The organism is Euryhalocaulis sp. (assembly GCF_013911995.1).
GTDB lineage: Bacteria > Pseudomonadota > Alphaproteobacteria > Caulobacterales > Maricaulaceae > Euryhalocaulis > Euryhalocaulis caribicus.
In genome coordinates this window covers 1-55888 of the sequence record NZ_JACESD010000014.1, presented here as the reverse complement: position 1 = coordinate 55888, position 55888 = coordinate 1, and the positions used below count along the sequence as shown (strand labels likewise).

The 55888-nt window shown below is 62.6% G+C and carries 50 protein-coding genes and 2 tRNA genes; 20 read left to right on the top strand and 32 right to left on the bottom strand.

The window, feature by feature from the left end; genetic code table 11:
- Positions 1 to 2211 (top strand): tetratricopeptide repeat protein (locus tag H2040_RS05665; RefSeq protein ID WP_287155920.1); only part of this gene is annotated, 2211 nt, incomplete at its 5' end.
- Positions 2192 to 3559 (top strand): tetratricopeptide repeat-containing sulfotransferase family protein, encoded by a 1368-nt coding sequence (locus H2040_RS05660; RefSeq protein ID WP_287155919.1) that lies wholly within the window; start codon positions 2192 to 2194, stop codon positions 3557 to 3559. The genes H2040_RS05665 and H2040_RS05660, both read left to right, overlap by 20 nt.
- A gap of 79 nt (positions 3560 to 3638) precedes the next feature.
- Here the strand turns inward: H2040_RS05660 and H2040_RS05655 are convergent, their stop codons facing one another.
- Positions 3639 to 10016 (bottom strand): cadherin-like domain-containing protein, encoded by a 6378-nt coding sequence (locus H2040_RS05655; protein ID WP_287155918.1) that lies wholly within the window; start codon positions 10014 to 10016, stop codon positions 3639 to 3641.
- Positions 10017 to 10419: 403 nt separating this feature from the next.
- Here H2040_RS05655 and H2040_RS05650 point away from each other — a divergent pair, with 403 nt between their 5' ends.
- The 4 genes from H2040_RS05650 to H2040_RS05635 all read left to right on the top strand — a co-directional run bounded on the left by H2040_RS05650 (position 10420) and on the right by H2040_RS05635 (position 14893).
- Positions 10420 to 12102 (top strand): tetratricopeptide repeat-containing sulfotransferase family protein, encoded by a 1683-nt coding sequence (locus tag H2040_RS05650; protein WP_287155916.1) that lies wholly within the window; start codon positions 10420 to 10422, stop codon positions 12100 to 12102.
- Between the two features lie 64 nt (positions 12103 to 12166).
- On the top strand, positions 12167 to 13039 hold the full coding sequence (locus H2040_RS05645) for a glycosyltransferase (RefSeq protein WP_502709328.1): 873 nt from the start codon (positions 12167 to 12169) through the stop codon (positions 13037 to 13039).
- Positions 13039 to 14238: a DegT/DnrJ/EryC1/StrS family aminotransferase gene (locus tag H2040_RS05640; protein WP_287155914.1), complete on the top strand. Its 1200-nt coding sequence runs from the start codon at positions 13039 to 13041 to the stop codon at positions 14236 to 14238. Before H2040_RS05645 ends, H2040_RS05640 begins: the two co-directional genes overlap by 1 nt.
- 7 nt (positions 14239 to 14245) lie before the next feature.
- The gene (locus H2040_RS05635; RefSeq protein WP_287155913.1) at positions 14246 to 14893 is read left to right on the top strand and encodes a PglD-related sugar-binding protein; all 648 of its coding nucleotides are present in this window, start codon (positions 14246 to 14248) and stop codon (positions 14891 to 14893) included.
- Here the strand turns inward: H2040_RS05635 and H2040_RS05630 are convergent.
- Entirely contained in the window at positions 14851 to 15711 is an 861-nt protein-coding gene (locus H2040_RS05630) for a phytanoyl-CoA dioxygenase family protein (protein ID WP_287155912.1), read from the bottom strand. The genes H2040_RS05635 and H2040_RS05630 overlap by 43 nt on opposite strands.
- 6 nt (positions 15712 to 15717) lie before the next feature.
- Complete coding sequence (locus H2040_RS05625; protein WP_287155911.1) at positions 15718 to 16338, bottom strand: sulfotransferase; 621 nt, start codon at positions 16336 to 16338, stop codon at positions 15718 to 15720.
- Positions 16339 to 16550: 212 nt separating this feature from the next.
- Here H2040_RS05625 and H2040_RS05620 point away from each other — a divergent pair, with 212 nt between their 5' ends.
- Positions 16551 to 18722: a S46 family peptidase gene (locus H2040_RS05620; RefSeq protein ID WP_353844798.1), complete on the top strand. Its 2172-nt coding sequence runs from the start codon at positions 16551 to 16553 to the stop codon at positions 18720 to 18722.
- 166 nt (positions 18723 to 18888) lie between these two features.
- Positions 18889 to 19224: an Hpt domain-containing protein gene (locus tag H2040_RS05615; RefSeq protein ID WP_287155909.1), complete on the top strand. Its 336-nt coding sequence runs from the start codon at positions 18889 to 18891 to the stop codon at positions 19222 to 19224.
- On the opposite strand, the gene H2040_RS05610 is transcribed toward H2040_RS05615, so the two are convergent.
- From H2040_RS05610 to H2040_RS05590, 5 genes are all read right to left on the bottom strand, one after another.
- Entirely contained in the window at positions 19189 to 20316 is a 1128-nt protein-coding gene (locus H2040_RS05610) for a hypothetical protein (protein WP_287155908.1), read from the bottom strand. The two genes, H2040_RS05615 and H2040_RS05610, sit on opposite strands and share 36 nt — an antisense overlap.
- 74 nt (positions 20317 to 20390) lie before the next feature.
- Positions 20391 to 21818 (bottom strand): glycosyltransferase family 2 protein, encoded by a 1428-nt coding sequence (locus H2040_RS05605; protein WP_287155907.1) that lies wholly within the window; start codon positions 21816 to 21818, stop codon positions 20391 to 20393.
- Positions 21815 to 22870, bottom strand: coding sequence for a HEAT repeat domain-containing protein (locus H2040_RS05600; protein WP_287155906.1), 1056 nt, complete (start codon positions 22868 to 22870; stop codon positions 21815 to 21817). Before H2040_RS05600 ends, H2040_RS05605 begins: the two co-directional genes overlap by 4 nt.
- Positions 22870 to 23973, bottom strand: a complete 1104-nt coding sequence (locus H2040_RS05595; RefSeq protein ID WP_287155905.1) for a YaiO family outer membrane beta-barrel protein — start codon at positions 23971 to 23973, stop codon at positions 22870 to 22872. The genes H2040_RS05600 and H2040_RS05595 overlap by 1 nt, the downstream gene beginning before the upstream one ends.
- Positions 23973 to 24353 carry a response regulator gene (locus tag H2040_RS05590; RefSeq protein ID WP_287155904.1) on the bottom strand — a complete coding sequence of 127 codons (381 nt, stop codon included), beginning with the start codon at positions 24351 to 24353 and terminating at the stop codon, positions 23973 to 23975. The genes H2040_RS05595 and H2040_RS05590 overlap by 1 nt, the downstream gene beginning before the upstream one ends.
- Before the next feature lie 154 nt (positions 24354 to 24507).
- On the opposite strand from H2040_RS05590, the gene H2040_RS05585 reads away from it, so the two are divergent.
- Complete coding sequence (locus H2040_RS05585; RefSeq protein ID WP_287155903.1) at positions 24508 to 26379, top strand: polysaccharide deacetylase family protein; 1872 nt, start codon at positions 24508 to 24510, stop codon at positions 26377 to 26379.
- A gap of 9 nt (positions 26380 to 26388) precedes the next feature.
- Here the strand turns inward: H2040_RS05585 and H2040_RS05580 are convergent, their stop codons facing one another.
- The 6 genes from H2040_RS05580 to queA form a co-directional block, all read right to left on the bottom strand.
- A complete protein-coding gene (locus tag H2040_RS05580; RefSeq protein WP_287155901.1) occupies positions 26389 to 26775 on the bottom strand; it encodes a response regulator in 387 nt (128 codons plus the stop codon).
- Entirely contained in the window at positions 26775 to 30257 is a 3483-nt protein-coding gene (locus tag H2040_RS05575; protein WP_287155900.1) for a PAS domain-containing protein, read from the bottom strand. Before H2040_RS05575 ends, H2040_RS05580 begins: the two co-directional genes overlap by 1 nt.
- Positions 30258 to 30259: 2 nt before the next feature.
- On the bottom strand, positions 30260 to 30658 hold the full coding sequence (locus tag H2040_RS05570) for a response regulator (RefSeq protein ID WP_022697952.1): 399 nt from the start codon (positions 30656 to 30658) through the stop codon (positions 30260 to 30262).
- 145 nt (positions 30659 to 30803) lie between these two features.
- Positions 30804 to 30879: transfer RNA gene (locus tag H2040_RS05565), tRNA-Lys, on the bottom strand.
- A 74-nt stretch (positions 30880 to 30953) separates the two neighbouring features.
- Positions 30954 to 32069, bottom strand: coding sequence for a tRNA guanosine(34) transglycosylase Tgt (gene tgt / locus H2040_RS05560; RefSeq protein ID WP_287155899.1), 1116 nt, complete (start codon positions 32067 to 32069; stop codon positions 30954 to 30956).
- Positions 32069 to 33136, bottom strand: coding sequence for a tRNA preQ1(34) S-adenosylmethionine ribosyltransferase-isomerase QueA (gene queA / locus H2040_RS05555; RefSeq protein WP_287155898.1), 1068 nt, complete (start codon positions 33134 to 33136; stop codon positions 32069 to 32071). The genes tgt and queA overlap by 1 nt, the downstream gene beginning before the upstream one ends.
- Positions 33137 to 33236: 100 nt before the next feature.
- Between queA and H2040_RS05550 the strand changes: the two genes are divergently transcribed.
- The gene (locus H2040_RS05550) at positions 33237 to 34070 is read left to right on the top strand and encodes an alpha/beta hydrolase (RefSeq protein ID WP_287155897.1); all 834 of its coding nucleotides are present in this window, start codon (positions 33237 to 33239) and stop codon (positions 34068 to 34070) included.
- Here H2040_RS05550 and H2040_RS05545 read toward each other — a convergent pair whose 3' ends face one another.
- The 5 genes from H2040_RS05545 to gyrA all read right to left on the bottom strand — a co-directional run bounded on the left by H2040_RS05545 (position 34071) and on the right by gyrA (position 40569).
- On the bottom strand, positions 34071 to 35870 hold the full coding sequence (locus H2040_RS05545; protein ID WP_287155896.1) for an AsmA family protein: 1800 nt from the start codon (positions 35868 to 35870) through the stop codon (positions 34071 to 34073).
- A gap of 72 nt (positions 35871 to 35942) precedes the next feature.
- Positions 35943 to 36404 carry a peptidylprolyl isomerase gene (locus tag H2040_RS05540; protein ID WP_022697870.1) on the bottom strand — a complete coding sequence of 154 codons (462 nt, stop codon included), beginning with the start codon at positions 36402 to 36404 and terminating at the stop codon, positions 35943 to 35945.
- Positions 36405 to 37304: a peptidylprolyl isomerase gene (locus tag H2040_RS05535; protein ID WP_022697869.1), complete on the bottom strand. Its 900-nt coding sequence runs from the start codon at positions 37302 to 37304 to the stop codon at positions 36405 to 36407.
- On the bottom strand, positions 37301 to 37798 hold the full coding sequence (coaD, locus tag H2040_RS05530) for a pantetheine-phosphate adenylyltransferase (protein WP_022697868.1): 498 nt from the start codon (positions 37796 to 37798) through the stop codon (positions 37301 to 37303). Before coaD ends, H2040_RS05535 begins: the two co-directional genes overlap by 4 nt.
- A complete protein-coding gene (gene gyrA / locus H2040_RS05525; protein ID WP_287155895.1) occupies positions 37798 to 40569 on the bottom strand; it encodes a DNA gyrase subunit A in 2772 nt (923 codons plus the stop codon). Before gyrA ends, coaD begins: the two co-directional genes overlap by 1 nt.
- A 128-nt stretch (positions 40570 to 40697) precedes the next feature.
- Here gyrA and H2040_RS05520 point away from each other — a divergent pair, with 128 nt between their 5' ends.
- Complete coding sequence (locus tag H2040_RS05520) at positions 40698 to 41420, top strand: superoxide dismutase family protein (protein WP_287155894.1); 723 nt, start codon at positions 40698 to 40700, stop codon at positions 41418 to 41420.
- A gap of 70 nt (positions 41421 to 41490) precedes the next feature.
- Here the strand turns inward: H2040_RS05520 and H2040_RS05515 are convergent, their stop codons facing one another.
- Positions 41491 to 41940, bottom strand: coding sequence for a hypothetical protein (locus tag H2040_RS05515; RefSeq protein WP_287155893.1), 450 nt, complete (start codon positions 41938 to 41940; stop codon positions 41491 to 41493).
- 104 nt (positions 41941 to 42044) lie between these two features.
- Here H2040_RS05515 and H2040_RS05510 point away from each other — a divergent pair, with 104 nt between their 5' ends.
- Complete coding sequence (locus tag H2040_RS05510; protein WP_287155892.1) at positions 42045 to 42989, top strand: mechanosensitive ion channel family protein; 945 nt, start codon at positions 42045 to 42047, stop codon at positions 42987 to 42989.
- A gap of 162 nt (positions 42990 to 43151) precedes the next feature.
- Here H2040_RS05510 and H2040_RS05505 read toward each other — a convergent pair whose 3' ends face one another.
- Positions 43152 to 43340, bottom strand: a complete 189-nt coding sequence (locus H2040_RS05505) for a hypothetical protein (RefSeq protein WP_022697863.1) — start codon at positions 43338 to 43340, stop codon at positions 43152 to 43154.
- A gap of 67 nt (positions 43341 to 43407) precedes the next feature.
- Here H2040_RS05505 and H2040_RS05500 point away from each other — a divergent pair, with 67 nt between their 5' ends.
- Positions 43408 to 43632, top strand: coding sequence for a hypothetical protein (locus H2040_RS05500; RefSeq protein ID WP_022697862.1), 225 nt, complete (start codon positions 43408 to 43410; stop codon positions 43630 to 43632).
- Here H2040_RS05500 and H2040_RS05495 read toward each other — a convergent pair.
- The 5 genes from H2040_RS05495 to H2040_RS05475 form a co-directional block, all read right to left on the bottom strand.
- Positions 43629 to 43802, bottom strand: coding sequence for a DUF1328 domain-containing protein (locus H2040_RS05495; RefSeq protein WP_022697861.1), 174 nt, complete (start codon positions 43800 to 43802; stop codon positions 43629 to 43631). The genes H2040_RS05500 and H2040_RS05495 overlap by 4 nt on opposite strands.
- 65 nt (positions 43803 to 43867) lie before the next feature.
- Entirely contained in the window at positions 43868 to 44503 is a 636-nt protein-coding gene (locus H2040_RS05490; protein ID WP_022697860.1) for a superoxide dismutase, read from the bottom strand.
- 168 nt (positions 44504 to 44671) lie between these two features.
- Complete coding sequence (locus H2040_RS05485) at positions 44672 to 45046, bottom strand: hypothetical protein (protein ID WP_022697858.1); 375 nt, start codon at positions 45044 to 45046, stop codon at positions 44672 to 44674.
- Positions 45043 to 45327, bottom strand: coding sequence for an ElaB/YgaM/YqjD family protein (locus H2040_RS05480; RefSeq protein WP_287155891.1), 285 nt, complete (start codon positions 45325 to 45327; stop codon positions 45043 to 45045). Before H2040_RS05480 ends, H2040_RS05485 begins: the two co-directional genes overlap by 4 nt.
- A 98-nt stretch (positions 45328 to 45425) precedes the next feature.
- Complete coding sequence (locus tag H2040_RS05475; protein ID WP_022697856.1) at positions 45426 to 46217, bottom strand: response regulator; 792 nt, start codon at positions 46215 to 46217, stop codon at positions 45426 to 45428.
- 202 nt (positions 46218 to 46419) lie between these two features.
- Between H2040_RS05475 and H2040_RS05470 the strand changes: the two genes are divergently transcribed.
- Genes H2040_RS05470 through H2040_RS05460 form a run of 3 tightly spaced genes read left to right on the top strand, consistent with a single transcriptional unit; the run spans position 46420 to position 47477 of the window.
- Positions 46420 to 46623: a NepR family anti-sigma factor gene (locus H2040_RS05470; protein WP_287155890.1), complete on the top strand. Its 204-nt coding sequence runs from the start codon at positions 46420 to 46422 to the stop codon at positions 46621 to 46623.
- 46 nt (positions 46624 to 46669) lie between these two features.
- Entirely contained in the window at positions 46670 to 47284 is a 615-nt protein-coding gene (locus H2040_RS05465) for a sigma-70 family RNA polymerase sigma factor (RefSeq protein ID WP_287155889.1), read from the top strand.
- 52 nt (positions 47285 to 47336) lie between these two features.
- Complete coding sequence (locus H2040_RS05460) at positions 47337 to 47477, top strand: entericidin A/B family lipoprotein (RefSeq protein ID WP_022697853.1); 141 nt, start codon at positions 47337 to 47339, stop codon at positions 47475 to 47477.
- A 75-nt stretch (positions 47478 to 47552) separates the two neighbouring features.
- On the opposite strand, the gene H2040_RS05455 is transcribed toward H2040_RS05460, so the two are convergent.
- From H2040_RS05455 to H2040_RS05445, 3 genes are all read right to left on the bottom strand, one after another.
- Positions 47553 to 48245, bottom strand: a complete 693-nt coding sequence (locus H2040_RS05455; protein ID WP_287155888.1) for a hypothetical protein — start codon at positions 48243 to 48245, stop codon at positions 47553 to 47555.
- Between the two features lie 68 nt (positions 48246 to 48313).
- The gene (locus H2040_RS05450) at positions 48314 to 49099 is read right to left on the bottom strand and encodes a metallophosphoesterase family protein (protein WP_287155887.1); all 786 of its coding nucleotides are present in this window, start codon (positions 49097 to 49099) and stop codon (positions 48314 to 48316) included.
- 2 nt (positions 49100 to 49101) lie between these two features.
- A complete protein-coding gene (locus H2040_RS05445) occupies positions 49102 to 50013 on the bottom strand; it encodes a diacylglycerol/lipid kinase family protein (protein WP_287155886.1) in 912 nt (303 codons plus the stop codon).
- 159 nt (positions 50014 to 50172) lie between these two features.
- Here H2040_RS05445 and H2040_RS05440 point away from each other — a divergent pair, with 159 nt between their 5' ends.
- The 4 genes from H2040_RS05440 to H2040_RS05425 all read left to right on the top strand — a co-directional run bounded on the left by H2040_RS05440 (position 50173) and on the right by H2040_RS05425 (position 53234).
- Positions 50173 to 50871, top strand: coding sequence for an extensin-like domain-containing protein (locus tag H2040_RS05440; RefSeq protein WP_287155885.1), 699 nt, complete (start codon positions 50173 to 50175; stop codon positions 50869 to 50871).
- A 91-nt stretch (positions 50872 to 50962) separates the two neighbouring features.
- Positions 50963 to 51631, top strand: a complete 669-nt coding sequence (locus tag H2040_RS05435) for a YiaD family glycine zipper/OmpA-like lipoprotein (RefSeq protein ID WP_287155884.1) — start codon at positions 50963 to 50965, stop codon at positions 51629 to 51631.
- A gap of 147 nt (positions 51632 to 51778) precedes the next feature.
- Positions 51779 to 51854 (top strand) — tRNA-Thr (locus tag H2040_RS05430).
- Between the two features lie 165 nt (positions 51855 to 52019).
- Positions 52020 to 53234, top strand: coding sequence for an RtcB family protein (locus H2040_RS05425; protein WP_287155883.1), 1215 nt, complete (start codon positions 52020 to 52022; stop codon positions 53232 to 53234).
- Positions 53235 to 53239: 5 nt separating this feature from the next.
- Here the strand turns inward: H2040_RS05425 and H2040_RS05420 are convergent, their stop codons facing one another.
- The 3 genes from H2040_RS05420 to egtB form a co-directional block, all read right to left on the bottom strand.
- Positions 53240 to 53821 carry a transporter gene (locus tag H2040_RS05420; protein WP_287155882.1) on the bottom strand — a complete coding sequence of 194 codons (582 nt, stop codon included), beginning with the start codon at positions 53819 to 53821 and terminating at the stop codon, positions 53240 to 53242.
- A 203-nt stretch (positions 53822 to 54024) separates the two neighbouring features.
- Positions 54025 to 54804, bottom strand: coding sequence for a class II aldolase/adducin family protein (locus H2040_RS05415; protein WP_022697846.1), 780 nt, complete (start codon positions 54802 to 54804; stop codon positions 54025 to 54027).
- Positions 54805 to 54864: 60 nt separating this feature from the next.
- Positions 54865 to 55888, bottom strand: a 1024-nt coding sequence (egtB, locus tag H2040_RS05410; protein WP_287155868.1) for an ergothioneine biosynthesis protein EgtB, incomplete at its 5' end; no start/stop codon positions are given.

The following is a 55888-nucleotide window of genomic DNA, read 5'->3' as shown; positions in this document are numbered from 1 at the left end:
GAATATGCGGGGGCGGGCGGCGTGAGTATCGGGGTGAAAATGCAGGTCAGCATCTCCGGAAAGACCGGAGATGAGTTGAAACGCCTTGCCGCGGACGAGGATTTCGCCGCCCTGGAAAAACGGCTGGACCACCTGAAAAAGGCTTTCCCGGACGACTTCCTCGTCAACCGCCTTTCCGCCGACAATCACTACCGGAAACAGGAGTTTGAGGCCGCGCGCGCGCTTTACGCCAAGGTGGTGCAGCAGGAGGCGCGGAATCCGGCGCTTCTGGCGCGCGCGGCCCGTGCGGCCCACCTTGCCGGCAAGCTGGACCAGGCCGAGGGTCTCTACGGCAGGGCGCTCAAGATCGATCCAAAAAATTCCGACGCCCATACAGGGCTGGTCGTTGTCCAGTTCGCACGGCGGAAATTGAAAGCCGCCGCGGCAAGCGCCGCGCAAGCGATGAAGCTGGGGATCGACCCGATAGACCTGGTCTACACGGCCTCCCTCGCAGAATTGCAGCTGGGCCGGGCCGACAAATCCGAACAGCTTTTGACGGGCCTGTTGAAGCGTGACCCGAAACATGTCGGCGCGCTGATCGATCTGGGCAATATCGGGATGAAGCGCGGCCATCTGAAGACGGCGGAAATTCTCTATCGCGAGGCCGTGCTGATCGATCCGGAGCGCGCCGCGGCGCTCAATAATCTGGGTACGATCCTGGCCGACATGAAACAGCCCGAAGAAGCTGAAACGCTGATCCGGCGCTCCATCGAACTCGCGCCCAATGACTACAAGATGCACGTCAATTATGGGCGCTTCCTGCATAAAATGAACCGGCTGGAAGAAGCCCGCGAAGCATATCAGGACGCCATCAAGGTCAATCCGAATTCCTTTGCGGCGCACAGCAATCTGGCCGGCGTCTGGAAAGACCTGAACCACTTCTCTGAATCCTACGAGCATTATGAGCGCGCGATCAGGCTGGCGCCCGACGCCCATTTTGTCCGCTCAAATCATATTTTCACGGCCTGCCACGATCCTGAGGTGCCCAACGAGGAAACGCTGGGCATGGCGGAACGCTTTGCCGAAACAGTCCGGGCCAAGGCGCGGCCTTTCACGCACGCGGCGCGCAAGGACCCGAGAAAGACACCGTTGAAAATCGGCTTCATTTCCGCGGATTTCCGCGAACATGCGGTCTGTTTTTTTCTAGAAGCCTTGCTGCCGCGAATTGACCGCGGCCGGTTTCACCTGACCGCATACGCCAACCAGACGGTCGAGGATGACTATACAAGGCGTCTGAAACAGAGCTTCGGAGACTGGCGCGCCACGTCCCAAATGTCAGACGCCGATCTGGCGGGCCGGATAAAGGCCGACAATATCGATGTCCTGATCGACCTGTCTGGTCATACGGGCGGCAATCGTCTGCCGGTCTTCGCGTGGAAGCCGGCGCCCGTTCAGGTGACGTGGCTGGGGCTGGAAGCGACAACGGGCCTGTCAGAAATCGACTATATAATCGTGGACGCCTGGAGCCTCACCGAACCGGACGAGGCGTTATTTACCGAAAAACCCTGGCGGATGCCCGATGTCCGCCAATGTTTCAGCCCGCCGGACATCAACCGGCCGGTTTCCCCCCTGCCCGCTCTCAAAAACGGCTACGTGACTTTCGGCAGTTTCAATAAATATTCAAAACTGAACGAGCGTACTTTCAGCGTCTGGGGCGAGATTCTCTGGCGCGTACCGCAATCCCGGTTGCTGTTGAAGTCCAAATCCTTTGGCGACGCCGTAACGCGAAAGCGGATTTTCGAGACTTTCTCCAACCAGGGGATTTCGCCGGAGCGCATCGTCCTGCGGGGCGCAACCGCCTCGCGGGAGGAGCATCTGGAGACCTATGACGAGATCGACATAGCGCTGGACCCGATCCCCTATCCCGGCATCACCACCACGCTGGAAGCCATGTGGATGGGGGCGCCGGTGCTGGCCCTGCGTGGCGAGAAATTCCTTGAGCGCGCCTCGGACTCCATCCTTTCGGCGGCCGGTCTTCCCGACTGGATCGCCGAAACCCCGGAGAGCTATATCGAACAGGCGGCGGCCCGGGCCGCGGACCTGGAAAGCCTTTCCGCCCTTCGCGCGGGCCTTCGCGATCAGGTTGGCGCCTCCCCTCTGTGTGATGCTGACGGGTTCGCCCGGAAATTCGAAAACGCCATCAAGGGCATGTATGAGCGCTTCGCCGGATAGGGCCGAAACGCTGAAGTCGCTGGATCAGCTGATTGCCGCGCGACGATTGACGGAAGCCGACAATGCGATTTCTGCGTGTCTGGAGACTTCGCCCGAAGACGCGGCGTTGTGGCTTCGCCGCGGCATTGTGCGCGCTCAGGCCCGCCGGCTGGAAGATGCGCTGCAGGCGCTGGAAAAATCCGCTTCGATCGGCGGCGAAACGGCCGTCCTTCACTACAATATGTCGGGCGTCAAAAGTGATCTGGGCCGGCTTGATCAAGCCTCGGACCATCTGGAACAGGCGCTGCGCCTCAATCCGAAGTTCTACAAGGCCTATAACGCCTACGCGCACAGCCGGCGGTTTGACGCCGAGCAATCGCAAGACTGGCTGAACCGCGTTTCGTCCCTGCTCTCGCAGCCGGGTTTACAGAAGGATGCGACGGCCGTGCTCAATTTCGCGGCCGCGCGCTGGGCCGAAAGCGCAAAACTCTATGACCGCGCCTGGGACCATGCCATCGCGGCCAATACGGCGCGCCAGAAACCCTTTGACAGAGCTGCGTGGGAAAACCGCTATCAGGCGACTTTGCAGACCTTCACCCCCGGCCTGCTGGCAGATGCGTCCCAGGGCGCCGGTGGCGAGGGCTCAGAGTTCATATTCGTCGTGGGCATGCCGCGCTCCGGCACCACCCTGACGGAGCAGTTACTGGTATCCGCCGGCGCGTTCGGCGCGGGGGAGCGCAACGATATTCAGGCAATTATCGGGAGCCTTGAACGCACGCTGCGCATGCCATGGCCCGTCATGGCGAACCGGCTGGACCAGGAAACGCTTCGCCAGGCCGGCGCGGCCTATGCGCGGACCCTGAAGAATCTCGCCCCGTCACACCGGGTGTTCGTGGATAAATGCCCGACAAATTTTCGCTATCTGGGCTTCATACGCATGATCCTGCCCGGGGCGCGCTTCGTCTGGTGCCGGCGCGACCCGATGGATACGTGCCTTTCCTGCTATCTGCAGGATTTCAATGACCAGCCCTATGCGTTCAATCTGGATTCGCTGGCCTTTACGTATGCCTGGCAGGAGAAATTGATGCGGCGCTGGGGGCAAGTGGCGGGACCGGTTCTGGAATGGCGTTATGAAGACGCGCTGCGCGATCTTGAAGTCCAGTCGCAACGTCTGGCCGAATTCGCCGGTCTTCCCTGGGCACCGGACATTTTGAATTTCCAGGACAATGAGCGCGCCGTGTCGACAGCCAGCAACTGGCAGGTGCGTCAGCCGCTTTATCAATCTTCACGGGGGCGCGCGGCGCGGTTTGGCGGCGCGCTTCAGCCCCTGTCCGCAGCTTTGGCCGCCGAGGGCGTCAAGCTGAAATGAAAGAAGGCGGGCGCAATGGCCCGCCTTCTATCCAGTCTGTGCGGGCGGGACCCGAAGGTCCCGCCCTTGCGTCATGCGGCTACAGGATGAAGTCGCCGGCAATCGGCTCCTCGCCCAGAACCAGGACGGAGAAGTCCACCCGTCCGTCGCCGTCGACGTCAGCCTGAACCAGGATGCCGTTGGCCAGTTCCTTCAACACCAGCTCGCCCGCGGATCCCGAGAAGCTTCCAACGATGCTGAAAGCCTGGTCCCCGCCAAGCACAGAGTTGGCGTCGATAGCGGAAAGGTCGATCTGGTCCACACCGCTTTCGAAGTCGGTTATGCGGTCACGGCCGGTTGCGGCCCGCGTGCTGTCGGTCAGCGCCGTATAGACGAACACGTCCGCGCCGGAGTTACCGGTGAGGGTATCCCGGCCCTGGCCGCCGACAAGCGTATCGTCGCCGGCCCCGCCGATCATTCTGTCGTCGCCGTTGCCGCCGAACAGGACATCGTCATCCGCCAGGCCGTTGAGGCGGTCATGGCCGTCGAGCCCGTAGATAACATCCTGACCCGGCGTGCCGTTCAGCGTGTCATTGCCGTTCGTGCCGACCAGAACCTCAGCCGACTCACCGGTCACTGTGATGTACACGGTCGCAGAGTCAGTCGCGCCGTTGCCGTCAGAGACGATGTAGGTGAACGAATCGGCGCTCGTATCACCCGTTTCCAGGCTGTCGAAGGCCCCGTTCGGGTCGTAGTCGTATGTCCCGTCACTGTTCAGCGTCAGCTCCGCGCCGGAGCCGAGGGTGATGGTCGTCCCCACGTCGGACGAAGAACCGTTCACTCCGACAACCTCAAGAATATCAGAGGCGTCCGGATCGGTGTCGTTGGCGAGCACATTGCCAGAGGCGACATCGCTTTCCACGACGACGTTGCCGTCTCCGACAGCATCCGGGCTGTCGTTTTCACCAATGACCGTGACATAGACCGTGGCGCTATCGGTGCCTCCGTTCCCATCAGAGACCGTGTAGGTGAAGCTGTCTGTCGCCGATTCGCCGCTGGCCAGGAACTCGTACGCCCCGTTCGGATCGTAGTCGTAACTGCCCGTACTGTTCAGGGTTACCGTAGCGCCGGAACCGAGCGTGACTGTCGAATTCACGCTGGAGCTGGAGCCGTTGACTTCCGTGACCGCAAGTCCGTCACTTTCCACATCCGAGTCATTGAACAGGACATTTCCGGTCGCCGGCTCCAGAACTTCAGCGCCGCCAGGCGGGACGATTGCGCCGCCGTCTTCCCAGACCGTGGCATAATCATCGCTCGCTTCGGGGGCGTCATTCACGCCGGTGATCGTGTAGGTCACGGTCGCCGTGTCAGTTGAGCCGTTGCCGTCCGACACCGTGTAGGTGAAGGAGTCCGTCGCCGTCTCGCCGCCGCCAAGGCTTTCATAGGCGCCATTCTCGAAGATCACCGCCGATCCCGATGCGCTGAGATTCACCTCGGCGCCGGACGCCAGCGTAATGAAGCTGTCGACATTGGAAGCCGCGCCTTCAACGGCGATGACGGTCAGCGTGTCGCTGGCGTCCACATCCGTGTCGTTGAAGAGAACGTCAATGGACGATCCGCCGAAGCCCTCGGTGAGGGCGTCTGCGTCATCAACCGCGGTCACGGCGTCGTTCTGCCCATGGATCGTAACGGTGACCGTGGCGCTGTCCGTGGCGCCGTTCCCGTCGCTGATCGTGTAGGTGAAGCTGTCGGTCGCGGTTTCACCCACGGCCAGGCTCTCGAACGCCCCGTTGGGGTCGTAGTCGTAATCGCCGAGGCTATCGAGATCGACGGTTGCGCCTGAACTCAGCGTAACCGTGGTTCCGACATTAGAGGCGCCGCCATTGACCGCGGTAACGGCTAGCCCATCACTTTCGACATCCGTGTCGTTGGTCAACACGTTGCCATTCAGGGTTTCGGCATATTCCGTTCCGTCTTCAAAGCTGGACACGTTGTCGTCATTGGCCACCGGAGCGTCATTGACGCCGATGATCTCGATAGTGACCAGCCCTGTATCGGTGCCGCCATTGCCGTCCGTCACCGTATAGGTGAACGTGTCCGAGGCGGTCTCGCCGGCTGCAAGGCTCTCGAATTGGTCATTCGGATTGTAGGAGAACGTGCCATCGCTGTTCACGTTCAATATCGCGCCGGAGCCGAGCGTGATGGTCGTGCCCACACCGCTTGAGGCTCCTTCGATCTCTGCGACCGACAAGACGTCGGAAGTATCGACGTCGGAAGCGCCTGCAAGAAGGTTCGAAACAGACGTCAGCCCGTCATCTTCGTTGATGAAGCCAAAATAGCCGACGTCAGTCGTGACAGGCGCGTCATTCTCGCCCGTGATCGTGATTGTGGCCGTTGCCGTATCCGTCCCGCCATTGCCGTCCGTCACCGTGTAGGTGAAGGAGTCCGTGGCGGTTTCGCCCACGGCCAGGCTCTCGAACTGACTGTTCGGATCATAGTCGTAAGACCCGTCGCTGCCCAGCGTCAGCAGAGCGCCGGAGCTGAGCGTGATCTGCGCGCCCACGACGGATCCGTTGCCGTTGACCTGCGTGACAAGCAGCGTGTCGCTGGCGTCCACGTCGGTGTCGTTGGTCAGGACATTGCCCGACGCCGCGGGGCCGTCTTCATCGGCCGCGCCGGTATCGGCAACCGCAACCGGGTCGTCATTCTCGCCCGTGACGGTTACGACCACGCTGGCCGTGTCCGTCCCGCCGTTCCCGTCCGTCACCGTGTAGGTGAAGGAGTCCGTGGCGGTTTCGCCGACGGCAAGACTCTCGAACGCGCCGTTCGGGTCATAGTCGACCGTGCCGTCGGTCAGAAGGGTCACAGAGGCGCCGGACCCAAGCGTGACCGCGCCGGAAAGGTCCGTCTCGCCACCGATGGAGCCAACGGTCAGGACGTCGCTCGTATCGACGTCGGTATCGTTGCCAACCAGATCGATATTGTCAGCCGGTCCGCCCTCATCGACCGCGCCGGTATCGGCGAAGGCCGAAGGCGTATCATTGTCGCCCGTGATCGTGACGGTCGCCGTGGCGGTGTCCGAACCGCCGTTTCCGTCCGTCACCGTATAGGTGAAGGAGTCGGTCGCAGTCTCGCCGGCCGCCAGGCTCTCGAAAGAGCCGTTGGCGTCATAATCATAGGAGCCGTCGCTGCCCAGCGTCAGCAAAGCGCCGGAGCCGAGCGTGATCTGCACGCCAACATCGCTTCCCGTTCCGTTGACCCCGATGACGGACAGCACGTCGCTGGAGTCCACATCGGTGTCGTTGTCCAGAACATTGCCGGTGGACGAAGGCCCGTCCTCGTCAGCCGGGATCGCGTCCGCGGCGGCAAGCGGGTTATCGTTTTCGCCATCGATCCGGATAGCAATGGTAGAGCTGTCCGTCCCGCCATTGCCGTCGGTCACCGTGTAGGTGAAGGAGTCGGTGGTGGTTTCGCCCGCAGCCAGGCTCTCGAACTGACCATTCGGGTTATAGGAGAACGAGCCATCGCTGTTCATCGTCACCTGAGCGCCCGAGGCCAGCGTTACGCTGGTTCCAACGCCCGTGGCGGAGCCTGCAACGGCCGAGATCGATAACGTATCCGATGCGTCGACATCGACAACTGCGTCTGAAATGACGTTCGAGACCGGCGTAAGACCATCGTCTTCGTCAGAGTACCCCAGGTAAAGAATGGAGTCGGCGTCGGGCGCGTCGTTCTCGCCGATTATGTTGACCGTCACGGTCGCCGTATCAGTCGCGCCATTGCCGTCAGAGACCGTATAGGTGAAGGAATCGGTTGCGGTTTCGCCGAGCGCCAGGGTCTCGAACTGGTCATTCGGGTTGTAGATATAGGTTCCGTTGCCCGCCATCGTCAGGGTCGCGCCGGAGCCAAGCGTGACCTGCACGCCCACATTCGAACCCGAGCCTTCCACGCCCACAACGCTCAGGGAGTCGCTGGCGTCAGCGTCCGTGTCGTTGAACAGGGCGTTATCGCTGGCCGAGGGGCCGTCCTCGTTCACAAAGTCCGTATCGTCGGTTGCCGTTGGCGTGTCGTTTTCGCCATTGACGGTGACGGTGACGGTGGCGCTATCGGTGCCGCCAACGCCGTCACTGATTGCGTAAGTGAATGAGTCCGTCGCGGATTCGCCGCCCGCCAGATATTCGAACGCCCCGTTGGGGTCGTAGTCGTATGTCCCGTCGCTGTTCAGCGTCAGCAGCGCGCCAGTGCCCAGCGTGATCTGAACACCGATATTCGACGCCGAACCATTCACCGAAGTGACGTCAAAGGCTTCGCCCTCGGCATCAATCGTATCGTTGATCGTGACGTCGCCCGAAGCGGCAGGGCCGTCTTCGTCCGCTGAGTCCGTATCGTCGTTTGCGGTCGGCGCATCGTTCGCGCCTGTGATGGTGACCGTCACCGAAGCGCTGTCGGTGCCGCCATTACCATCGGAGATGACATAGCCGAACGAGTCGAGCGTCGTCTCGCCCGCGGCCAGGTCCTCGAAGGCCCCGTTGGCATCGTAGTCATAGGATCCGTCGCTGTTCAGCGTCAGCTGCGCGCCAGAGCCAAGAGTGATCGTGGTCCCGACATAGCTGGCCGAACCGTTGACGTTGACCACGGAAAGAACATCCGTGGCGTCCGGATCGGTATCGTTGGCAAGCACATTGCCGGTGCTGGACGGCCCATCCTCGGCGGCGAGGATCGAGTCGGTGGCCGCGCTCGGGCCGTCATTGGCGCCGGTGATGGTTACGGTGACAGAGGCGGTGTCGGTGCCGCCATTGCCGTCGCTGACCGTGTAGGTAAAGGAATCCGTTGCGGTCTCGCCAGCGCCCAGGCTCTCGAACTGGCCGTTCGGATTGTAGATATACGCGCCGTTGCCCGCCAGATTGACCAGCGCGCCGGAGCCAAGCGTGATCTGCGTCCCGACAGAGGACGCCGCGCCATTAACCTCGGTTACCAAGAGCGTGTCGCTTTCGACATCGGTGTCGTTGGTCAGGACATTGTCGGAAATCGCGCCGCCGTTTTCGGTCGCGGAGTCTACGTCGTCCGCGGCGACAGGCGCGTCATTGACGCCCTCGATCTGGATGCGGACCACGCCAGTATCCGAACCGCCATTGCCGTCCGTCACCGTGTAGGTGAAGGAATCGGTGGCCGTTTCACCCGCGCCCAAGCTCTCGAACTGGCCATTGGCGTCATAACGGAACGCGCCGCCGGAACCCACAATAATCTGGGCGCCGGAGTCCAGCGTGACCGTCGCGCCTATATTGCTGGCGGAGCCTTCAATAGACGCCATCGTCAGCACATCGCTGGCGTCCGGGTCGGTCGCATGATCGGAGATCACGTTGGCGATAATTGTCGAGCCGTCGTCTTCGCTCACGCCCGTGTAAAGGACGAAGGCCGGAACGCTGGGCGCGTCATTCTGACCGGTGATCGTGATCGTCACGGTGGCGGAATCGGTCGCGCCTTCGCCGTCAGTCACCGTGTAGGTGAAGGAGTCCGTCGCGGTCTCGCCTGCCGCCAGGCTCTCGAACTGGGAGTTAGGGTCGTAGGAATATGAGCCGTCGCTGTACAGCGACACCTGAGCGCCGGAGGACAAGGTTACCGACGACCCTACGTCGGAGCTCGAGCCGTTGATCTCGAGAACTGACAACGTATCCGCAGCGTCAGCGTCGGAGTCATTGTCCAGAACATTGCCCGTCGTGGGCGCAGGAATGGCGCGATCAACGACGGCGCCGTTTTCAGGAACCGTAGCGGTGTCATCAACCGCCAGCGGGGCATCATTCGCCCCGTTGACCGAGACCACGACGCTGGCCGTGTCCGTGCCGCCGTTCCCGTCGGAGACAGTGTAGGTGAAGGAATCGTAGGCTGTGTCGCCGGCGGAAAGATAATCGAACGCGCCATTGGCGTCGTAATCGACCGAGCCGTCGCTCTGAACCGTCACCTGCGCGCCGGAACCGAGCGTGATGGGGGAGCCGGTGTTCGAGTTGCCCGCGATTTCTGTGATCGAAAGCGCGTCGCTGTCGGGATCGGTGTCATTGCCGATCACGTCGATGTTCAGCGCCGAATCGTCCTCGCTGCCGGCAGCAATGTCATCGTTTGCCGTGGGCGCATTGTTGGGGGGAGCATCGGAACCGTTGACGGTAATGCGCACCTGGGCGGACGAGGTCCCGCCATTCCCGTCGCTGATCGAATAGGTGAAGGTGTCCACCGCGAATTCGGAAGGATTGAGATACTCGAACGCGCCGTTTGGATCGTAATCGTAGGAACCGTCGCTATTGAGCGTGAGCAAAGCGCCAGAGGCGAGTTCAATCGTGGACCCGATAGAGGAAGCAGACCCGTTTACCCCCGTAACCACGAGCGGGTCGTCATCACGGTCAATATCGTTGTCCAGAACATTTGCGTTCAGAACGTCATATTCGTCGGTTTGCTCTCTGTCCAAACGAGCGCGAGGTGCGGCCATGTTCCATCTCCCCTATGGCTGGCTCAAATTTTTAACCGGAGCTCTGGTGAATTCCGTGCCAGGCTGAAACAGAATCCGGGCGAGGACTCCGTTTCGGAATGATCAGGAAGTCTTTAGACCCAAGGGATTGAGGGTCAAGCATCAACTTAGATCAATTTTTGAAATATTTTTTTAAGGGTGTGAGGAATCAGGCAGAAGGCGCTAATAAATAAGCGCATTTTTCTATTTTTAAGTTATTGCCGTTTTTCCCCAGACTTTTTCTGATAAACGTCTGCGTGTGAAATCTGCTTTCACGATCAACATAACAATTATCCAGTCACGACGACTCAAGACTTCGCGATATTAATTGTATATCATCGTGTATTCACATACTGACGCTTGTTACACCATCCGGAACGCAATAATGATGACTTCGCCTGACGGAAAAAGCCGGACCGCTGACCTGACAGAGGTGAAGGCGGCTCTTGCGGCGGGCGACCGGGGACGGCTTGCCGGGCTGCTGGAGACAATGTCCCGGCGCCCCTTGGAAAACCTGAAGGGGGCGGACCTGGCCACGCTGGGCGCCGCCAGCCTGTTCACGGGCAATGTGGACCGCGCCGAACCCTGGCTGGCGCGGGCGGTCGCCGCCCACCCCGGCGACCTGTCGGCGCTGCATAATCTGGGGGCCTGCAAAGCGTTCAAGAAGGACCGTGAACAGGCCGCCTTGATCTTTCGCGAGGTTCTGGCCGCCAATCCCGCGGCGACGAATTCGCGGCACAGCCTTGTCGCGATCCTGACGGAGATGGGCCGCCACGCCGAGGCGGCGCAACAATGCACGGCGGGTCTGGTCCACGCCCCGGACGATGCGGTTCTGCTGATGTCACGCGCCACCGCGCGTTACCAGTTGGCCGATTTCGAAGGCTCCCTGGCCGATTGCGAGGCCGCCCTGCAACACGACCCGTCGCGCGTGGCTGCTCTGGCGCTCATGGGGTCGAATCTTCTGACCCTCGGAGACAGGGAGGGGGCGGCGGACGCTTATGCCCGGGCCTGCCGGATGGATCCGTCGGCGACGGGCGCCCTGCGATCCCTGGTGGAGAACAAGCTGCTCGATAACGGCCGGCTGAAGCCGCTTCTGGACAGGGTCGAGTCTGCAAAAGCCCGCTTTTCCTCCCGCCAGCTCTGCGAGTTTAATTTCGCAAAGGGGCGCGTGCTTGAGAAAGCCGGAAATCTGACGTCCGCCCATAAATGTTACGCGGACGCCAATGCGCTTGCCGCCGAAATTTTCCCCTACATCCCCAGCCGGATTGACGCGCTGAAGTCGACGATGCTGTCGCTGGACGAACTGGCCGCGGCCATGCCCGCGCCCTCCGGCGGGCGGCCGGGGCCGATATTCGTGATCGGTCTGCCTCGCTCGGGAACCAGCCTAGTCGAACAGATACTCTCCAGCCACAGCTCCGTCGCCGGGTGCGGCGAAACGCTGGCCGTCCGTGAAAGCGCGTACAAAAGCGGGCTTCTGGTCAAGGACGCCCTGCCCCGGACCATCCGGGCCGACGCCATCGGCCGGTTTGCCGAAAACTATATCGCCGCCATGGAATCCGCCGCGAAAGGAAAGCCTTTTTTCGTCGACAAGATGCCGGCGAATTTCCAGTTTGCCGGCCTGATCGCCCGCGCCTTTCCCGACGCGCCCATACTTCATTGCACGCGGGATCTGCGCGACATAGCCGTCTCGGCCTATACCCGTTTCTTTCCCAGCGGTCTGTCCTGGACGTATTCCTGGCGCGCTATCACGCACTATTTCGCGATGCACCGCGCTTTGATGGATGAGTGGGAGCGCCGCCATCCGGGAAGAATCCGGCAGGTTTCCTATTCAAGCCTTGTCACCGATCCGGACGCCGCGGTCCGCGGACTGCTGGAACACTGTGGACTGCCGTGGGAAGAGGCGGCGCTGACGCCGCACCGCAATGCGCGCCCCGTCAGGACCGCAAGCGTCGAACAGGTGCGGCAGCCCATCCATGCCGGCGCCATTGGCGGCTGGCGGCCTCACGCGCCGTACATGGCCGGTTTCCTGGACCGCTATGACGCCGCTTCGAATTCTGTAAAAGCCTGACCCTCAGCCCCCTCCTCGCCCCGCGGAAATCCCCATGACCCAGCCTCGCGTCATATTCGTCATCATGACCTATAATCAGGCGCAATTCGTGCGCCCGGCCGTAGAGTCCGCGCTGGCGCAGGATTTCAGCCCGCTCGAAATTCTGATCAGCGACGATGCGTCCTATGACGGCACGTGGGAGATCATTCGTGAGATCGCGGATGCGTATGAGGGGCCCCACCAGATTCGCCTGAACCGGAACTCCAAAAACCTGTCTGTCGATCACATCCGCCATCTAACGAATGAATTGGCCGGACCGGGATTTTTCTTTCTTGGCGCGGGCGATGACGTCTACATGCCCAACCGCGTGTCCCGCCTTATGGAAATCCAGCGGGAGACCGGCGCGCTGGCCATTTCATCCGCCGCGCACAAGATCGACGCCAGCGGCAAGCGGATCGGGGAACACCCGCCCGAGCATATCCGCAAGCTGAAAGGCGATTGCAGCATCGAAACCTTCATCGAAGCGAAACTCATTCCGGCCAGTTTCGGGGCGGGACTGATGTGGCATAGCGATCTTCTGGAAATCTTTGGTCCAATCCCGGACGGACCGCGTAACAGCGATGAAATCATGCCCTTTCGTGCGGCCCTGCTTGGTAAGGCCGCCTATACGCCCGAGGCCCTGCTTTATTGGCGAAAGCACAGCAATAACAAAACCCTGCAATTCCGGCGGGGAGCGAATGAAGTTGCGACTCTCCTCTTAAAAGAAAGAGAAATTCAAAATAAAATGGCGAATTTCACTTCCTTCATTCATGATACGATGACGCTGGAACAGCGCACGGGCGCCACGCCACAGCTCGCCAACATCAGAACAGAGCTGGCCATGCACCTGATTACGCTGAATTCCGCGCATAAACAGCTGCGCCATGACTTGGCGCGCAGGGGGTGGGGAGTTGTCTGATGAGTTCGGGGGGAAATGTCCGCGCGGCCATTTACCAAACGGAATCCCGGGATGAATGGGTCTCCAAAGAGGCTGCGCCCGCGCACGCCATAAGCATTCCGGTCTGCCGTCCCCGCCTGCCGGACGCCGAGGCGCTCATTCCCTATCTGCGCCGGATTGATGAAACCCGCATCTACGCCAATCACGGTCCGCTCGAAAGCGCGCTGGAGGCGCGGCTAAGCCGCCGCTTCGATCTGCCTGCGGGTTGCGTAACGCTCAGCAGTTCCGGCGCCATGGCGCTCACCGGAGCGATACTGGGCCACGCTGGCCGCGCCAGCGCCGGCCGGCCAGTCTGTCTGACGCCCGCGTTCGGCTTTGTCGCCTCGGCCGCCGCCGCCGCCCTTTGCGGCTATGAAGTGCGTTTTGTGGATATCGATCCGGAAAGCTGGGCGATGGACCCGACCGCCTTGCTGGCGCGTCCGGACCTGAAGCAGGTGGGCCTGATCTTGCCGGTCGCGCCCTATGGCCGGCGAATTGATCTGGCCAACTGGGCGCTGGTCCAGAAACATACGGGCATACCGGTCGTGATCGACGCCGCGGCCAGCGCCGATACCCTGATCCTGCCGCGCGCCGATCAGGCCGCCCCGCCCGTCTGCCTCAGCCTGCATGCGACGAAGTCTCTGGGCGCGGGCGAAGGCGGCGCAATCCTTTGCGCGGATACCGATGTCATCCGCGAATGCCGCGCCGCCCTGAATCACGGCTTCATGGGCAGCCGTGAAAGCCTCCGCCCCAACACCAACGGAAAGATGAGCGAGTATCACGCCGCCGTTGGGCTGGCCGCGATGGACGCGCTTGAGGCGGGTTTCGAGGAATTTGATTTCGTCGCCGCCAGCTACCGCAAGGCTTTGGCCGAGGGGAGCAAGGGCGTGAGCGTCCATCTGGCGCCTGATATTTCCCGGACCTATTGCCTGGCGGAATTTCCCGACGCGGCCGCGATGAAGCGAACCCGCAAACGCATGCTTGAGCGCGGCGTGGAAACCCGCAGCTGGTATGGCCCCGGCCTGCACATCGAACCGGCCTTCCGCGATTATCCGCGAGACAATCTTCAGAACACGGAAGACCTTGCGGGCCGCCTTCTGGGCCTTCCCATGCACCGGGACCTGACGCCTTGCGAAGTCAGCCAGATCACCTTCCTGCTCTTGCAGGGCGCGGTTATCTGACGGCCCCATGACCGAAATTCCCGAAAAACAGGTTGTTATTGTCGGCGCCGGCCGTCAGGGCCGAAACGCGCTGGAAATTCTCCAGATCCGCCACGCCGTCGCCGGTTTTCTTGATGACACGCGCCCGGCGGGGGACCGGGTGGACGGCGCGCCGGTTCTTGGCGCTTTCAATCTCATGCGCGATGCGGAGACCATAAGGCGATACGCGTGGTTCGTGGCAATTGGCGATAATGCGATCAGGCAAAGCCTGACGGGACAGATAATCGACCAGGGCGGGGTTATGGCGATGGCCATTCATCCCGCCGCCTCTATCGCCGCGACCGCCCGGATCGAGCCGGGCGCCTATGTCGGCGCGCTATGCCGGCTGCACTCCGGCGCAACACTGGACATGGGCGTGCTGATGGAAGCCGGAAGTTTCGGCGGCTGCGATACCCGAATGGGCGCTTTTTCCCGTACGGGGCCAAACTGTGTCCTGACCGGAGGGGCGTCCGTGGGCGAGTTGTCGTTTCTGGGCGCAGGCACGGTCGTCGGCGAAAATATCGCCGTGGGAAACAATTGTATTGTCGGCGCGAACTCGGTCGTTCTGCGCTCCACCGGCGATGAGCAACGCCTCTATGGCGCTCCTGCGCGGCCCCGGACGCTGGCCTCTTCTTGAGGCGCAGGCACGCCGCGCCCAGCCGAGAAGGCCGGCCAGCCAGCGTCGCAGGCGGATTGCCGCATAAAGCCGCAAACATAAAAACGCCGGTCTGACTTTGTTGAGAGATTGGGCGGCGATCCATGCAGGGTCAGCGCGCTCCATAACACCGCATCGCCGGGATCCAGACGCACGGGCTCCAATGCCAGCGGCCGGCTGTCGTCGGATGCGGCGGCAAGGGCCTCCACCCCCATGACGCTGCCCGCGCGCGTCACCGACAGCTGCGCATCCTTGTGACTTCCGGGAGCCAGGACAAGACCGCCATTTTCCGGTCCGTGAGGATCAAGCGCGAGCCCCATCTGGACATAGGAATTTGCGAGGTCGCGATAATGCTCCGGCGGCTGCCGGAATTCCGCATCCCTGTGCACGGCGATACCGCTCGCGCCCTCCCCCGGAGCCTTGAAAAACAGAGTTTCGACCACGTTTACAATGTCGCCGCCGAGCTGTGCCGCGATGACCGCCCCGACCTCCGGACAGGTGCGGAGCGAGTCGAACACCGGGCTTATCCTGCAGACTGATTGCACCCCGCGCAGCCGCCGGTTCCCGGCGCGGTCCTGATGGCTGAGCCAGCGCACGCCTCCGGCCTCCGCCGCGCCGTCCCCGTCCCCGTCCCCGTCCCGCCAAAGCGCGCGCAAACGTTCGGCTTCTTCCAGCGCATTCTGGATCCGTTCGGGCGGCAGAACGCCGCGAACGACGGCATAGCCCTTCTGCGCGAACTCTTCCCGCCACTCCATTCGCGGCTCCGCCTGTTTCCCCGATAATGTCCGTGCAGATTTCATCGGGCATCACCCCTGCGCGGAGCGGTTTAGATGCGGCACGGGACGCGCCGGGGCGTCAAGATCAAGGAAGCGGGCCAGCCGCGCGCCCGATTGAGGTTCGGCCAGATCCAGCCTCAGAAGCCGGCCGGGCCGGGTCGAGAAATAATCCATGATCGATTCATTGTGACGGGTGTAATGCGCCATCAATCGCGCCCTGTCGTAGGGATGTTCAACATCCGCGCCATAGGTCAGGCGGATAACATCCCAGATCCATCCGGGCCGCCGGTAGCCAAAGGCTTTCAAATCGGTGCGGGTTGGCGTGCGCCCGGCCCCGGCAAGCTGGCTGTGAAAGCGAATGAGGGAGTCCGCCCACACCTCTGCGCTCTCCCTCACGGTCAGGATAAACCGGGCATCCGGGTAAGCCCGGTCCAGCGCCTGAAAGGTAAAGGGCAGGCTGAAGGGAATATCCTGAAAGGCGTCCGCGCTGCGGCAGAACTCGACGATCGGATCGAAGCGGCGGGCCGCCCAGTCATCCAGCAACAACTCGCCCGCGGCCTGCCGGCCCATGCGAAAACCGCTCGCTTCAAGCCAGGCGGCCAGAGACGTGGTTCCGGTCTTGTTGCGGCCTATGCAGAAAACTTTTCTCACATGCCCCTCCGCCGCCACTCTACGCCATCCTGCGCGAAGCCGAACAGGCGCCATCCTCTTGCCAGCCGCCTCCGGCGCGTCAATCATCCGCACCGCAAAACGCTGCGAAGTCTTCTAGACTGGTCGGCGATGGGGAGGACGCGCGGCCGTCTTCACGCTGGACGCCGCTTCCTTCGATGAAATCCGTATTCATACAAAGGACTTACGAACAAATGAGAAGTTCCGCTCTCGCATTGCTTATTGCGCTTGGGCCGACCGCGGCCAGCGCCGAGGAAGGCATGTGGCGCCCGGACCAACTGCCCGAGCTCTCTGACGAGCTTGAGGCGCTGGGTCTGGACATTCCCGCCAGCCAGCTTTCCGACCTCACCGAATGGCCGATGAACGCGGTGATCAGCCTCGGCGGCTGCACCGCCTCCTTCGTCTCGCCGCAGGGCCTGGCCGTGACCAACCATCACTGCGCCTATGGCTCCATCCAGTTCAATTCCTCGGAAGAGAACAACTACCTCGCCGACGGCTTTCTGGCCGAGACGATGGGCGACGAGCTGCCGGCCGCGCCGGGCAGCCGCATCTATGTCACCACCGCGATCGAGGACGTGACGGACCGCGTGCTGGAAGGCCTGTCGCCGGAAACCGATCCGCGCGACCGCTATCAGCAGATCGAGGACCGGGAAAAGGCCATCGTCGCCGAGTGCGAGGAACAGGAAGGCCATCGCTGCCAGGTCGCCGGGTTCCACGGCGCCAAGGAATTCCGCCTGATCGACCGTCTGGAAATTCGCGATGTGCGCCTCGTCTACGCGCCGCCCGAATCCATCGGCAAGTTCGGCGGCGATATCGATAACTGGATGTGGCCGCGCCAGACCGGCGACTGGGGCTTTTATCGCGCCTATGTCGGCCCGGACGGCCAGCCGGCCGACTACGCCGAAGAGAACGTGCCGTTTGAGCCGGATTCCTATCTGAAGGTTTCCTCCGGCGGTCTGGGCGACGGTGATTTCGTGATGGCCGCGGGCTATCCCGGCTCCACCAGCCGCTATGCCCGCCTGTCGGAAGTCGAGTCCGCCTTTGACTGGCGCTATCCCACCGTGAAAACGATCTACGAAGAATGGATCGACACGATCGAGGCCGCGACCGCGGACAATGAAGACGCGGCGATCAAGTACGCCTCCCTGATGGCCGGCCTCAACAACGCCTCCAAGAACTATGGCGGCCAGATCGAGGGCGCGGCAAAAGTCGGCCTGAAGGACCGCCGCGCCGAGCGTGAAGCGGCCCTGAACGCCTGGATCGCCGAGATGGGCGAGGACGGCGCGCAATACCGCGAGGCCATCGACGCGATGGACGCGCTGGTCGAGGAGAAACAGGCCACGCGCGAACAGGACCTGTGGTATTCGCTGGTCACCCGCGCCGCGCCGCTGTCCACGGCCCAGCGCCTCTACCGTCTGTCGGTCGAGCGCCAGAAGCCGGACGCCGAGCGCGAGCCCGGCTACCAGGAACGCGACATGGCCTTCTTCAAGCAGTCGATGGAAGCCATGGAGCGCCGCTTCGATCCGGCCGTCGACAAGGCCGTATGGCTGATGTTCCTGGAAGACTATCTGGAGCTTCCGGCCGATCAGCAGATCGAGGCCTACAACACGGCCATGGGCATTGATGAATCCACTACGCTGGAGGACCTCTCCGCCAAGCTGGACACGCTCTATGCCGAGACGGACATCACCGATCTGGAAACGCGTCTGGCGCTGATGGAGGCCGACCCGGCCGACTTCGAGGCCAGCGAAGATCCGTTCGTGGAACTGGCCGTCGCCCTGCACGATTATGAAATGGCGCAGGAAGAGGCCGACAAGACCTATGCCGGCCGCATGCAGGCCGCGCGTCCGCAATATATGGAAGCCATCATCGCCTGGCAGAACGACCAGGGCGATGCGGTCTATCCGGACGCCAACTCAACCCTGCGCGTGACCTATGGCACGGTGAAACCGGCCTGCCCGGAAGACGGCCTCTGCTACACGCCGTTCACCACGCTGGAAGGCATCGCGGCGAAATATACCGGCGAGGATCCGTTCGACTCCCCGGCCCGCCAGCTGCAGCTGATCGAGGAAGGCTTCTATGGCGACTACGCCTCGGACGCCGTCGGCTCCGTGCCGGTGAACTTCCTCTCCACGCTGGACTCCACCGGCGGCAATTCCGGCTCTCCCACGATGAACGGCAACGGCGAACTCGTCGGCCTGCTGTTCGACGGCACCTATGAGAGCATCAACGCCGACTGGCTGTTCGACGACACCATCACCCGCACCATCCATGTGGACTCGCGCTACATGCTCTGGGTCATGGACCATGTCGACAACGCCGACCGCCTGATCGAGGAAATGGACGTGGTCTCCGCTGAGGAGTAACGCGCACCTTTCCATTCTGGACAGGCAATCAGCCCGGCGGGAGAAATTCCGCCGGGCTGATTTGTTCCGGGAACCGGCCATCGGCAACGCGGCCCGCAACCTGTTAGGCTCAAATGCGACCGAAGCTGTTCGTATTCATTCAGGGATATTTCTCTAGGGTGGCCCCATGGACGAAGATGAAGCCAGAAGATCAACCGAACAGGCTATCGCGCTTTTCAGAAGCCGGTTCATAGAGCGGTGCGCCAATGATGCGGAGGCCGTTCGGGCCTGGCGAAAGGGCCGCTTGTCAGACGATCAGGACATCATCAGCCGCCTCCACAAACTCGCCGGCCTCGCCGGCACTTTCGGTTTCCCGGAACTTGGCCGTGAGGCCGCCGGCATCGAGGACGCATTAAGCGATGGCGATGAAGTGTCCGATGCGGCCTGGGACTCCTTCCTGACGCGGGTTGATGATGTCGTCTCCGGCTCAGAAGACCCCGTGCAGGGCAATCCCGGCGAATGAGGGATGCGCGGCAAGCCGCGCGCGGGTTTCATTCAGCGCCGCTTCAAGGGCTTCCCCGTCACCCAGGAAACTGACCCGGCTGGCCGGCGCGGTGACGGAATGGCTGTAGCTGAACGCCGCCGCGTCACCCTGCGGATGAACCGCATCGCTGAACAGACTGACAGTCTGTTCCGGTCCCTGGTCCGGCGACAGGAGGAGTTCGCCCGACGGGCTGCGCCTGTAGACGAAAAGATATTCATCCTCCAGCGGCCCGGCCTCCAGCGCGACGTTGACGGGAAGGCCCAGTTCCTGTCCTGCCGCCAGGACCCCGGACGCCGCGGACGCGATAGCATCAGGGTCGGTGCGGTAGGCCATGGCAGTCAGCGAACGGATCGACGGTGACGCCGCGGTCAGCGCCGGCATTCCGCCCGGCGCTGCGGGCATCCAGAACGGAATGACCGCGCCGACGCGGTCTCCGTAAGCCGCCGACAACGCCCTAATTGCGGCGGACCATTTTTCCAGAACGCCGGCGGGATCGGCTTTGTAAATCTCCAGAAGATAAGGTTCGATATCGTATTGCAGACCCGCCAAAGGCGCCTCCGGCCGCGCCTCGTTATAAGCGGCGATCGCCCGCGCCCGGCCAAGGGCGTATTCCAGACCCTCCGGAGTCACCATCCGCGGATCGCCTTCAACGGCTAGGACCTCCACGCCCTGCGCAAGACCGCTGCGTATGAAGGCCGCAAGGGCGTCCTGATGGGCCACCACGCCATCTTCAATTTCCAGCGCGATAAACAGCCGATCGTAACCGCCGTCAGAGGCGCGCTGGAGCAAGCCCGAAGGGTCCTCCCGCCAGAGGCCGGTTTCCCAGATCCAGGCCGACTTCCGGAACGTGTAAGCCTCCGCTGGCGGCGCGGGTTCGGTGACAGGCGCTGGCGGCGGAGGCGATGTCTCCGTTTCGTCCGTCGGGCAGGCCGAGAGTTGAGGCTCGGCCCGCAAATAATCCAGCCGGCCCTCTGCCTGCCGGTAATAGACATAGACGGCCTCGACGCAGGACAAATCCGTCACGTGGACAGGGGCGGTCCAGACGGCGGCGCGCACATCATCCTGCGCCATTGCAATCGTTCCTTTCAGGTTCAGAACAAGCACGGCGCAAATGAGTAAAACGCGTTGAGACGCGCGGATCATGCTCATGCTTCTTCCTGGTCAAATCCCTTGCGGGTCATGACGCCCCAGCTGTCCGACCCTTTCAAATATTGCCACCAGCCGCGCATGCGCCAGAGATTGTTGAGTTGCCGGTATCCGAAGTTTTCCAGCACCGCGGCGATGGTCAGGACCGCGAGATCGCGGGCGCGTGGAAAGCGCCGCAGCTGGATTTCCTCAAGCGCCAGCGAACAGACGCTGATGGTTATTCCGAAAGTGAAACTCACCGCCAGGAACGCCAGAAGATATTCAACCGATAACAGGCCCAGAAGCCACAGGATCGGGATCAGCAGATAGCCGAGAATCTCGATTACGGGGCCAAGCACGTCGACCAGGAAAATATGCATGAAGCCGATCCAGCCCACACGTCCGTAACGCGGGTTCAGGAACATGCCCAGGTGCCGGAAAAAGGTCTCAAGGGAGCCCCGGTGCCAGCGTGCCCGCTGGCGCCCCAGAACGCGCAGCGATTCCGGCGCTTCGGTCCAGCATACCGGCTCCGGGATATAGGCAATGCGGTAATCCCGCTTTTCCCGGCGCATGTAACGATGAAGCTTCACGACCAGCTCCATGTCCTCGCCGACCGTGCCGCGCGTGTAACCGCCAACCTGCAACACAGGCTCACGGCGGAACAGGCCGAACGCCCCGGAAATGATGGTCAGCGCGCCGATACGGCTCCACGCCAGCCGCGCCATTAGGAAGGCGCGCAGATACTCCACCGTCTGAAGCAGGGCGAGCGGGTTTCGCGATACTCCGATTTTCGTCACGCGGCCATCACTGATGGTGCAGCCATTGGCAAGACGCACCGTGCCGCCGACCGCGATCACCCGCCCCGGATCCTCGACAAACGGGCGAACGGCGCGCAGCAGGGAGTCCGGCTCAAGGATCGAATCCGCGTCCATTGAGCAAAGCACCGGCGCGCGGGAAATATTGATCCCGGCGTTCAGGGCGTCGGCCTTGCCTCCATTTTCCTTGTCGACCACGACCAGCCGGGGAATCCGCTCCGATCCATAGACGCCGCGGATCGGCTCATGATCAATCGCAAGATCATAGGCCCTGGAGACAGGCTTCAGATCGAACCCGTCGATGAGACGCTGCAGGGTCGAATCTTTGGAACCGTCATTGATGACCACCACCTCATAAGAGGGGTATTGCAGGGAAAGCAGCGACCGCACGCTCTGAACGATGGTCATTTCCTCGTTGAAGGCAGGCGATAGCAGCGAGATCGGAGGCGCCAGATCGGCGTATCGCCGCCACAGGATAGCCGACCGCCTGACGGGAGGGTCCGCAGACAGCGCCCGGCCCGCGATCAGAAGCTGTATGAGATAAAGCGCATTCTGGGCCAGTCCCACCAGAATGATGGCCAGCGCGGTCCACCGCGCAATCTGTTCCCAGTCGAAACCCGCCAATGCGCTCATGCCATCGCCCTTTCGGCCAGCACCAGCGCGGCTGTTCGGGCGCCTCGCTCTCCCTTGCCGTCGGCGATCAGGCGCAGCCGTTTCCGGCCATCCTCGCCAAGCTCGACCAGCGCATTCGCCGCACGGAAACGGACGCCCCAATCGAAATCGGACAGACGGGCTTCAAGCGCGGGCATCAAATCGACCAGCGCCGCCTGGCCAATGGCTTCCGCCGCTTCCGCCCGCACGTCCGGTTCGGGGTCGTCGATGGCCGCGGCCAGCGTCTCCTTCGCCTCTGGCAGCCCGAGGCGTCCAAGAGCGTCGACAGCGGCAGCGCGGATGCGGACATCGCTGTTGCACGCCTCGCTCAGAAGCAGGGGCAGCGCGCCATAGACCCCGGCGCGGCCCATCACGTCGATCATCATCGCCCGCACAGAGGGCGGATCAATATCCTGTTCAAGCCGATGGCTCAGCACCTCGGGCTCGCCGGTTGCGATTGCTGTGAGTATGGCGGACAGCTCGCCCGGCGCGACCGTGTCATCGATATCGAAGGCAGAGAGCAGATCGCCGATATCCGGCCTCTCCCCCATCGCCAGCAAAGCGCGCCCCGCGGCGATTTTCAGACGAAGGCTGACCCGGCGGGACAACACGTTTGTCAGGGCGTCACGCGCCTGCTCCGTGCCAAAGAAACCCAGCGCTTCCGCCGCGGCCAGGCAATCTTCCCGGTTACGGCTGGTCAGCAGGGCCAGGATGCGCCGCTCGGCGCCCGCACGCCGCAGCTTGTCGAGCGCGGCTTCTAATTCCCCGCCCCGCACCAGAGTGGAAAATTCAAGCAGAACCTGCGCGGTAATGCGCGGACGCTTCACCAGAGTCTCTGGAACATCGGCCTGTTCGCCGGCCTCTTCCCCGGCCATCATCAATTCATGGAAAAGGGCGTCCCTGATCTGTTTGTCCCGGCGCATCCGTATCGAGCGCAGCCAGCGCAGGATGATCAAGACCAGCATCAGCACCAATGACGCGCCGGCCAGCAGGATCGACGACGCCCACAATAACAGGAGCAGGGAAAGGTCCATCAGAACCGCCAGCTGGTCCCCAGAACCACCCCTGAGCGGTCATAGGCGGACCGCTTTTCGTGGATGAAATAGGTCTGAATCCCGACACGGTCATTTACATCGTAACGCACCCCGGCCGTATATGACTGAACGTCAATGGTGACGTTTTCGGAGGTTTCGGGCGCGTCCGCATAGCCCAGTATCAGCCGCGCCGGGCCGGCGAATTGCCATTCGGCGTTCAATGCGAACCCGTGGCGCGTGTCGTTGTTTTCGTCGACAAGCGTAATCAAGTTTGCGCCCATGCGGGCCTGATCGCCGGTAAAGACATAGCGGAGACCGCTCGTCAGTCCGGCGACTTCGCCAGTCTGATAGCGCGCGGCCGATCCGCTCAGAACGCCGTATAGACCGCGCGCATCTCCGGCGTCTCCGGTCAGGGGAAATGTTATCCCCGCGAGCGCGGCAAGTTCCGGACGGAAATCGGCGGACGGCGCGCCGCCCAAGGCGACATAGGCCGCAACCCTTGGCCGGATGCGCTGATCCCAGCGCGCCTGCAGATACACATCTTCATCGCTGAAGCGCCGGGCGTACTCCACCAGACCGGTTACGCTCGCCCGATCACTGACCCGGCGCCCCAGCGCCGCGCTGGCTTCGGTCCACCCCGGCAAGTCCTGAGTCAACTCGCTGCGGCCAACGGTCAGGTCGGCGCGCCAGGGATTTGCGCTGTTAGCGGCCTCTGCGGCCTCGATCTGGGCCAGCAAGGCCCGCGCGTCATCGCGGTCGCCCGCCTGTCGGGCCAGGCGCTTTGCCTCTTCATAATCCCCCCGGTAGAAGGCCAGCCGCGCCAAACCGATCCGGGCGTCCTGGTAATCGGGGGCAAGCTCAAGGGCGCGCCGGAATGCTGCGGCGGCTTCATCATATCGCTCAAGCGGAATCAGGCTCAGGCCCAGCTGGACCCAAGCGTCCGAATTCTCCGGCTGCTGGTCGACTTCGTCACGGAAATATTCTGCCGCGGCGGCGAAATCGCCGTCCGTCCGTGCGTCCATTCCGGCCTGGTATGGCGTTTCCGCCACGCCCTGCGCCGCAATCAGCATGGCGCCCGCATATGCAAGACCGGTCAGCGCCACTAGGCGGCGAGCTTTTTAAGCGTGCGGTTGATCCGGCTGACCAGTTCGTCGGGAGAGAACGGCTTCACCAGGTAATCCTCGGCGCCGTCTTCCAGGGCGGAGACGATGTTCTTTTCGTCCCGCAACGCGGTCAGCATCACCACCGGCAGGTCGCGGGTCTGGTCATCCGCCTTGAGATTCTGGAGCACCGCAAACCCGTCCATGACCGGCATCATCGCATCCAGAACAATCAGATCGGGACGTTCGGCGCGCGCGGCCTCCAGCGCCTCCACGCCAGTGTTGGCGGTCAGGACCTCAAAACCCTTCACCGATAGCCGGTGTGACAACAGGCCGATCAGCAGCTCGTCATCGTCGGCGACAAGAATTTTCTGTTGCGGCATACCGCCTCCTGTTTCTCGTCTCCCCCAGGCCACAGATTAGCGGACACAGGTTGCACACAGATTACCAATTACAGTCAGTTTCAGTGAGACTTTATATACCTCGACGTCTCACGGTGAGGCTGGAAATGAGTGAACACGAATGAATGAAACCTGAATGAGTCCCCGCTGGCGCCTGATTATCTTTTTCGGTGTGATCCTTGTCCTGATCGCCGTCGTGACCGCTATCCTTCTGGGGCGGCGCACGCCCCTGGAAGCGTTCGGAGAATTTGAAGGTCCGCTGGAGGACAGCCAGGTGGCGGCCTTTGCGGCCGCGGACTGGCGCGACTATTCCGGCGGCGAAGAGGCCCGGCTGGCGATTTTCCTCACCCAGTCAGACTCCGCCTGGCTGGGTCTCGCCCATGGCCTGAAATCCATCGGCGTGCCCTTTACAATCACCGACGACGCCAGCCAGGCCGTGCGCCACGAAATGGTGATCGCCTATCCTCTCATTTCAGGGCGCGCCGTCTCCGGCCCGGATCTGGACCTGCTGCGGGCGCACGTCGAATCCGGCGGCGTCCTGTTCGCCACCCAAATCCTGGGCGGCGGCATGCAGGATCTGTTCGGCTTCGAATCCGCGGTCGAAACCCGTGAGAACTACGAAGTTGTCTTTACTCCCGGAAATACGGAGACCGCCTTTCTCGACGATCCGCGCGAACAGACCGTCCGGCTGGGCAATCCGGACCGCCCCGAAACCTGGATCGGCGCCCAGGAATTTTCGGGCGCCGGAACCGTTCTCGCCAGTTACCAGGACGGCGACGCGGCCTTTATCGTCAACCACCGTCCCGATGGCGGCGCGGCCTATGCGCTTGGTTTCGATCTGGGATTTTTCATCCTGAAAGCGCAGAACGACCGCGACGCCGGGGCGTCGCGCACCTACGCCAATGCCTATGAGCCGGCGGTCGATACCTGGCTGCGCGTCATCAGGGATATTTACCGGCGCCATGAACCGCTGGCCGCCACCATCCATCCCGCGCCGGCCGGCAAGCAACTCGCCGCGATCGTTTCATTCGACGTCGATTATTCGCGGTCGATTCTGAATATGGGCGCTTACCGCGACCTTCTGGCGGAGCGCGGCCTGGCGGGCACGTTTTTCATCCAGACGAAATATTACCGGGATTATTTCGACCAGGGCTTCTTCAACGACACCACGCTGGCCGCTGTCGAATCGCTCACCGATAAAGGGATGGAGGTCGCCAGCCACTCCGTCAGTCATACCGATGCTTATGCCAGCCTGCCTCTTGGCGATGGCCGCGAACGCTATCCGGAATACCAGCCGCGCGTGGTGGGCGAGGGCGAAACCGAAGGCGCCACCGTGCTGGGCGAAATGCGTGTCAGCAAATATCTGCTGGAAGCGATCACCGGCCAGAACGTCGTGTCGTTCCGCCCCGGTTATCTGGCGACGCCCAACACCATGCCGCAGGCGCTCGAGTCCTCTGGCTACCGTTTTGCCTCATCAGTCACGGCGGGGAATGTCCTGACCCACCTGCCCTACCAGATGACCTATGACAGGAAATATGGAGGACAGACCGGCATCTACCAGTTTCCAATCGCGGTGGAGGACGAAATTCCCCCGCCAATGGAGGAACGCGTTGACAGCGCCATTCAGCTGGCGCGCACGCTGGGCGAATATGGCGGCGTATTCATCATCCTGACCCACCCCGATGTTCTGGACGGGAAACTAAGATTTCTGGAGGAGATTATTCCCGCCATTGAACCCTTCGCCTGGTTCGGGACGCTTGAACAATATGGCGCATGGTGGGCGGCCCGTGACGCGATGGAAATCGACGTGGTCCGGGAGGCGGAAACATTTGTCGTGAGCATTGATGCGCCGGCGGCGGTAAACGGCGTCACGGTCACGCTTCCGGAAAGCTGGACGCCTTCCGGGGCGTTGCCTGAGGGAACAATCTATTCGGATGGAAAGCTGTTGCTCGGCCCGATGAAGGGCGACAACGAAATCCGTTTCACATCAGGCGAGGAGCGTTCCTGATCGCGCCGCTCAGGCGATCACGCGGGACCAGATTTTCTGTATGTCCACGCTCAGCGTCATCGGGTCGAAGGGCTTGACGATCACGTCTACGGCCCCGGCCGCGATATATTGCTGAACTTCAGCGGGCTGCGCCTTGGCGGTCATGAAAACCACCGGCGCGTCAGGCTGGTCGCCGTCATTTTTGAGCGCTTCCAGAACCTCCAGCCCGTTCATGCCGGGCATCATCATATCCAGCAAAATCAATTGCGGATCGGCCCCCGCCAGCCCCGCCAGAGCCTTGTGGCCATCAGCGAACAGGGTGGCCTGATAGCCGCCAATATCCACCAGGGCCAGTTCCAGAATGGCGCGAATATCGGCGTCATCTTCTACGCAGGAAATTCTTTTGAGCTCGGTCATCAGGCGGAATGCCCCTTTTCTGAGTCATTCTCTTTGTTAGCGCCCGCAGGCAAATCCAGAGCATGGATGATGCTATTGCGCAGCTGCTCGTTTTCCACCCGGGATTTTACAAGGCGCGACTGGATGAAACCGGGCGGGTTTTCCCGCGTGTAATCAAATACCGAATAGACAATGAAAGGCGTGCGCCGCCGGTTCCGTTCGAAGGACTCGATAATTTCTTCCCCGGAGCCGTCCGGAAGCTGAAGATCGAGCACCACGAGGTCATAGTCTCGCTGCTGAAGCCGGCGTTCCGCCTCGCGCAAAGTTGGAGCCACCTCGACATCTGCAAAATCGTCGACCAGATGCTGAAGCAGTGAATTGGTATCCTCATCATCTTCGATATGAATGATCAGCGGACGGCCAGCGGCGTTTTTACGGACGCTTTCATTCAGGGTTTCCGCCGCCGCTTTTGGATCATCATCCCAAAGCGGCAATGTGAGGGTAAAGGTCGCGCCCTCTCCTGGCGGACTGGAGACCGAAATCGTTCCATCGTGCGCCTCGGCGATTGCTTTCGAGATGGACAGTCCCAGCCCCGTTCCCTCTTTCGTGCGCGTGTCGCCCGATTCCGCCTGAACAAAGCGATTAAAGATGGCATCCAGCTTGTCTTCCGGAATCCCCGGCCCGTTATCGGTGACCGAAATGGAGACGTTTCTATCGTCAGATTCAATCCGCATTTCGACCCGTCCGCCTTCCCCAGTGAATTTGACGGCGTTGGCCAGCAGATTGACCAGAACCTGCTGCAACCGGTCCGGATCCGCACATACAGTCGCGTCCTGGGTGGTGTCGGCCAGCGAAACCTCGCACCCTTGTTCCGCAGCATAGGTCTGATTCTGCTCGACCGCTTCATGGACCTGTTCGGAAACCGAAATTCGCCGCTTGGCAAACTCCAGCTTGCCCGCCTCGATCTTCTCGATATCAAGCAGGTCATTGATCAGACGGACCAGACGCTGGCCGTTCTTTTCGGCAATGCCCAGCAATTGTTCGGCGCGTTCATTCAAGGCGCCGAACTTGCCCGACCTGACAAGACCGATTGCCCCCATGATGGACGTCATGGGAGTCCTCAATTCGTGCGAAACCGTTGAAACGAATTCGCTTTTCAGGCTTTCCGCGCGTTTGCGGTCGTCAATATCAAGGATCGAACCAATCATGCGGCGGGGCGCGCCGGTTTTGTCCCACACCGCCTGTCCGGTGCCCAGGAACCACCGGAATCCGCGTTTTTTCGTATTGAGACGATACTCCACCTGGAAATCGCCCTCGCCGGCAAAGTGCTGCTCCAGCCTCTTGAACGCACGCGAATGATCGTCCGGGTGCAGAAGCTTCTGAAAACTTTCTACCGAAGCCTCGATTTCGCCGGGGGCGTAGTCCAGAAGCCTGTAGAATTGATCCGACCAGATTTCCTCGTCGGTCGTGACATCCTGCCAGTCCCAGATACCAACGCCCGTCCCCTCCGCGGCCAGCGCAAAGCGCTCCTCGCTCTCGGCGAGTTCTTCCAGCGTGCGGCGGCGTGAAATCTCGTAACCCAGCCAGTTGGCGATGAGTTCGACCAGCACGATATCCTGCGCCGTGAAGTCGCGCGCGCGGGGCGTGGGGCTGGAAAAATTGACTGTTCCGTACCGCACGCCGTCCACAAACAGGGGCGCGCCGATATAGGCTTCCAGTCCGAACATCTTGTAGCAGGGATGGCTGCGGATTTCGCTGTTGGCCACGTGATGGAAAGCGCGCACGCCGTCAGCGTTCAGGACATGGATGCAATAAGTGTTTTCAACTTCAAACTGGTCGCCAACACTCAATTCGCCTGCTGGCGCAACGACGTTTTCAACCAGATAGTCGCCGTTTTCGATATGGGCGACGATCCCGAATTCAAGCTCAAAATAACGGCTGGCCTCAATCAGGATATTTTGAATCTTGTCGTTCAGGCCCATCGCCTGGTCGGTCAGCGTTTTCCAAATCAGCTCCCGAAGGAGCCGGCCCTTATGCTCCTGGGTCTCGTCGACAAACGATCCGGAGAGCTTGACGACCTTCCCGCTCTCTTCGGCCTCCGCCCGCCCCCGGAAAGCGATATGGCTGTATTCGCCATCTTCACGCTTCAGGCGGATCGTCGCGCTGTACTTTCCCGCTTCGGCCGCGCCTGGGGATAACAGGAAAACGGCGGTATCCCGGTCTTCCGGATGCACCAGTTTTTCCAGCGCCGCGCTATTGAGCGGCTGACTCTTCGGCCATCCGAGCAATTGGCGCATAAGGGGCGTCCAGTAATAGCCATCCCCTTCCAGATCTATTTCCCAGAACCCGATTTGCGCCCCGGACATGGCGGTTTCATAGCGCGTCTTGGTCTCGCGGATTTCGGCTTCGTTGCGGCGACGTTCGGTAATATCCTGGAACACGCCAAACAGGGCGATCGTCCTGCCCCGTTCATCAAGACGGCATTCGCCCTTGGACGCCACCCAGCGAAGATTGCCGGCGGCGGTAAGAATACGGCGTTCAAATTCGAAATCGGTTCCCTGCTCGATCGCCGCCTCGATAAATCGCGTCACGTCGGCGCGGTCGTCGGGATGGTAGAACTCGATCGCCTTGTCCAGAACCGGCGTATATTCGCCCGGCGCCAGGCCGTGAATCCTGTAAACCTGATCGGACCAGAAGACCGTCTCTGCCTCCAGATCCACGTACCAGTGGCCGATTTCCGCAATCGTCTCCGTCAGTTTCAGCCATTCCGCCTGACGAAGTTCGGACTCTTTCTGCGCCTGTTCTTCGGTCGCGTCCTCGGCGAATACGGAATATCCGCCATAATCGCCCTCCCGGGTCAGGTCGCCGACAATGGTCAGGCGGAGGGCGCGCTGCCCGCCATTGGGCGCGCGCGTGCGCAGTGTGCGGACAATACGGCTCTCCCCGCTCCGTTTCAGCAAGGCGGAAAGGTCGAATTCCTCACCCGTCTCAAACGCCTCGGACCAGCGCAGGCCTTTCAATGCCTCGCGGTCCCGGTCCAGGAGTCCGGCAAAACCCTCATCCGCGAAATCATATTTCCCGCGCGCATTGATGCGCGCCACGCCGTCCGTTGCATGCTCGAAAGCGCGGCGCATCAGGACCTGATCGGTGATCACCTCGGTGAACATGATCATGCCGCCAATTTCGCCGTTTTCATCCCGCCACGGGGCGTTCTTCCAGCGCACCCAGTCCAGGCTGCCGTCATCGCGCGGGAAAGGATCGGCCTCTGCGCTCAGCGTTTCACCCGCCAGCGTCCGGCGATGCAATGCGCGCCAGTCTTCCGGAATTTCGGGAAATATCTCGTAATGCGACTTGCCGATGATGTCCTGGCCGGTCAGCCCGTAATCCTGGTACCAGCGGTCGGATGCAAACAGATAGCGGAGCTCGCGATCGAAAACCGCGGTCGCCATCGGAGCATCCTTGTAGATTGAAGGATCGAAAGAAGGCGCGGTTTTTTCCGGCATCGCTAACTCCCGTTTGAAGCCTTCCGGGCTTCCTCAACCCTCATTGCCTGATCCAGGGAGTCGCGCAACTGGCTGGACGTGAAGGGCTTTCTGAGGCCGGCATTCGCTCCGGCCAGCCGTGCGATATCCAGCAATTTATAATTGGACCGCGACCCGCCGGCCGTGATGGCGACAACTGGCAGGGCGGGCCTGTCCCGCCTTATGCTCAAAATCGTCTCTATGCCTTCATTGACGGGCATGATCAGGTCGACAATCACGGCATCGGGCGGCTGCGCGTCGATTTCCTTCAACAGCTCCGCGCCATCGGCGGCATAGCGGACGTCGTGAGAAAATTCCTTCAGCATGGCGCCGATCGCGCTCCGGGCGAGCTCATCGTCGTCCGCAACAATTATAGAGGCCATCGTAATCCCGCTGAAGTTGCAAGATTAACCAAACAACCGGGTATTCATTGAAAAAGAATGAAACAGCCTGCCCGGCGGAAGCGAAGCAGAGCACAGGTCAGGCCGGCGCGCCGCCCTGTCTGAAATTGCCGATCAAGGGAAAAAATGGTGAGCCGGCAGGGGTTCGAACCCTGGACCTACTGATTAAAAGTCAGTTGCTCTACCAACTGAGCTACCGGCTCACGCGGCGCGGCGAAACGCGCGCTTGAAGAGGGCGTAGTTAGACGGCCCGGGGCGTCGTTGCAAGGCGGTGATATCAGCCTTTTTCCGCGCCCGCTGATATTTTTTTGCGCAAGGACTCCAGCGTCCCGTCCGCGATGGCGGCGCGGATGCGCGCCATCAGCCCCTGATAATAGGCCACGTTGTGCCAGGAGAGCAGCATCGGGCCCAGCAATTCGCCCGCCTTGAACAGGTGATGCAGGTAGGCGCGGGAGTAATCCCGGCTGGCCGGGCAGTCGCTTTCGGGGTCCAGAGGCGTGTCATCCTCGGCGAATCGGGCGTTTTTCACGTTCACCGGCCCCGCATCCGTCCAGGCCTGGCCGTGGCGGCCCGAGCGCGTGGGGATGACGCAATCGAACATGTCCACGCCGCGGGAGACCGCCTCGATGATGTCCACGGGGCGCCCCACGCCCATCAGATAGCGCGGACGGGCGGCGGGAAGGTGCGGGACGGTGGCCTCCAGCACCTCCATCATGGCCGAAAACCCCTCGCCTACGGCCAGCCCGCCGATGGCGTAGCCGTCCATTCCGATCTCCAGAAGCCCCTCCGCGGAGGCTTTTCTGAGCTCGGGATAGGTGGACCCTTGCACGATTCCGAACAGAGACTGGCCTTCGCGGTCGCCGAAAGCGGCCTTGCAGCGCTTCGCCCAGCGCAGCGAGAGCTGCATGGATTCCTCCGCCGCGGGGCGCTCTGCGGGGAAATCGGTGCACTCGTCCAGCTGCATGGAGATGTCCGCGCCCAGCAGATCGGCCTGGATTTCGATGGCGCGTTCGGGGGTCAGCATGTGGGAAGAGCCGTCAATATGGCTCTGAAACTTCACGCCTTCCTCGGTCAGCTTGCGCAATTGCGCCAGCGACCAGACCTGAAACCCGCCGGAATCGGTGAGGATCGGGCCTTCCCAGCGCATGAATTTGTGCAGCCCGCCCAGCCGGGAAACGCGCTCCGCCCCCGGACGAAGCATCAGGTGATAGGTGTTTCCCAGGATGATATCGGCCCCGGTTTCGCGCACCTGATCGGTATAAAGCGCCTTCACCGTGCCCGCCGTGCCCACCGGCATGAAGGCGGGCGTGCGGATTTCGCCCCGGGTCGTGGTCAGAACGCCGGTGCGCGCATCGCCGTCGCGGGCGGAAATATCAAACGGAAACTCGGCCATTACGCATCTTTTCGGTCGGGAAACAGGAGGCAGGCGTCGCCATAGGAGTAGAAACGGTAGCCGTTTTGTATGGCGTGGGCGTAGGCGGACTGCATGGTTTCAAGCCCGCTCATCGCGCTGACCAGCATGAAAAGCGTCGATTTGGGCAGGTGGAAATTGGTCCAGAGCGCGTCGGCGACCTTAAAATCATAGCCCGGCGTGATGAAAATATTGGTGTCCGCCGCGCCGGGGGCGACATGTCCGCCCGCGTCCGCCGCCGCTTCCAGCGTGCGCAGCGCCGTGGTGCCGACCGGGACGACCCGGTTTCCGCGCGCTTTGGCCGCCGCAATGGCCTCCGACGCCGCCTCTGATATCTCGTAATACTCCGCATGCATGACATGGGCGTCGGTATCGTCCGCCTTTACAGGCAGGAAGGTGCCGGCGCCGACATGCAAAGTGACGCGAGTCTGCTCGATTCCACATGATTTCAGGGCGTCAAACAGCCTGTCGGTGAAGTGCAGACCCGCCGTCGGGGCCGCCACGGAGCCCTCTTTTTCGGCGAAAATGGTCTGGTAATCGTCCAGATCCGCCTCATCCAGCGCCCGTTTTCGCGCGATATAGGGCGGCAAAGGGGGCGCGCCGGCCGCTTTTATGGCCTCATCCAGCGCCTTTCCCGCACGGTCGAAGCGCAAAAGCGCCTCGCCGCCATCGGCTTTCTCGGTCACTTCGGCGGAAAGACCGACAAAATCGACCCGGTCGCCGGGGCGCAGGCGCTTCGCCGGGCGCACAAAGGCGCGCCACGCGCCCTCAGCCTCCCTCTTGTGGAGATTGACCTCGATCGCGACGTCCCCGCCGCCGCCCTCTGAGCGCGCGGGGCGGGTCCCGTTCAGCGCGGCGGGGATGACGCGGGTATCGTTGAAAACCAGCAGATCGCCGGGCGCCAGCAGGTCCGGAAGATCCAGCACGCCACGATCCGCCAGTGTCTGACCGGGGCGCACCTCCAGCAGGCGCGCGGAGTCGCGCGGACGGGCGGGCCGCAGGGCGATCCGGTCTTCGGGCAGGTCGAAATCAAACAGGTCAACGCGCATGGGGTGCGGACCTAACCCGAAACGCCCCGGTTCGGGAGAGGTATTTCACATGACGCGGAATTCATTTCAGACCCCCGCGGCCCGCCGATAAGCTGACAGAATGGCTTTCAGGCGGTTTGCGGCCGCGTTGATCGGGCTGGTCCTGTGGACCGGCGCCGCAGAGGCGGCGCCGCAAACCCATGCCTATGGCGAGGATCCGCGGCAGACGCTGGATATTTATGGCGATGACGATCTGACCGACGCGCCCGTGCTGCTGCATGTTCCGGGCGGGGGCTGGGCCAATCAGGACAAGGCCATGGCCTGGTCGATCCCGCGCTTCGCTGGCCGCGAGGATATCCTGCTGGCGGTGATGGATTATCGCGCGCCGCCGGACTTCGACGCCGCCGACCAGGCGCAGGATGTGGCCATGGCCGTGGCGTGGCTGAAGGCCAATGCGGCGGCGCATGGCGGCGACCCAGGCCGCATATTCGTCATGGGACATTCGGCGGGCGGGCATCTGGCCGCGCTGATCGGTGTCGACCCCTTCTATCTGGAGGCGCAAGGGCTGAATCTGAGCGACCTGGCCGGGGTGATCCTGCTGGACGGAGCGGCCTATGACGCGGCCTTGCAGGCGGATTATCTGAAATCGGTCTATGGATCGGAGAACGCCTCGGCCCATATTTTCGGGCCGGATATCAGCGTTTTCACCCCGGCCGACCGCGTCAGGCCGGATATGGGAACGCCGCCCTTCCTGATCCTGTATGTCAGTCAGCGCGGCTATGGCATCCGGCAGGTTCACGCGCTGGAAGCGGCGTTCGACGCCGCAAGGGTGGATTACGAAACCGCCGCGGTGCGCGACAGCGACCACGTGCGGATTGCTTACGAGTTTGGAGAGCCGGGCAGTCCGGCCGGACGCGCCGCGGCGCGCTTCATCCGCAAGCATTCCGGGCGGTAGCTATTGCGCGGCGGGTTCGGGCGGGGTTTGCGCCGCGCCATGGGCGCGCGCCAGCAAAGCCTCGCAATCTGCGTCCCGACCATCGCCCAGCTCCACAAACGGCAGGGCTGCCAGACCGCCGGTGAGCGAACCCAGTAGCGCCGCCGCGCCCGCCTGAAGCGCGGTTTCGCCAGCATCGACGCCAATGGCGGGGTTGCGCAGCGTGCCGCGGATTACCGGATCGCCCAGAAGCGAGCCCCAGCTGACATCCTTGGCGTCGGTTTCCACGGTCAGGTCCAGCGACTCGTCATCCAGATTCACCGCCCCGTCCAGAACGATCAGGCTGTCCTGACTGTCGAACACTACGGGCGCGGCGCGGGCCAGCCCGTCCTCCACCGCGAAGCGCGCAACGGCGCAGTTCAGCTCTGTGAATTCGGGATCCTGCGGGTCTTCGGTGAGAAGCAGCAGCACCACCTCGCCCAGATCCAGCCCCGCCGCCTCGGACCCCAGCTGGCGTATGCGGCCGTCCTGCGCATAGAGCGTGACCGCGCCATTGGCGCTGGAGGCGGCCTGACGGAAACCGTTGCCGGAGGCGGTAATATCCAGCCGGCCCGCAAGCCCCCCTTGCGCGAAACGCCCGTCGGCAAACTGTTCCAGCCGGACATCGCTGAGGCGGCCGTCTATGTCGTGCTGGGGCGTTTCCTCCGAAGCGTCGATCACGACTTCGGCTTCCAGATTGCCGGCTTCCGCCTCGAACGCGATGGGGGCGAAGCGCATGACGCCGTCTTCCAGATTCATGTCCAGCCGCAGCGCCTGCAGGGGAAGCGGCCCCGCCTGAACGCTGTCGGCGCGGAAATCGACCCGGGCGTCGACGGCGCGAATACGGGTGAGGTCCAGCGTGGAATCCGGGATCAGGCGGTCGCTGGCGGCGTAGCTGGAATTGATTTCTTCCTGCAGCGCGTTCGTCTCTCCACTGACGCGGCTGGGCGCGCCTATGATGATGCCCAGATCGTCCAGTTCCAGATTCGTGGACTGCAGGTCGGCGATAATCAGCGGCCGGTCACGGCCCAGACGGACCTCGAAATCGCCGCCCAGATCGCTGTCGCCCACGACGCCGTCAATGCCTTGCAGCCGCCAGACATCCTCGCCGGCGGAGAGTTCGCCATTTAGCTCATAAGGCGGCGTATCCGGAGCAGCGAGACCCAGAAGGTCTGCGAAATCGGCGAAGTTTTCGCCGCGCACGGTCAGCGCGCCGCGCAGGCCGTCCACCTGTGGCCCGGCGATGCGGCCATTAAAGAAGACGGTGGTTCCGGCGCCGGAGCCGACCGCCTCGACATCGTCGCCGGCGGGCCGGCCGGAAGCGGTGGTGATGGTGAATTCCTGCGTGTCGCCGTCCCGGCTGACCACAAAGACGAAATTCTCGATCTCCGCACGGGCGATCTCGTCCAGATTCTTGAGGAAATCGCCGCCCTCTCCCCGGTCCTCGCCCTTCAGGCGGATGCCGGCCTGCCCGTCCGTAACGCTGGCGCGCGCAATGAGGGCGCGGCCCGGAAGGATGCCCAGCGGACTGAATCGCAGATCCATCGCGCCCAGCCTGTAGGGCGCGATATCGCCCTGGATTTCCAGGACGCGCATTTCATAGCCAATGGGAAAAATCTTGAGACGGGCGTGATCCAGCGTGGTGTCGCGGCCCGTCGCGGTTTCAATCGCCCATGCGCTGAGCGGCGTCGCAAAACGCGGCATGGTCAGTAATATCAGGCCAGCCGCCGCGAGGAGCGCGGCGGCGGCGATGATCGTCAAAACCCAGTATTGCGCTTTCAAAATGACGCTCTTTCAAACGCCCCCAGACAAGGGAACGCCGAAAGAGCGCATTCGTTCGGCGAAGGACGGACTTTAGGCGTCCGCCTTCACCTTGACCGATTTGATGACGCCGGGATTGGCGGGCGGTTCGCCTTTCGGGATGGCGTCCACATGCTCCATCCCGGACGTGACCTCGCCCCAGGCGGTGTACTGGTTATCCAGATAGGGCACCGCGTCCAGGCAGATGAAGAACTGGGAATCGGCGCTGTTGGGGTCCGCCGCGCGGGCCATCGACATGGTGCCGCGCACATGTTTCACGTCGTTGAATTCGGCCTCGATATTCTGGCCGGAGCCGCCCATGCCGGAGCCTTGCGGGCAACCGCCCTGCGCCACGAAACCGTCGATCACGCGGTGGAAGTTCAGGCCGTCATAGAAGCCTTCGCGCACCAGTTCCTTGATGCGGGCCACATGCTTGGGCGCCTTGTCCGGAAACAGGGCGATTTCCACTTCGCCATCTTCCAGTTCCATGACGAGTGTGTTTTCGGCGTCGGCCATCTAGCTGTCCTCTTTAACGCGTGTGGGGATGGTCAGGTCGCAGACATTTTCCACGTCCTGTTCTTCAACATAGGCTTTGAAAGCGTCGCTTTCGGGCCGGATCACCTGAACCGCGACCTGCTGGTCTTCCGGCAGGCTGGAGCCGACGCGCATCGATTGAATGGTGTCGGGGTTTTCCGGCATGTCGCTATCGCCCTCGCCCGCGGTGATGTTCTGGACCACGTCCTGACCGTGCACCACGCGGCCCCAGGCGGTGTATTGGGCGTCCAGCCAGGGCGCTTCGCCGCGCATCAGGTAAAACTGGAAATTGCCGCTATCGGGATTGTTGGTGCGCGCCATGGAGGCTGTGCCCTTGCAATGCAGCATCCAGACATCGCGCTTGCCGTCGGCTGCGACCATGGCTTGCGCCGCGGGCTGATAGCCCACCGGCGCGCCGTGATACACGCCCGCCGGCGCGCGGCCCATGGCGGGCTTGCGCTCATTGACCATGCGCTCGTCCTGCACCTTGACCGGCGTGACCTCCGGGCCAAGGCGCGCGGTGAACTCGGCCGGCAAATCCGGCTTGCCGGAAAGCCCGCCGCCGGGATTGTTCGTCAGCCCGCCGCCCTGCGCCATGAAGTCGCCGATGACGCGATGGAAGATGCGGCCGTCATAGAAATTCTCCGAGGCCAGCTCTTTCATCCGCGCGGCGTGTTGCGGGGCAAGATCGGGATGAAGCTCCACGATCACCAGGCCGGTCTTGGGCTCGGCCAGCAGCGATTCCATGCCGCTGCCCGCCTTCTGCGCCACGGTGATGTAGAGAAGATTGTCCTGGTCCGGCGTGCGCCAGGCGTCATCGGGCGCATCGATCGGCTGGGCGGAGGCGGTCAGGGCCGCGGCGGCGAAAAGGGAAGCAATCACGAATATTTCTCCAACAGGCGTTTTTCGACCGAAGGCGAGACAAAGGGCGAGACATCCCCGCCCAGACGCGCAATCTCCTTCACCAGACGCGAAGCCACGGCCTGATGACGGGGATCGGCCATAAGAAACACGGTTTCGATGTCGTCATTGAGGCGCTGGTTCATCGCCGTCATCTGGAATTCGTATTCGAAGTCCGACACGGCGCGCAGGCCGCGGATGATGACAGAGGCGTCAATCTCTTCGGCATAGTGCATCAGCAGGCCGCGAAAGGGGCGGACCTCGATATCGGCGTCGCCGCAACAGGCCGCGACCTCCGACTGCGCGATCTCCACCCGCTCGTCCATGCTGAACAGCGGGCGTTTTTCCTCATTGGTGGCGATGCCGATGATCAGCTTGTCCACCAGCTTCACCGCCCGGCCGACGATATCGACATGGCCCATGGTGAAGGGGTCAAACGTGCCGGGGTAGAGGCCGACGCGGGGCTTGCCGCTCATCAGCTTTCCCCCTCGCCGGACGGCGGAGACTCTCCGCCCTCCCCGTCATTTCCATCAGCGGCGTCCGCCGCTTCGTCGCTGTCGCTCTCGGCGATGCGGCGCACGGAGATGACCTTCTCGTCCTTCTTCAAACGCACGATGATGACGCCCTGCGTCGCGCGGCCCGCGATGCGGACCGTGTCGGCCGGGGTGCGGATCATCTGGCCGCCATCGGTCATCAGCATGACATCGTCGCTGGCCTCGACCGGGAAGGAGGCGTTGAGCCAGTCCTTGCCGCGCAGGCGATGGGCCAGCAGGCCTTTGCCGCCGCGCCCGGTGACCCGGTATTCATAGGCGGAGCTGCGCTTGCCATAGCCGCGGTCGGCGACGGTGAGGATGAACTCCTCCGCCGCGCCCAGTTCGGCGAGGCGCTCGGAGCTGAGCAGCGCCTCTTCGCCCTCCTCCAGGTCCGCGTCGTCCGTTTCCTCGCCCGCCGCGCGCCGCATGGCGTTGGCGTGGCGCAGATAGGCGCGGGATTCTTCCGGGGTGACGTCCATGTGGCGCAGGATGGCCAGCGAGATCACATAGTCGCGCTCGTCATCCATCTTGATGCCGCGCACGCCCGTGGAGGTGCGGCCGGCGAAGACGCGCACGTCCTCCACCCGGAAGCGGATGCAGCGGCCGAACGCGGTGGTCAGCAGGATATCGTCTTCCGGCTTGCAGACCTTCACGCCAACAATGCCGTCGCCCTCGTCGGGCTTCATGGCGATCTTGCCGTTGCGGTTCACCTGCACGAAATCGCTGAGCTTGTTGCGGCGTATCTTGCCCGAGCGGGTGGCGAAGACGACGTCCAGTTCGCCCCAGCTATCCTCGTCCTCCGGCATCGCCATGACCGAGGATATGGAATCGTCCTGATCCATGCCGCCCAGCACATTGCCGATATATTTGCCGCGGGAGTTCGGCGCGCCCTGCGGCAGGCGCCAGACCTTCTCCTTGAACACCAGGCCGGAGGCGGTGAAGAACAGCACCGGATCGTGCGTGGAGGCGACGAACATGCCGGTGACGACGTCCTCCTCCTTCATCGCCATGCCGGCGCGGCCCTTACCGCCGCGCGCCTGGGTGCGATAGATCGAAAGCGGGGTGCGCTTGACGTAGCCGCCCTCGGTGATGGTCACCACCATGTCCTCGCGCGCGATCAGGTCCTCGTCCTCGACATCGAGGTCGCCTTCCAGGAACTGGGTCTTGCGCGGCTCGGCGAATTTCTCCTTCACCTCGGTCAGCTCGTCGCGGATGATCTCGATGACGCGGGCCTTGGAGCGCAGGATATCCAGCAGGTCCTGGATCTTGCCCATCAGGCCCTTGGCCTCGTCATTGATCTCGTCGCGGCCAAGGCCGGTCAGGCGCTGCAGGCGCAGGTCCAGAATGGCTTTCACCTGCTCCAGAGTCAGGCGGATCTCGCCGTCCTCGTTCACGATGGAGCGCGGGTCGGCGATCAGCTTGACCAGCGGCTCCATGTCACGCGCCGGCCAGGTGCGGGACAGAAGGCCCTCGCGCGCCGCAGACGGGTCCGGCGCGTTGCGGATCAGCTCGATTACCTCGTCGATATTGGCCACCGCCATGGCGAGGCCGACAAGGACATGGGCGCGGTCGCGCGCCTTGGACAGCTCGAACTTGGCGCGGCGGGCGACGACTTCCTTCCGGAAGCGGATGAAGACATCCAGCATGTCGCGGAGCGGCATGACGCGCGGCCGGCCGGAATCCAGCGCCAGCATGTTCACGCCGAAGCTCGTCTGCATGGGCGTGAAACGATAGAGCTGGTTCAGCACCACTTCCGGGGTGGCGTCGCGTTTCAGCTCGATCACCACGCGGATGCCGTCGCGGTCCGACTCGTCGCGCATGTCGGCGATGCCCTCGACCCGCTTGTCGCGGACCAGTTCGGCGATCTTTTCGACCAGCGAAGCCTTGTTCACCTGATAGGGAACCTCGCTGACGATAATGGCCGTGCGCTGGCCGATTTCTTCAAAATCGGTGCGGGCGCGCATGACGACGGAGCCGCGGCCCGTCATCAGGCCCTTGCGGGCGCCGGAGCGGCCAAGGATATAGCCGCCGGTCGGGAAGTCCGGCCCCGGCACCAGCTCCAGCAGTTCCTCATCCGTGACATCGTCGCGGTCCAGAAGGGTCAGCGCGGCGTCGCAGACTTCGCCCAGATTGTGCGGCGGGATATTGGTCGCCATGCCGACGGCGATGCCGCCCGCGCCATTGACCAGCATGTTCGGGAAGCGGGACGGCAGGACGGTGGGTTCGCGGTCCTTCCCGTCATAGTTCGGCTGGAAGTCGACCGTGTCCTTGTCGATGTCGGCCAGCAGGTAATTGGCGGCCTCGGCCATGCGCGCTTCGGTATAGCGCATTGCCGCGGCGGGATCGTTGTCAATGGAGCCGAAATTGCCCTGCCCGTCGATCAGCTTCAGGCGCATGGACCATGGCTGCGCCAGCCGGACCAAGGCGTCATAAATCGCGGAGTCGCCGTGCGGGTGATAGCTACCCATCACGTCACCGACCGTCTTGGCGGACTTGTTATAGCTCTTGTCGAAGGTCTGGCCGTTCTCGTGCATCGACCAGAGGATGCGGCGGTGAACGGGCTTCAGGCCGTCGCGCGCGTCCGGGATGGCGCGGCTGACGATCACGCTCATGGCGTAATCGAGATAGGAGCGGCGCATCTCCTCTTCGATGGCGATGGATTCGACGCCTTCGGGGCGGTCGGAAGGCGGGGGAGTATCGTGCGTGTCGGTCACGTCGGTCCGTTAGTCGATTGGACGGGAATTGCTGGAATCATTTTCAGCGGGAACATCGGCAAGGTAGCATCCGTTATAGGGGGTCGCAAAGCTTTGTGGCCGCTCAACACAGGACTTCAGGAGTTCATATGCGCCGTTCAATTCTTCTTCTTTCAGCTGGCATGGCGGCAATCGCCCTTACCGCCTGCCAGGACCAGCAGGACAACGCGTCCGACGGGGACCTAAACGCCTCCGACGGGCAACAGGAACAAGGCGTCACGCCGGGCGGCGATGACGCGGGGTCCAGCGCGGCCTCGAACAAGGAAGCCGCGCTGGCGGGCGACATGGCCGTGGCGCGCGCGGATTTGCAGTTCATCGGCGATCTGCCGGACGCATCCGGCCAGGCCGAGTTTTTCTGGGATGACCGCCGCCTGACGATGCGCGTGGTCGCCGCCGGTCTGCCCGCTGGCGAACACGGCATTCATCTGCACGAAACCGGCGATTGCTCCGCTGATGACTTCACCAGCGCGGGCGGTCATATCGGCAAGGAGTCCGCCCAGCACGGGATGGATAACCCGGAGGGCCCGGAAGCCGGCGACCTGCACAATCTGATGGTCGCCCCGGACGGCACCGCCGACCAGACGCTGAACACCCGCGTCCTGCTGCAGGGCGACATGGGCAAGCGGCCCAAGCTGCTGGATGCGGACGGTTCCGCCGTGGTCATTCACGAAGCGCCGGACGATCACACGACCCAGCCCATTGGCGGGGCCGGCGCGCGAATCGCGTGCGGCGTCATTGAGGGCATCGACGGGGCTGTGAATATCCGCGGCAAGCCGGTGCGCACCGGCGCGGCGGAAACTGACGCGCAATAAACGCGGTTTGTTGCCAATTATGCCTTGTCAAAGGGCGGTCCATCCGGGCCGCCCTTTTTCATATTCGGCGCTAGAAGGTCAGGCGGATGGCCATGACGCCATAGGCGAAGGCGGTCAGCGCGCCGCCGATCCAGAACATCCAGTTGCGCCGGGCGCGATGCCGCCGGCCCGCGATGATGGATGCGGGCGGGCGCCCTTCCCGCGCGGCGCGTATGGCCAGGTGGAACCCGGTCCCCAGCGCCGCGGCACCCAGAATCCAGGCCAGCTCGCCCAGCACGACCCACAGCTTTGATGCGGTCTGCGGCGCATAATAGGCCAGCACGCCGCCGCTGATCACCGTGATCAACGCCATGGGCGTCCAGACCCAGCGCGCGGCCGAGAACATCGGCTTGGCGGCAAGCCAGGGATCGGGCGACCGGTCCGAGGCCAATGTCAGGAACAACAGGATTCCGCCGCCCCCGGCTAGAAATGCGGCGGAGACGAGATAGATCAGTTCGAGAACATTCAGGAGCGCAGGCATGATTCTGTTCTAACCGCGGGCCGCGCCCGCTGGAAAGAGGGCGTAACTTGCGGGCGGCGCCCGCTGCCGCTTTCATGGACAAAAGCAGATAACGGGAAAATCAAATGATTCAGGATGATACGGCGGCGGAGAGCGCGGCTGAACGCGGCGCGGAACTAAGCGGCGGACTGGATCCCGTACAATTGCTGACCGACACGCTGACCGGCATGGTGGCCGGTTTCATCGAACGCCTGCCCCAGATCGGCCTGGCGATCCTTGTCCTCATCATAACCGCCATCGTGTCGGGTCTGATCGGGCGCGCGGCCGGGGCGGGACTGGAAAAAGCCCGGCTGCGGCCCGCGCTGGTCACCCTGTTCAAAAATTTGACGGGCATTTTTGTCTGGGTGGCGGGCATCGCCATCGCCATCGTGATCGTCTTTCCCAGCGTTACGCCCGGCCAGATGGTGGCCGCGCTGGGTCTGGGCTCTCTGGCGGTCGGGTTTGCGTTCAAGGACGTGTTCGAGAATTTCCTGGCCGGCATCCTGATCCTGTTCCGCAAGGAAATGCGGATCGGCGATTTCATCGAGTGCGAGGATGTCCTGGGCAAGGTTGAATCGGTCACGATTCGGGAGACCCATATCCGCCAGCCGGACGGGCAGCTGGTCATCGTTCCCAATGCCATGCTGTTCACCAATCCCGTCTGGGTGCGCACCGACCGCAAGACCCGGCGCGCCGAACTGGTCGTAGGCGTGGATTACGACGCCTCCCTGCCCGCCGCCGCCGACACTCTGAACAAGGCGCTGGAGAGCTGCGAGAGCATTTCGAAAAGCGAAGGCACGGAAGTGAAATGCATCGCGTTCGGCGGCTCTTCCATCGACTTCAAGCTGCTGTGGTGGGCCGGATCATCCAACAAGGACCAGCGCGCCTCCTTCGACGAGGTGGCGTTTGCGGTGAAGCGCGAACTGGATGCGGCCGATATCGGAATCCCCTTCCCGCAGGTCACGCTGTCGCAGCGCGAACCCATGGCGCTGGATACGCCGGACAATCTGAGAAAGATGGAAGAGGGCTAGACAGTGAAAGGCCGCCGCGGGGGAGCGCGGCGGCCGATCTGTTTGCCAGTAATTGCACGCCTGTGGACGAACCGGCAGGGGTAGGGGGAGGGACGACGGTCCGCCCTGCGTGCAATCACAACTACAAAACGCCAGTTGTCAGGTTTGGTTCCTGAAAAAAAATCACGGTTCCGAAGTTTCTGCAGCCGGCGTATCGGACCCGTCCTGTTGCGGCGGCGCCTCGCGGGGGGCTGTGCCGTAAAAAATGCCAAGAACGATGATCATCGCAGCCAGAACGACAAGGCCGATCAGGCGGAATGTCCGCGGCCCGGCGGGCCTTCCCGGAACAGAATCTTTGTTGTCTTCGTTCATCGGTCGTCGCCTTTCATTTTGGCGCTATATCGCTGTTTTTATTCAAGCTGCCTGAAGCGAGGATTTCATGCCCCATCTCGAAAAAGACCCTCAGCCGGCCCGGCAAGGCCATAGAGGCGACCACATTTTCATTATTCTGGTGGTCTCCACCCTGCTGGCCTCAGCCGCGCTGTGGGGGCTGTATTCGATCTGGGCCGGCGGCGATGCCGACGAGCCGCAGAACCAGCCTGCCCCGTCCAGCATCGAGACCGATCCGGAACCGGTCGACCCGACCGGGGGTCAAGGAAGCTAGACCGGCGGGCGCCCGCGGATCGCGCTGGCGATGCCGCTGACCACCAGAAGGATCAGGAACACAAAGAACAGGATCTTGGCGATCATGAAACCGGCGCCGGCGACCGCGAAGAAGCCGAAATAACCGGCGACAACCGCCAGAATGAGAAACAGAAGAGCCCAACCAAGCATTTTGTTTTCCTTTCCAAAAAAGAAAAAGGGACGCGGCGCGCCGCGTCCCTTTCTTCATTCCGGTTCTATTCCGGGTGTTTCCAGCCTTCGCCGCCGGTGCGCGCGGCTTCGAACTGGCTGTTGGCCAGATCCCAGTTGAGAAGCTGGTTGACCACGGCGTCCAGATAAGCGCCGCGATCGTTCTGGCGGTCGAGATAATAGGCGTGTTCCCAGACATCGCAGAGCAGCATCGGAAGCACCGAGTCGTCCTGCGGCAGGATCGCGCCCTCATCATGGGTGTCGCGGATTTCCAGACCGCCGTCGCGATTGGCGACCAGCCACACCCAGCCGGAGGCAAAGTGCCCCGCGCCGGTTGATTTGAACTTCTCCTTGAAGCCGTCCATGCCGCCAAACGCGGAGTCGATCGCGCTCTTCAGCGCGTCGGAGGGCTGCGGGGAGCCGCCGGTCAGGGAATTCCAGTAGAAAGTGTGGTTCCAGGCCTGCGAGGCATTGTTGATCAGCCCCTGCTTGCCTTCCTGGCGCGCGGTCCGCACGACCTCTTCCAGCGGCTTGCCTTCCAGGCCCGTGCCGCTGATCGCGTCATTGGTTTTGGTGATGTAGGCGTTGTGATGCTTGTCGTAGTGGTAATTCAGCGTGTTGGCCGAAATTGCCGGCTCCAGCGCTGTTTTTTCAAAGGGCAATGGCGGGAGTGAAAAAGCCATAAGAGATAATCTCCGTCGGTTCGTATTCGTGCCGCGTGAACCGGTTGTGGGCGGGCTGCGCGGCGGTCTCTGACATAACGCGGGCCGCTTCGCCGCGTTCCAGAAAAAGGGTGCGGCGTAGCGGTCGCGTCACGCCATGAAAGACATGGCGACTAGAGCGGTAAAAGTCTAATCCTTGAGCAATCGCGCCAAAGTCGCGCCCAGCGTGGCGCTGCGCAGCAGCAGCGAGGGACGCCGCGCGATCAGGAAAGCCAGCAAACCGGCCCCGGCGATGACGCCGAACGGATGTTTTTCGAACAGCGCCAGCGCGGTGCCGCCCACCGGATTGGTCTTTGCGGGCTTGTGGTCCCGCATCCAGGCGGCATAGGCGGCCGCGATACCGCAAGCGGCCAGAAAGCCGCCGGCGACAATCAGGGATGCCCAGCCATAGCCGATTTCGCCGCCGATCCAGATGGTCGCGGACGCGCCGGCAAATCCCAGCGCGCCGACCAGAAAGATCAGGGCGATTACATAGGCCGCCGCTACGCGAATAAATGCGTTCACTTGCGACCCAGAATGAGCGCCATCAGAAAGCCCACGCCCGCCGCGGTCGCCAGAGCGCCCAGCGGATTTTCCCGGACCTGGCTTTCCAGATCCTGACGGCGCGCGGTGACTTCGTCTTGCGCCGCCTCGCTCCAGGCGCCGACCTTCTTTGAGACTTCCTTGCTTTCATGCTCGGCCAAGGTTTTCACGTCCTTCATCAGCTGGCTGAGATCGCCGCGCAGGGCGTCGATATCCTCCTTCAGCGCGTATTTGTCGTCGGTCTGTTTGGTGGTCGTTGCCATTGAGAAAAAACCTCTTCGAGTGAAAAATCCGCGCCGTTAAGCGCGCTTACGCGAATAACCCGCGAAAGCGCGCTTCCGTTCCAAGAAATGGAAAGAAATCAGGCGGCCTTGTCGCGCCGGCGCGGATGGAAAAACAGCGCCTGGCCAATGGCGGCTTTCACCGTCTGGGGCAGGAACGGCTTGGTGATCAGGAAGGCCGGTTCCGGCCGCTCGCCCGTCAACAGGCGTTCCGGATAAGCGGTGATGAAGATTACCGGCACGTCCATGTCGCCCAGGATCGCTTTCACGGCGTCGACGCCGGAGGAGCCGTCCGCCAGCTGGATATCGGCCAGCACCAGACCCGGCGGGTTGTCCTTGGCGGCCTGAACCGCCTCGTCCCGCGTCGTGGTAATGGCGGTGATATTGTGGCCCAGCTCGCTGACCAGGCCCTCAATGTCCATGGCGATCACCGGCTCGTCCTCGATAATCAGGACATTGGTCGCCAGTTCGGCCTCAATCTCGGCCTGCGCCTTGGCGATCATGCGGTCCACCTCGGCTTCCTCGACATCGAGGATCCGCGCGGTCTCCCGCGTGGTGAAGCCTTCCATCGAGGTCAGCAGCAGCGCCTGACGGCTGCGCGGGGCAAGGCTCATCAGCCGGTCTTCCGGAGATTCCTCCAGTTCGGACGGGGTCGGCTGGCTGTCGTCATTGGCGCTGATCCAGATGGCGTGGAACAGGCGGTACAGGGCCACGCGGGGCGGCAGGTCCTGTTCCAGCGACTGATCGCCTTCGACAAGCGCTTCCAGCGAGGCGCGCACATAGGCGTCCCCGCTCTTCTGAGATCCGGTCAGCGCGCGGGCGTAGCGGCGCAGATATGGCAGGTGCGGTCCGAGACTTTCGGCCATGCTCATGATTGGCATTCTCCCCTGAGAAAAGCTGGAATGCGCCGCGCCGTCAAAGGCGCCGCGCGATGATCGTCGGACCACACAATGCGCGAGGCTGCAATAAGTTCAATTTTTATTGCAACTCGACGGAACTGTTAGGCAAGTCACGCATTTTAACCGCCGAATGAACCCTGCTCGCCATGGCGATGGCGGCGCAAGCAAAAGCGATATGACCGATTTGATGACTGATCCTGATAAAGGGCCGGACACGGAACACCACGACGTCTCTGCAAATGAAGCCCGGTCCCGCCAGCGCGGGATCGGGCGCCGCTTGCGTCAGATGTATGATGACGTTCTCGATGAAGATGTCCCGGACGACTTCCGCTCGCTTCTGGAAAAGATCGACGACCGTAAAACAGCGTCCAAGTCATAAAATGGGTCAGAAACCAGACAAGAAACCCCGCGCCGAAAAAGGCGCGATGGATGACTCAGCCTTCAAGGACGAGCTGGTTCAGCAGATTCCGCATCTGCGAGCCTTCGGCCGCAGCCTGACCGGCAACCGCGAGGCCGCCGACGATCTGGCGCAGGAAGCCCTGGTCAAAGCCTGGAACGCCCGGTCCAGCTATGAGCCCGGCACGAACATGAAGGCCTGGACCTTCATGATCCTGCGCAATCACTTCTATTCCGAAAAACGCCGCGCGTGGCGCCAGGCCGCCTGGGACGAGGAAAAGGCCGAACGCACCCTCACCTCGCCCGCCGGCCAGGACACGGTTCTGGATCTTGAAGATCTGCGCCGCGCCATGAACCACCTGCCCGAAGAACAGCGCGAGGCGCTGGTTCTGGTCGGCGCCGGCGGGTTCGCCTACGAGGAAGCGGCTGAAATTTGCGACTGCGCCGTCGGCACGATCAAGAGCCGCGTGAACCGCGCGCGCAAGGCTCTGGAAGAGATGATGAACGACCGCTCCGGCGCGGCCCGCAAGGGCGACAAGTCAAGCGGAGCCTCGGATGCGATGAACAGCATTCTTTCAGAAGCCGATACTTTGGCGCGGCGCGGAAAAAAATCTGGAACTTCGGCGAACAAAAAGTCCGCCTGAGCATTTACTGCCCGTATCACCAAGCCGCATCGAGTAACGAAAGGACTCTCCGATGTATAAACGCTTTATCACCGCCTTTGCCGCGCTTCTGATGGTCGCTGGCATTTCCGCTTGCAACACGATCGCCGGCGCTGGCGAAGACGTCGAGTCCGCTGGCGACTCCGTCGAGGATGCCGCGGAATCTTCCAAGTAAGATCACCGCTCAATCTCATGAAAAAGCCCGGGGCGAACGCCCCGGGCTTTTTTTTATACGTGACTGCAGTGGCGATCAGGCCGTGTCCGGAATGGCGGCGGCAAATTGCGGCGCCGCCGGGCCTTCGATCACGGCCTTTTCCATGATCGGCAGATAATTGATCTTGTCCGCCGGAACGCTCACCACGTGCTGTTTCAGCCCCAGAAGGCCAAATCCGCTCTCGATACGGATGCTTTCTACAGCGCCGTCTTCCGCCACTTCCACGCTGTGAACCCGGCCATAGGCGTCGCCTTGCGCATTCAGCACGCGAACGCCCATCAGACGCGCGGGCGGCATGAATTCGGCGGACAGGCGGGTCGCCGTTTCAGGCTTGGCTTCGCGGTCCATCCGGGCGCGCTCTTTCAGGTCGGAAAGCTCGGGACGGGTGATCACCTCGCCCGTCTGGCGATCATAATAAAGGTCCGAAACCGGCGCGCGCACGGTCCAGTTGTTCAGATAGTCGCCAAATTCCAGCCAGACCCATTCAGGCGTGCCACGGTCATCAAAGCTGAGATGATGAATCCGGCCATGGCCGAAACTGTCCGAGGACGTAACGTCGGCGCTCAGGAGCCGCGAAACTTCAATCTGTGCGGCCGGCGCAAAGCGCGCGGACGAGAAATCGAAGGTATGATCGGCGATCGCGTCAGTAGAAGTCTGGTTGATGTGAGCGGGCGCGCCGGCGGCTATCAGCGCGGCGGCGCCAGCCAAGGCTATATACTTGTATTTCATTGTGTGCCCCAGCGAATTAGCGACTTGTATGCTCGCTCTATCAACGCGGGATCACGAAATGTGTTCCTTTAGGGGCGGCGCGCCAATTTTTCGTCACGCACCGCCTCGAAGGCCGCGCCGACCGAATGATAGACGGTCAGCTCAAAGGCTTCGGGCGTTACGCGAATGGCGTTGAAACCGGCGGGAACGCCGCGCGTGCGGGTGGACAGCGCCGTGCCCGCGCCAACCGCCCAGCTGGTCATGTCATGAAACGGAAACCGCTCCGCGAACTCCACATGCAGATGGCCGGTCAGGACCAGGTCGACCCCGCCCTCCGCCAGTATCCGGGCCGCCGCCTCGCCGCGCCTAGTGCGGGCCGGAAACGGCGCATTGCGCGGGGTGATCAGGGGATGGTGACAGACCACCGCCTTGGCGGCGTTCTTGTGCCCCTGATTGAGCTGGTCGATGACCTCCTGGGCCTCGCGCAGCCGCACCGAACCCAGCGACCAGTCCGGACGCGCCTGAACACCGCGCGCGGTGTTCAGCGTGTGCATGACCAGCCGGTCATCAAGGAAGGCTTCGGTGCGCGCCCGCGCCAGCCGCTTGCGAAAGCGCGCGAATGGCGCGGTCATGCGGGCAAACATATTCCAGAACGGCGTGTCGTGATTGCCCTCGGCAATGACCACCGGCGCGTCCAGGGCGGCCAAAAACTCCGCCGCGGCCAGGAATTCGCGGCGCTTGCCCTTCTGGGTCAGGTCGCCGCATACCGCCACCGCGTCCGGTGAAATCTCGGCGATGCTCTCGCTCAACGCCTCGACAAGCGCCGGGTCTTCAGAACCGAAATGCAGGTCAGATATTTGTACGATGGTCGCCATGATCAGGCTTTCGCCGGTGCCAGAACCGGGATCGCGTCCTTCAGATAGCGCACGTCGAATTCGCATTTCAGCTTCATCGGCTCGCCATCCAGAACGCCATAGGGATCCTCTTCCTTCAGTTTTACGCGCACCTGGTCGGTGCAGTCGATCGCAACGCCCGGGTCTTCCCGCCAGCGCTGGGTCAGGGCGTTGAAGCCCAGCCGCGCCGCCTCGCCCAGATCATGCACGTCGGACGCGATACATTCGAATTTGCGGCCGACATCCTCATCCACCTTCAACTCCATCAGGTGGGACAGGCCGCCCAGCGCCACGACAAGAAGCTCGGCCTCCCGGCCGGGTTCCTCACCATCGACGCCGAACAACACATTCATATGAAAGGCGTCCGCCAGGGCGCGGCGCGCGAAGGACAGCACGCGCGGCAAGGCGTCCAGCCCCGTCTGCCCGCGAAACGCCTCCCGCGCGCGGGTCATGTCAGGCGCGAAGCCGAAAGCGGCGGACAGGAAGAACAGACGGTCATCCGCCTGGCCGGCGTCGATCAGCGCGCGCTGGCCATCCAGCGCGGCGCGCAACGCGTCCGCCGGTCCGCGTTCGCCGTACAGCTTGCGCGGAAGCAGGTTCATCGTGCCCCCCGGCAAAGGGATCAGGGGCTTGTCGTGCTTCATCGCAAATTCGGCGGCGCAGCGCGCCGTACCGTCGCCGCCCAGAACGATAACGCCCCCGCACGGCCCTTCGAACGCGTCCTTCAGGCCTTCGAGAATATCGTCCGGGTCAAGGAATTTGAGGTCGCAAAGCCGGGAATGGGCCGCGTTTTCCAGCATCGCCTGAACATGGGCGGGGCTTTTTTCGCCGACATAGCCGGACGCGCGGTTCACCACGGCGGCAAACTGCGTCTTGCCCGCGTCCGGGGCTGTCACTGTTTCTGATCGGGTCAGGGCGGTCTTTCCTTTCTGAGGCGAAAACAAGGCGGGTCGCTACCTATATAGCGTATCCGGCCGGTTTTTCAGGCGGCCTTGAACGGGCTGCGCGGTCGGAAATCCGGAACGCGCGCATACTAAAGGAGTTCCCCTGCCTTCATGATGCGATATGTCAGAATAACCGTGGCGCTCCTGGCGCTTGCCTGCGGGTTCGTGCTCGCCGTCGGCTTCGTCGTGACGCTGCCGGACGAAGACCTGCCGTGGACCAAGCTGGATCTGAACGACCCCGTCGGCGCGTTTACGGAAATGAAGCTGGACGCCCTCTCCCGCAACCCGGACGCCTGTTATGCGCTTCTGGAAGACGCCGGCATGGAATTTTCACCCCTGCCCCCGGTCGAAAGCGGTGATTTCTGCGGCTATGACGACGGCGTCGAAATCGAGAAATCGATCACGCCCTATTCCGCCGCGGTGGTCGCGCGCTGCCCGCTGGCCGCCACGCTTTTCCTGTGGGAGCGCGACGTGGTTCAGGCGGCCGCGCAGGAAATATACGGCCAGAAAGTTTCCCGCATCGGACATTACGGAACCTATGCCTGCCGCCGGGTTTATGGTCGGCCCAACGGATCGATCAGCGAACACGCCAGCGCCAACGCCATCGATGTCGCCGAATTCCGCCTTGAGGACGGGCGCACAGTCAGCCTGCGTTCAGACTGGACCGGCGAAGATGACGACGCTGAATTCCTGCGCGAGATCAGAAAAGGGTCATGCGATCTTTTCCAGGGCGTCATCAGCCCGGACTATAACAAGGCTCATGAGGACCATTTTCATCTCGACATGGGTCCGTACGACTTTTGCCGGTGATCGGTTTGTTCAAGGAACCGGCGTGCGATCCATTCGTTCAAGGCGCAGGGGACAAACGCCCAACCCGAATAATCCTTCAAGGAGGTTTGCTGTGAAATTCAAGCTACTCGCTCTTGGCTCCGCTGCGGTCCTGACCGCCGCCTGCACCACGACCAGCCCATACACGGGCCAACAGACGCGCAACAACACCGCCACCGGCGCTCTCGCCGGCGCGGGGCTTGGCGCGGTTCTGGGTTATCTGACCAACACCAATGACAGCTCCGAAGGCGCGACTAACGCGGCCATCGGCGCGGGCGTTGGCGCGCTGGCCGGCGCGGCGGTCGGCAATTACATGGACCGCCAGCAGGCCCAGCTGGAGCGTGAGCTCGCCGGCACGGGGGTCGAGGTTGACCGCCGCGGCGACGATATCGTCCTGAACATGCCGGGCGACATCACGTTCGCCTTCGACAAGGCGGAAATCGAACCGCAATTCTATCCGGTTCTGAACGACCTTTCGCGCACGCTGGACCAATATCCGCAGACGACCATCGGCGTTGTCGGCCACACCGACTCGGTGGGTTCGGATTCCTATAATCAGGGCCTGTCCGAGCGCCGCGCCGAATCCGTCGCCGCTTATCTCGTCCGCCAGAACGTGATGGCCGAGCGCATCTATATCGAGGGACAGGGCGAGACCCAGCCCGTCGCCTCCAACGAGACCGAGGAAGGCCGCGCGCGCAACCGCCGCGTCGAAGTCGTCCTTCGTCCGATCACCACGTCGTAAAACGGCGTAAAGACCGGCACGGGAAAGGCGCGGCGGTCATCGCCGCGCCTTTTTCATTTGAAGGCAGCCCTTGTCTCTTTTTGTCGCGCTGTCTTGCCGATATAGGGGGTGGCGTGTTCCGCTTTCCATGCGGATCGCCCACCAGGGGCCGGCTTAGCTCAGATGGTAGAGCAGCGGTTTTGTAAACCGAAGGTCGCGGGTTCGATTCCTGCAGCCGGCACCATTTCCCTTTCAGGGATCTAGACGCCCGGCCTCGGCCAGAGGTTTCCACAACAATAGAATTTGCAGCCTTTCCACGCGCCGATTGGAAAAAACTGGCGTTTCGCGCCTTGTGGAGAGGTTTTCCGGACCGTGCTAGAGGCGCGCATGAGAAAGGAGAGTTGGAATTATGGAATACGTTCAGGGAGACCGCGCGGGCATCAAGATGTGGACGGATGGCGTCCAGGTCGAAAACGAGGCGATGCAACAACTCCGCAACGTCGCGACCCTGCCGTTTATCCATAACCATCTCGCCGTCATGCCCGACGTTCACTGGGGCATGGGCGCCACTGTGGGCTCAGTCATTCCAACCCGCGGCGCTATCGTGCCGGCCGCCGTGGGCGTGGATATCGGCTGCGGCATGATTGCGGTCCGCACCACGCTGGACAGCAACAGTCTGCCGGACACGCTTGCGCCGGTGCGCGCGGCGATCGAGGGCGCGATCCCGCACGGGCGGACCCATCATGGCGATCCGTCTCGCGACAAGGGTTCCTGGAATGATCCGCCGGAACGCCAGAAAGGCGCATGGAAACGGCTGGAAGACCGCTATCAGCGCATTCTCGACAAGCACCCCAAAGCCGGGCACGGCGCCACGGCGCAACATCTGGGAACGCTTGGAACCGGCAATCACTTCATCGAGATTTGTCTGGATGAGGCCGATCAGGTTTGGGTAATGCTGCACTCTGGCTCGCGCGGACCGGGCAACAAGCTCGGCTCCTATTTCATCCAGCGCGCCAAGGACGAGATGGAGCGTTATTTCATCGGTGACTATCTGGCCGACAAGGACCTCTCCTATTTCGTGGAGCATACAGAGATGTTCGACGATTACGTGGAGGCGGTCGGCTGGGCGCAGGATTACGCCGCGTCAAATCGGGAAGCGATGTTGCAGGGGGTGCTGGACGCCATGGCGGAGACCCTGCCGGCGTTTTCCGTCACCGAGGAGGCCATCAATTGCCACCACAATTATGTGGAACGCGAGAACCACTTCGGGGCAAATGTCTGGGTCACGCGCAAGGGCGCCGTGCGTGCGCGCCAGGGTGATCTGGGCATCATTCCCGGCTCGATGGGCGCGCGTTCCTATATCGTGGAAGGCAAAGGCAACGCGGATTCCTTCTGCTCATGCTCCCATGGCGCGGGGCGGACGATGTCGCGCGGCAAAGCCAAAAAGACGATCTCGCTGGAAGATCACCTGAAGGCGACTGAAGGCATCGAGTGCAGGAAAGACGCCGACGTGATCGACGAGAGTCCGGCGGCTTACAAGAATATCGACGCGGTGATCGCCGCGCAGGAACCGCTTGTGAGCGTTCGGCATACGCTGCGCCAGATCGTGAATGTGAAGGGCTAGACCGTCTAAAACCGGATCCAGTAGGCGGCGAAGATGGCGCGTTCGCGGATGATGTTTTCGCCCGCGAGCGTCGCCAGCCCGCCGAGCTGGACCGCGCGGCGGTCTGTGAGCCAGTAGACGGCGCTGAGCTGGCCGCGGGCGCTCATATAGTCGCGGTTGAGGCCCTTCGACTTGTCGCTGGCCAGGAAGAAGCCCTGCCCCATCGCAGTGAGCTTGTCGGTGATGTTGTAGCCCAGCGTCAGATCCAGCCGCTGCTCGTTCCCGAAATCGCCGCCGCGCCAGCGATAGCCGGCCTGCGCATCTATGAAGCCGTCACGGCCTCGCCACTTGAACGAATGGCCGGCCAGAAGCCGCGCCTCGTAATCGGTTTCGCCTGCGCCGAAAAAGATGTCGGTGACGTTCTCGCCCCCGCCCGGCAGGATGACGGTCGCTTGTGCTGAAACCACGGTCTGGTCGTTCCGCCATAGCGCATGGCGCAGGCCCACCTCGCTGGCCGCCAGGCCGCGCGCCGCATCCCGCCCGCTTTCGATTTCCAGATAGACATCCTGCAGCGCCAGCCGCGTCACGGCGGTCAGGTTGTCCGTCAAGCCGAACTCGCCAAATAGCGAAAGCTCGTGTTTTTCAAAATCGACCGGATAGACCGCGTCGCCGTCAGGGTCGAACGACCGATCGGCGTAATCATAGAGCTGGGTCAGAATCAGCTGGCCCTCGCCCTTCTTAAAATTCCACGCCGACGCGTTTGCGGCGGCCGGAGCCGCCGCAATCAGAGCCAGTCCTGCAAATGCAGGGGCTAGACGTCGAAGCCCGGCGATTCCCGCCTCACGCGGTCCAGAAGCGCCGCCCAGGCGATCTCCAGGAAGAACTCGTTGAGGATGCCTTCCTCGCCCTGTTTGAAGACCTTGTCCTGCATCCCCTTGTCCCACTGGACCAGCTCGGCCCCGCCGGACTGGGCCATCGTCTGGATCTTGCAGGCGCGCTCCAGGATATAGATGCGCAAATACGCCTGGAATGGATGCGAGCCGACCGACAGCGTGCCGTGATTGCGCAGGATCATGGTGTTCTTTTCGCCGAGATCGGCGACCAGACGCGCCTTCTCGTCCTCGACCAGCGCCAGCCCCTCATAATCGTGGTAGCTGACATCGCTCATGATGTTCATGGCGAGCTGGGAAATCGGCAGCAGGCCGTCCTTCTGCGCGGCCACGGCCACGCCCGCATCGCTGTGCAAATGCAGGGCGACATGCACGTCCTCGCGCGCCGCATGGATCGCAGAGTGGATGGTGAAACCGGCAGGGTTGATGCCGTATTTCGAGGGCGGCAGGACATTGCCCTCCAGGTCCACCTTCACGAGGTTGGAGGCCGTCACGTCCTCATAAAGCAGGCCGAACGGGTTGAGCAGGAAATGCTCCTCCGGCCCCGGCACGCGCATGGAAATATGGGTGAAGAACAGATCATCCCAGCCATGCATCCGCACCAGCCGGTAAAGAGCGGCGAGGTCCACCCGCGCCTTCCATTCCTCTTCGCTGACCTGTTCGCGTACCGGTGTTTCGTCGTTCTCAGCGGCGAGCGCCATCTCTCATCTCCCTATCCCTTCTAGGATTTGCGCCAAGAATGCGCGCCGGGACGCGGGCCGTCAAACGTAACGCGCCAGGCGAAGCCCGCCGAACTGCCACGACATGTGGGGATAGAAGAAATTGCGATAGGTGCGCCGCGCATGGCCGGCCGGCGTGGCGCAGCAGCCGCCGCGCATCACGTACTGCCCGCACATGAACTTGCCGTTGTACTCGCCCGCCGCGCCCTCGAACGGCTCGAAGCCGGGATAGGCGGAATAGGCGCTGCGGGTCCATTCCCACACCCCGCCGGACAGCGCGCGCAGCCCCTGCCCCGCTTCCACCGGGCGGGGATGGGCGGACTGGCCCGGCGTCATGTAATCGCCGTTCACGGGATCGAAGCCTTCGGCCGCGGCCTCCCACTGCGCCTCGGTCGGCAGGTTGGCGCCCGCCCATTCGGCATAGGCTTCGGCCTCGAAATAGGTCAGGTGGCAGACCGGCGCGTCCGGGTCCTGCGTCTCCAGCCCGTGCAGGGTAAAGACGCCGTCTTCCCGCCAGTACATGGGCGCCTTTGCCCCGGTCTCGTTTACCCAGGCCCAGCCATCGGCCAGCCAGAGGGTCGCGGTGTCGTAGCCGCCATCGGCGATGAATTCGGCGAAGTCGGCGTTGGTGACCGGACGGTCGGCCATTTCGAACGGCTCCAGCCATTCCTTGTGGCGGGGTTGTTCATTGTCGAAGGAAAACCCGCTGGCGCCGGCGCCGGATTCGATCAGGCCGCCCTCATGTCCGATCCATCCCATCGGCCCCGCCTCGCCCGCCGCGGCGAGCTTCTTCGGATAGGCCGCCGGGGCCAGCGGATTGCGGGAGAGGACGTGCTTTATATCCATCAGCATCAATTCCTGATGCTGCTGTTCATGCGCCATGCCCAGCTCGATAATCCCGGCCACCTTGGCGAAATCGGCGCTGGACGCGCGCGACAGGTAACGGTCCAGCGCGTCGTCGACATGGCGGCGATAGTCGCGCACCCGGTCCAGCGCCGGACGGCTGATCATGCCGCGCTTGTCGCGCGCCAGACGCTCGCCGACCTGCTCGTAATAGGAATTGAAC

What these genes read in the sequence shown, in the direction of transcription:
- H2040_RS05480 (WP_287155891.1), bottom strand. Translation starts at nt 45,327, where the DNA reads ATGGCAACGACCACCAAACAGACCGACGACAAATACGCGCTGAAGGAG.
- H2040_RS05570 (WP_022697952.1), bottom strand. Translation starts at nt 30,658, where the DNA reads ATGGCCTCTATAATTGTTGCGGACGACGATGAGCTCGCCCGGAGCGCG.
- H2040_RS05640 (WP_287155914.1), top strand. Translation starts at nt 13,039, where the DNA reads ATGAGTTCGGGGGGAAATGTCCGCGCGGCCATTTACCAAACGGAATCC.
- H2040_RS05650 (WP_287155916.1), top strand. Translation starts at nt 10,420, where the DNA reads ATGATGACTTCGCCTGACGGAAAAAGCCGGACCGCTGACCTGACAGAG.
- H2040_RS05590 (WP_287155904.1), bottom strand. Translation starts at nt 24,353, where the DNA reads ATGCCGCAACAGAAAATTCTTGTCGCCGACGATGACGAGCTGCTGATC.
- H2040_RS05510 (WP_287155892.1), top strand. Translation starts at nt 42,045, where the DNA reads ATGATTCAGGATGATACGGCGGCGGAGAGCGCGGCTGAACGCGGCGCG.
- H2040_RS05655 (WP_287155918.1), bottom strand. Translation starts at nt 10,016, where the DNA reads ATGGCCGCACCTCGCGCTCGTTTGGACAGAGAGCAAACCGACGAATAT.
- H2040_RS05645 (WP_502709328.1), top strand. Translation starts at nt 12,167, where the DNA reads ATGACCTATAATCAGGCGCAATTCGTGCGCCCGGCCGTAGAGTCCGCG.
- H2040_RS05475 (WP_022697856.1), bottom strand. Translation starts at nt 46,217, where the DNA reads ATGAGCATGGCCGAAAGTCTCGGACCGCACCTGCCATATCTGCGCCGC.
- tgt (WP_287155899.1), bottom strand. Translation starts at nt 32,069, where the DNA reads ATGGCCGAGTTTCCGTTTGATATTTCCGCCCGCGACGGCGATGCGCGC.
- H2040_RS05660 (WP_287155919.1), top strand. Translation starts at nt 2,192, where the DNA reads ATGAGCGCTTCGCCGGATAGGGCCGAAACGCTGAAGTCGCTGGATCAG.
- H2040_RS05425 (WP_287155883.1), top strand. Translation starts at nt 52,020, where the DNA reads ATGGAATACGTTCAGGGAGACCGCGCGGGCATCAAGATGTGGACGGAT.
- H2040_RS05620 (WP_353844798.1), top strand. Translation starts at nt 16,551, where the DNA reads ATGAGAAGTTCCGCTCTCGCATTGCTTATTGCGCTTGGGCCGACCGCG.
- H2040_RS05450 (WP_287155887.1), bottom strand. Translation starts at nt 49,099, where the DNA reads ATGGCGACCATCGTACAAATATCTGACCTGCATTTCGGTTCTGAAGAC.
- H2040_RS05615 (WP_287155909.1), top strand. Translation starts at nt 18,889, where the DNA reads ATGGACGAAGATGAAGCCAGAAGATCAACCGAACAGGCTATCGCGCTT.
- H2040_RS05635 (WP_287155913.1), top strand. Translation starts at nt 14,246, where the DNA reads ATGACCGAAATTCCCGAAAAACAGGTTGTTATTGTCGGCGCCGGCCGT.
- H2040_RS05455 (WP_287155888.1), bottom strand. Translation starts at nt 48,245, where the DNA reads ATGAAATACAAGTATATAGCCTTGGCTGGCGCCGCCGCGCTGATAGCC.
- H2040_RS05415 (WP_022697846.1), bottom strand. Translation starts at nt 54,804, where the DNA reads ATGGCGCTCGCCGCTGAGAACGACGAAACACCGGTACGCGAACAGGTC.
- queA (WP_287155898.1), bottom strand. Translation starts at nt 33,136, where the DNA reads ATGCGCGTTGACCTGTTTGATTTCGACCTGCCCGAAGACCGGATCGCC.
- H2040_RS05440 (WP_287155885.1), top strand. Translation starts at nt 50,173, where the DNA reads ATGATGCGATATGTCAGAATAACCGTGGCGCTCCTGGCGCTTGCCTGC.
- H2040_RS05460 (WP_022697853.1), top strand. Translation starts at nt 47,337, where the DNA reads ATGTATAAACGCTTTATCACCGCCTTTGCCGCGCTTCTGATGGTCGCT.
- H2040_RS05605 (WP_287155907.1), bottom strand. Translation starts at nt 21,818, where the DNA reads ATGAGCGCATTGGCGGGTTTCGACTGGGAACAGATTGCGCGGTGGACC.
- H2040_RS05575 (WP_287155900.1), bottom strand. Translation starts at nt 30,257, where the DNA reads ATGCCGGAAAAAACCGCGCCTTCTTTCGATCCTTCAATCTACAAGGAT.
- coaD (WP_022697868.1), bottom strand. Translation starts at nt 37,798, where the DNA reads ATGAGCGGCAAGCCCCGCGTCGGCCTCTACCCCGGCACGTTTGACCCC.
- H2040_RS05505 (WP_022697863.1), bottom strand. Translation starts at nt 43,340, where the DNA reads ATGAACGAAGACAACAAAGATTCTGTTCCGGGAAGGCCCGCCGGGCCG.
- H2040_RS05610 (WP_287155908.1), bottom strand. Translation starts at nt 20,316, where the DNA reads ATGGCGCAGGATGATGTGCGCGCCGCCGTCTGGACCGCCCCTGTCCAC.
- H2040_RS05630 (WP_287155912.1), bottom strand. Translation starts at nt 15,711, where the DNA reads ATGAAATCTGCACGGACATTATCGGGGAAACAGGCGGAGCCGCGAATG.
- H2040_RS05550 (WP_287155897.1), top strand. Translation starts at nt 33,237, where the DNA reads ATGGCTTTCAGGCGGTTTGCGGCCGCGTTGATCGGGCTGGTCCTGTGG.
- H2040_RS05540 (WP_022697870.1), bottom strand. Translation starts at nt 36,404, where the DNA reads ATGGCCGACGCCGAAAACACACTCGTCATGGAACTGGAAGATGGCGAA.
- H2040_RS05515 (WP_287155893.1), bottom strand. Translation starts at nt 41,940, where the DNA reads ATGCCTGCGCTCCTGAATGTTCTCGAACTGATCTATCTCGTCTCCGCC.
- H2040_RS05470 (WP_287155890.1), top strand. Translation starts at nt 46,420, where the DNA reads ATGACCGATTTGATGACTGATCCTGATAAAGGGCCGGACACGGAACAC.
- H2040_RS05520 (WP_287155894.1), top strand. Translation starts at nt 40,698, where the DNA reads ATGCGCCGTTCAATTCTTCTTCTTTCAGCTGGCATGGCGGCAATCGCC.
- H2040_RS05490 (WP_022697860.1), bottom strand. Translation starts at nt 44,503, where the DNA reads ATGGCTTTTTCACTCCCGCCATTGCCCTTTGAAAAAACAGCGCTGGAG.
- H2040_RS05500 (WP_022697862.1), top strand. Translation starts at nt 43,408, where the DNA reads ATGCCCCATCTCGAAAAAGACCCTCAGCCGGCCCGGCAAGGCCATAGA.
- H2040_RS05495 (WP_022697861.1), bottom strand. Translation starts at nt 43,802, where the DNA reads ATGCTTGGTTGGGCTCTTCTGTTTCTCATTCTGGCGGTTGTCGCCGGT.
- H2040_RS05585 (WP_287155903.1), top strand. Translation starts at nt 24,508, where the DNA reads ATGAGTCCCCGCTGGCGCCTGATTATCTTTTTCGGTGTGATCCTTGTC.
- H2040_RS05600 (WP_287155906.1), bottom strand. Translation starts at nt 22,870, where the DNA reads ATGGACCTTTCCCTGCTCCTGTTATTGTGGGCGTCGTCGATCCTGCTG.
- H2040_RS05465 (WP_287155889.1), top strand. Translation starts at nt 46,670, where the DNA reads ATGGATGACTCAGCCTTCAAGGACGAGCTGGTTCAGCAGATTCCGCAT.
- H2040_RS05580 (WP_287155901.1), bottom strand. Translation starts at nt 26,775, where the DNA reads ATGACCGAGCTCAAAAGAATTTCCTGCGTAGAAGATGACGCCGATATT.